At 74.8% G+C, this 56,197-nt stretch carries 54 protein-coding genes (2 of these 54 running past the window's edge); 32 read left to right on the top strand and 22 right to left on the bottom strand.

The features are described from left to right. Nucleotides 1-310 carry the beginning of a class I SAM-dependent methyltransferase family protein gene (locus HDA31_RS29425; protein WP_246384247.1) on the bottom strand. The gene continues 434 nt to the left of window position 1, outside the view, so only the first 310 of its 744 coding nucleotides appear in the window; its start codon is at nt 308-310; the stop codon falls past the left edge of the window. Between HDA31_RS29425 and HDA31_RS29420 the strand changes: the two genes are divergently transcribed. After that, complete coding sequence (locus HDA31_RS29420; protein ID WP_178062772.1) at nt 297-1,208, top strand: LLM class flavin-dependent oxidoreductase; 912 nt, start codon at nt 297-299, stop codon at nt 1,206-1,208. The genes HDA31_RS29425 and HDA31_RS29420 overlap by 14 nt on opposite strands. Nucleotides 1,209-1,280: 72 nt before the next feature. Here the strand turns inward: HDA31_RS29420 and HDA31_RS29415 are convergent, their stop codons facing one another. Then, a complete protein-coding gene (locus tag HDA31_RS29415) occupies nt 1,281-1,670 on the bottom strand; it encodes an ASCH domain-containing protein (protein WP_178062773.1) in 390 nt (129 codons plus the stop codon). A gap of 252 nt (nt 1,671-1,922) precedes the next feature. Between HDA31_RS29415 and HDA31_RS29410 the strand changes: the two genes are divergently transcribed. After that, a complete protein-coding gene (locus HDA31_RS29410) occupies nt 1,923-2,456 on the top strand; it encodes an alpha/beta fold hydrolase (protein ID WP_178062774.1) in 534 nt (177 codons plus the stop codon). 57 nt (nt 2,457-2,513) lie between these two features. On the opposite strand, the gene HDA31_RS29405 is transcribed toward HDA31_RS29410, so the two are convergent. Beyond that, the gene (locus HDA31_RS29405; protein ID WP_178062775.1) at nt 2,514-3,575 is read right to left on the bottom strand and encodes a questin oxidase family protein; all 1,062 of its coding nucleotides are present in this window, start codon (nt 3,573-3,575) and stop codon (nt 2,514-2,516) included. 33 nt (nt 3,576-3,608) lie between these two features. Continuing rightward, nucleotides 3,609-4,169, bottom strand: a complete 561-nt coding sequence (locus HDA31_RS29400) for a phosphoribosyltransferase family protein (RefSeq protein ID WP_178062776.1) — start codon at nt 4,167-4,169, stop codon at nt 3,609-3,611. A gap of 229 nt (nt 4,170-4,398) precedes the next feature. Between HDA31_RS29400 and HDA31_RS29395 the strand changes: the two genes are divergently transcribed. The 4 genes from HDA31_RS29395 to HDA31_RS29380 all read left to right on the top strand — a co-directional run bounded on the left by HDA31_RS29395 (nt 4,399) and on the right by HDA31_RS29380 (nt 8,876). Beyond that, nucleotides 4,399-5,043: a septal ring lytic transglycosylase RlpA family protein gene (locus HDA31_RS29395; RefSeq protein WP_178062777.1), complete on the top strand. Its 645-nt coding sequence runs from the start codon at nt 4,399-4,401 to the stop codon at nt 5,041-5,043. A 121-nt stretch (nt 5,044-5,164) separates the two neighbouring features. Beyond that, on the top strand, nt 5,165-6,292 hold the full coding sequence (locus HDA31_RS29390) for a PP2C family protein-serine/threonine phosphatase (RefSeq protein ID WP_074475655.1): 1,128 nt from the start codon (nt 5,165-5,167) through the stop codon (nt 6,290-6,292). A 185-nt stretch (nt 6,293-6,477) separates the two neighbouring features. Next, a complete protein-coding gene (locus HDA31_RS29385; RefSeq protein WP_178062778.1) occupies nt 6,478-8,334 on the top strand; it encodes an acyl-CoA dehydrogenase in 1,857 nt (618 codons plus the stop codon). A 272-nt stretch (nt 8,335-8,606) separates the two neighbouring features. Beyond that, on the top strand, nt 8,607-8,876 hold the full coding sequence (locus tag HDA31_RS29380; RefSeq protein WP_043961115.1) for a DUF6458 family protein: 270 nt from the start codon (nt 8,607-8,609) through the stop codon (nt 8,874-8,876). Between the two features lie 131 nt (nt 8,877-9,007). Here the strand turns inward: HDA31_RS29380 and HDA31_RS29375 are convergent, their stop codons facing one another. Then, entirely contained in the window at nt 9,008-9,538 is a 531-nt protein-coding gene (locus HDA31_RS29375) for a SixA phosphatase family protein (RefSeq protein ID WP_074475653.1), read from the bottom strand. A 116-nt stretch (nt 9,539-9,654) separates the two neighbouring features. Between HDA31_RS29375 and HDA31_RS29370 the strand changes: the two genes are divergently transcribed. After that, a complete protein-coding gene (locus tag HDA31_RS29370) occupies nt 9,655-9,942 on the top strand; it encodes a DUF6458 family protein (RefSeq protein WP_178062779.1) in 288 nt (95 codons plus the stop codon). Between the two features lie 118 nt (nt 9,943-10,060). On the opposite strand, the gene trhA is transcribed toward HDA31_RS29370, so the two are convergent. Next, nucleotides 10,061-10,738 carry a PAQR family membrane homeostasis protein TrhA gene (gene trhA, locus HDA31_RS29365; protein WP_178062780.1) on the bottom strand — a complete coding sequence of 226 codons (678 nt, stop codon included), beginning with the start codon at nt 10,736-10,738 and terminating at the stop codon, nt 10,061-10,063. Between the two features lie 106 nt (nt 10,739-10,844). Between trhA and HDA31_RS29360 the strand changes: the two genes are divergently transcribed. From HDA31_RS29360 to HDA31_RS29350, 3 genes are read left to right on the top strand one after another with little or no spacing between them, the layout of a single operon-like run. Beyond that, nucleotides 10,845-11,507, top strand: a complete 663-nt coding sequence (locus HDA31_RS29360) for a 5-oxoprolinase subunit B family protein (RefSeq protein ID WP_178062781.1) — start codon at nt 10,845-10,847, stop codon at nt 11,505-11,507. Beyond that, nucleotides 11,504-12,481, top strand: coding sequence for a 5-oxoprolinase subunit C family protein (locus tag HDA31_RS29355; RefSeq protein WP_246384249.1), 978 nt, complete (start codon nt 11,504-11,506; stop codon nt 12,479-12,481). Before HDA31_RS29360 ends, HDA31_RS29355 begins: the two co-directional genes overlap by 4 nt. Then, nucleotides 12,465-13,214 (top strand): LamB/YcsF family protein, encoded by a 750-nt coding sequence (locus HDA31_RS29350; RefSeq protein ID WP_178062782.1) that lies wholly within the window; start codon nt 12,465-12,467, stop codon nt 13,212-13,214. The genes HDA31_RS29355 and HDA31_RS29350 overlap by 17 nt, the downstream gene beginning before the upstream one ends. A gap of 109 nt (nt 13,215-13,323) precedes the next feature. On the opposite strand, the gene HDA31_RS29345 is transcribed toward HDA31_RS29350, so the two are convergent. From HDA31_RS29345 to pdhA, 6 genes are all read right to left on the bottom strand, one after another. Continuing rightward, complete coding sequence (locus HDA31_RS29345) at nt 13,324-15,156, bottom strand: NHL domain-containing thioredoxin family protein (protein WP_178062783.1); 1,833 nt, start codon at nt 15,154-15,156, stop codon at nt 13,324-13,326. Between the two features lie 121 nt (nt 15,157-15,277). Next, nucleotides 15,278-18,274, bottom strand: a complete 2,997-nt coding sequence (locus HDA31_RS29340) for a hypothetical protein (RefSeq protein WP_184871983.1) — start codon at nt 18,272-18,274, stop codon at nt 15,278-15,280. A 343-nt stretch (nt 18,275-18,617) separates the two neighbouring features. Continuing rightward, nucleotides 18,618-18,755, bottom strand: coding sequence for a hypothetical protein (locus tag HDA31_RS29335; protein ID WP_165823299.1), 138 nt, complete (start codon nt 18,753-18,755; stop codon nt 18,618-18,620). Nucleotides 18,756-18,977: 222 nt separating this feature from the next. Further along, on the bottom strand, nt 18,978-20,468 hold the full coding sequence (locus tag HDA31_RS29330; protein ID WP_178062784.1) for a dihydrolipoamide acetyltransferase family protein: 1,491 nt from the start codon (nt 20,466-20,468) through the stop codon (nt 18,978-18,980). Further along, nucleotides 20,465-21,454, bottom strand: a complete 990-nt coding sequence (locus HDA31_RS29325) for an alpha-ketoacid dehydrogenase subunit beta (protein ID WP_091282661.1) — start codon at nt 21,452-21,454, stop codon at nt 20,465-20,467. The genes HDA31_RS29330 and HDA31_RS29325 overlap by 4 nt, the downstream gene beginning before the upstream one ends. Further along, nucleotides 21,454-22,641, bottom strand: a complete 1,188-nt coding sequence (pdhA, locus tag HDA31_RS29320) for a pyruvate dehydrogenase (acetyl-transferring) E1 component subunit alpha (protein WP_178062785.1) — start codon at nt 22,639-22,641, stop codon at nt 21,454-21,456. The genes HDA31_RS29325 and pdhA overlap by 1 nt, the downstream gene beginning before the upstream one ends. Before the next feature lie 509 nt (nt 22,642-23,150). Between pdhA and HDA31_RS29315 the strand changes: the two genes are divergently transcribed. Further along, nucleotides 23,151-24,062 carry a hypothetical protein gene (locus HDA31_RS29315; protein ID WP_178062786.1) on the top strand — a complete coding sequence of 304 codons (912 nt, stop codon included), beginning with the start codon at nt 23,151-23,153 and terminating at the stop codon, nt 24,060-24,062. A 322-nt stretch (nt 24,063-24,384) separates the two neighbouring features. Then, on the top strand, nt 24,385-24,903 hold the full coding sequence (locus HDA31_RS29310; protein ID WP_246384633.1) for a phosphatase PAP2 family protein: 519 nt from the start codon (nt 24,385-24,387) through the stop codon (nt 24,901-24,903). A 146-nt stretch (nt 24,904-25,049) separates the two neighbouring features. Here HDA31_RS29310 and HDA31_RS29305 read toward each other — a convergent pair whose 3' ends face one another. From HDA31_RS29305 to HDA31_RS29295, 3 genes are read right to left on the bottom strand one after another with little or no spacing between them, the layout of a single operon-like run. Further along, nucleotides 25,050-26,270 (bottom strand): hypothetical protein, encoded by a 1,221-nt coding sequence (locus HDA31_RS29305; RefSeq protein WP_074475642.1) that lies wholly within the window; start codon nt 26,268-26,270, stop codon nt 25,050-25,052. A 55-nt stretch (nt 26,271-26,325) separates the two neighbouring features. Next, complete coding sequence (locus tag HDA31_RS29300) at nt 26,326-28,020, bottom strand: GTPase (protein ID WP_246384251.1); 1,695 nt, start codon at nt 28,018-28,020, stop codon at nt 26,326-26,328. Beyond that, nucleotides 28,017-29,864 carry a GTPase domain-containing protein gene (locus HDA31_RS29295; protein WP_178062787.1) on the bottom strand — a complete coding sequence of 616 codons (1,848 nt, stop codon included), beginning with the start codon at nt 29,862-29,864 and terminating at the stop codon, nt 28,017-28,019. Before HDA31_RS29295 ends, HDA31_RS29300 begins: the two co-directional genes overlap by 4 nt. Before the next feature lie 212 nt (nt 29,865-30,076). On the opposite strand from HDA31_RS29295, the gene dnaK reads away from it, so the two are divergent. From dnaK to HDA31_RS29270, 5 genes are all read left to right on the top strand, one after another. Then, nucleotides 30,077-31,933 (top strand): molecular chaperone DnaK, encoded by a 1,857-nt coding sequence (dnaK, locus tag HDA31_RS29290; protein WP_074475639.1) that lies wholly within the window; start codon nt 30,077-30,079, stop codon nt 31,931-31,933. Between the two features lie 47 nt (nt 31,934-31,980). Continuing rightward, nucleotides 31,981-32,724: a nucleotide exchange factor GrpE gene (grpE, locus tag HDA31_RS29285; RefSeq protein WP_178062788.1), complete on the top strand. Its 744-nt coding sequence runs from the start codon at nt 31,981-31,983 to the stop codon at nt 32,722-32,724. Nucleotides 32,725-32,803: 79 nt separating this feature from the next. Beyond that, nucleotides 32,804-33,991 carry a molecular chaperone DnaJ gene (gene dnaJ, locus HDA31_RS29280; RefSeq protein WP_178062789.1) on the top strand — a complete coding sequence of 396 codons (1,188 nt, stop codon included), beginning with the start codon at nt 32,804-32,806 and terminating at the stop codon, nt 33,989-33,991. A 32-nt stretch (nt 33,992-34,023) separates the two neighbouring features. Beyond that, nucleotides 34,024-34,458, top strand: coding sequence for a heat shock protein transcriptional repressor HspR (locus HDA31_RS29275; RefSeq protein WP_043961133.1), 435 nt, complete (start codon nt 34,024-34,026; stop codon nt 34,456-34,458). 137 nt (nt 34,459-34,595) lie between these two features. Continuing rightward, complete coding sequence (locus HDA31_RS29270; RefSeq protein ID WP_178062790.1) at nt 34,596-34,790, top strand: hypothetical protein; 195 nt, start codon at nt 34,596-34,598, stop codon at nt 34,788-34,790. A 13-nt stretch (nt 34,791-34,803) separates the two neighbouring features. Here HDA31_RS29270 and HDA31_RS29265 read toward each other — a convergent pair whose 3' ends face one another. The 3 genes from HDA31_RS29265 to HDA31_RS29255 form a co-directional block, all read right to left on the bottom strand. Continuing rightward, complete coding sequence (locus HDA31_RS29265) at nt 34,804-35,235, bottom strand: hypothetical protein (RefSeq protein WP_074475634.1); 432 nt, start codon at nt 35,233-35,235, stop codon at nt 34,804-34,806. Between the two features lie 190 nt (nt 35,236-35,425). Beyond that, nucleotides 35,426-36,634 carry a cation:proton antiporter gene (locus tag HDA31_RS29260; protein WP_178062791.1) on the bottom strand — a complete coding sequence of 403 codons (1,209 nt, stop codon included), beginning with the start codon at nt 36,632-36,634 and terminating at the stop codon, nt 35,426-35,428. A 7-nt stretch (nt 36,635-36,641) separates the two neighbouring features. Next, nucleotides 36,642-37,142 carry a cation:proton antiporter regulatory subunit gene (locus HDA31_RS29255; RefSeq protein WP_178062792.1) on the bottom strand — a complete coding sequence of 167 codons (501 nt, stop codon included), beginning with the start codon at nt 37,140-37,142 and terminating at the stop codon, nt 36,642-36,644. A 31-nt stretch (nt 37,143-37,173) separates the two neighbouring features. On the opposite strand from HDA31_RS29255, the gene HDA31_RS29250 reads away from it, so the two are divergent. The 15 genes from HDA31_RS29250 to HDA31_RS29180 all read left to right on the top strand — a co-directional run bounded on the left by HDA31_RS29250 (nt 37,174) and on the right by HDA31_RS29180 (nt 50,826). Continuing rightward, nucleotides 37,174-38,262: a beta propeller repeat protein gene (locus HDA31_RS29250; RefSeq protein WP_178062793.1), complete on the top strand. Its 1,089-nt coding sequence runs from the start codon at nt 37,174-37,176 to the stop codon at nt 38,260-38,262. A gap of 293 nt (nt 38,263-38,555) precedes the next feature. Next, nucleotides 38,556-41,147, top strand: a complete 2,592-nt coding sequence (gene clpB, locus HDA31_RS29245) for an ATP-dependent chaperone ClpB (RefSeq protein WP_178062794.1) — start codon at nt 38,556-38,558, stop codon at nt 41,145-41,147. Nucleotides 41,148-41,229: 82 nt separating this feature from the next. Next, nucleotides 41,230-41,601 (top strand): hypothetical protein, encoded by a 372-nt coding sequence (locus HDA31_RS29240; protein ID WP_178062795.1) that lies wholly within the window; start codon nt 41,230-41,232, stop codon nt 41,599-41,601. Between the two features lie 88 nt (nt 41,602-41,689). After that, a complete protein-coding gene (locus HDA31_RS29235; RefSeq protein WP_074475629.1) occupies nt 41,690-42,322 on the top strand; it encodes a DUF4178 domain-containing protein in 633 nt (210 codons plus the stop codon). A 4-nt stretch (nt 42,323-42,326) separates the two neighbouring features. Continuing rightward, nucleotides 42,327-42,830: a DUF2617 family protein gene (locus tag HDA31_RS29230; RefSeq protein ID WP_178062796.1), complete on the top strand. Its 504-nt coding sequence runs from the start codon at nt 42,327-42,329 to the stop codon at nt 42,828-42,830. Beyond that, complete coding sequence (locus tag HDA31_RS29225) at nt 42,827-43,252, top strand: DUF4247 domain-containing protein (RefSeq protein ID WP_178062797.1); 426 nt, start codon at nt 42,827-42,829, stop codon at nt 43,250-43,252. The genes HDA31_RS29230 and HDA31_RS29225 overlap by 4 nt, the downstream gene beginning before the upstream one ends. A 34-nt stretch (nt 43,253-43,286) precedes the next feature. Continuing rightward, nucleotides 43,287-43,709 carry a DUF350 domain-containing protein gene (locus HDA31_RS29220; RefSeq protein ID WP_043961148.1) on the top strand — a complete coding sequence of 141 codons (423 nt, stop codon included), beginning with the start codon at nt 43,287-43,289 and terminating at the stop codon, nt 43,707-43,709. Continuing rightward, a complete protein-coding gene (locus tag HDA31_RS29215; protein ID WP_246384252.1) occupies nt 43,709-44,497 on the top strand; it encodes a hypothetical protein in 789 nt (262 codons plus the stop codon). Before HDA31_RS29220 ends, HDA31_RS29215 begins: the two co-directional genes overlap by 1 nt. Beyond that, nucleotides 44,494-46,092: a polyamine aminopropyltransferase gene (locus HDA31_RS29210; RefSeq protein WP_178062798.1), complete on the top strand. Its 1,599-nt coding sequence runs from the start codon at nt 44,494-44,496 to the stop codon at nt 46,090-46,092. Before HDA31_RS29215 ends, HDA31_RS29210 begins: the two co-directional genes overlap by 4 nt. A 40-nt stretch (nt 46,093-46,132) precedes the next feature. Then, entirely contained in the window at nt 46,133-47,116 is a 984-nt protein-coding gene (locus tag HDA31_RS29205; RefSeq protein WP_178067000.1) for a hypothetical protein, read from the top strand. 119 nt (nt 47,117-47,235) lie between these two features. After that, a complete protein-coding gene (locus HDA31_RS29200; protein WP_178062799.1) occupies nt 47,236-48,141 on the top strand; it encodes a hypothetical protein in 906 nt (301 codons plus the stop codon). 112 nt (nt 48,142-48,253) lie between these two features. Continuing rightward, nucleotides 48,254-48,865, top strand: coding sequence for a hypothetical protein (locus HDA31_RS29195; protein ID WP_178062800.1), 612 nt, complete (start codon nt 48,254-48,256; stop codon nt 48,863-48,865). Nucleotides 48,866-48,874: 9 nt separating this feature from the next. Next, a complete protein-coding gene (locus tag HDA31_RS29190) occupies nt 48,875-49,684 on the top strand; it encodes an SDR family NAD(P)-dependent oxidoreductase (RefSeq protein ID WP_178062801.1) in 810 nt (269 codons plus the stop codon). A gap of 167 nt (nt 49,685-49,851) precedes the next feature. Then, nucleotides 49,852-50,391 (top strand): orotate phosphoribosyltransferase, encoded by a 540-nt coding sequence (gene pyrE, locus HDA31_RS29185; RefSeq protein WP_178062802.1) that lies wholly within the window; start codon nt 49,852-49,854, stop codon nt 50,389-50,391. Between the two features lie 57 nt (nt 50,392-50,448). Then, on the top strand, nt 50,449-50,826 hold the full coding sequence (locus tag HDA31_RS29180; RefSeq protein WP_007073957.1) for an ArsR/SmtB family transcription factor: 378 nt from the start codon (nt 50,449-50,451) through the stop codon (nt 50,824-50,826). 182 nt (nt 50,827-51,008) lie between these two features. On the opposite strand, the gene HDA31_RS29175 is transcribed toward HDA31_RS29180, so the two are convergent. From HDA31_RS29175 to HDA31_RS29160, 4 genes are all read right to left on the bottom strand, one after another. Continuing rightward, nucleotides 51,009-51,884, bottom strand: coding sequence for a DedA family protein (locus tag HDA31_RS29175; RefSeq protein WP_246384253.1), 876 nt, complete (start codon nt 51,882-51,884; stop codon nt 51,009-51,011). Between the two features lie 97 nt (nt 51,885-51,981). Further along, on the bottom strand, nt 51,982-54,504 hold the full coding sequence (locus HDA31_RS29170; protein WP_178062803.1) for a polynucleotide kinase-phosphatase: 2,523 nt from the start codon (nt 54,502-54,504) through the stop codon (nt 51,982-51,984). Then, nucleotides 54,501-55,997 carry a 3' terminal RNA ribose 2'-O-methyltransferase Hen1 gene (locus HDA31_RS29165; RefSeq protein ID WP_178062804.1) on the bottom strand — a complete coding sequence of 499 codons (1,497 nt, stop codon included), beginning with the start codon at nt 55,995-55,997 and terminating at the stop codon, nt 54,501-54,503. Before HDA31_RS29165 ends, HDA31_RS29170 begins: the two co-directional genes overlap by 4 nt. Nucleotides 55,998-56,102: 105 nt before the next feature. After that, nucleotides 56,103-56,197: the 3' portion of an LPXTG cell wall anchor domain-containing protein gene (locus HDA31_RS29160; protein ID WP_178062805.1), read on the bottom strand. It continues 1,435 nt past the right edge of the window; the window shows 95 of its 1,530 coding nt (coding positions 1,436-1,530); the start codon falls outside the window, past its right edge; the stop codon is at nt 56,103-56,105.

The raw sequence follows: 56,197 nt of genomic DNA, 5'->3' as shown, positions 1-56,197 counted from the left end.
GGGCCGCATCGACCCGGCCAGCCAGCGCACCGACCAGGTCGTGTCCCTGGCCCGCACAGGCGCTGACGACCCTCAGCGGCTCGCCGGGGCGCTCGTCCAGCCATGAGGTGATCGCCCCGCGCACCAGCCGCAGCCGGCGGGACAGCGGCGAGTCCTCGTCGGCGTACGGCTCGTGCCACGCCCGCCAGTCGGTCCCGGTCGTCATGCCGTCGAGCCTGCCAGCCTGCCGCCCCGTCGGCAGCAGGCCCTCGCCGGGGCGCGACGTCCCCGGCCGGTCGGGTCGTACGCTGACGTTCATGCGGATTGGCATCGTGATCCTTCCGGACCAGCGTTGGGCGCAGTCGCAGCGTCGCTGGCGGCAGGCGGAGGAGTGGGGCTTCGACCACGCCTGGACGTACGACCACCTGGGCTGGCGGGACCTGGTCGACGGGCCCTGGTTCGACTCGATGACCACGCTGACCGCCGCCGCAGGCGTGACCTCCCGGATCGGGCTCGGCACCCTCGTGGCCTCGCCGAACTTCCGCCACCCGGCGGCCTTCGCCCGGCAGGTCACCGCCCTCGACGACGTCTCCGGCGGCCGGTTCCTGCTCGGCGTCGGCGCGGGCGGCATCGGTTTCGACTCGGCCGTGCTGGGCGGGGAGACGCTGCCGCCCCGCCAGCGCGTCGACCGGCTCGCCGAGTTCGTCGAGCTGCTCGACCTGATCCTGCGCGAGGACGGCACCACCTGGCGTGGCGACTGGTTCGCCGCCGTGGACGCCCGCAACAACCCGGGCTGCGTGCAGTCTCCCCGGGTGCCGTTCGTGATGGCCGCCAACGGCCCCCGCTCGATGCGGCTGGTGGCCCGGTTCGGGCAGGGCTGGGTCACCACCGGCACGGGCGGCGACGACGTGGAGCAGTGGTGGGGCACGGTGGCCGACCTCGCCGCCCGGATGGACCGGGCGCTGGTCGAGGCCGGCCGCGACCCGGCCACCCTGGACCGCTACCTGTCGCTCGACTCCGCCCCGGCGTTCTCGCTGCGCAGCGCGGACTTCTTCGCCGAGCAGGTCGGGCGGGCCGCCGCGCTCGGCTTCACCGACGTGGTGACGCACTGGCCCCGGGCCAGCAGCTGGTACGCCGGGGACGAGGCCGTCCTGGTGGACGCGGCCACCCGCCTCCTGCCGGAGCTGCGCCGCCTGACGCCGGCTGGCCGCCCGGCCGTCGCCGGGTGAACGGTGCGGGCGGTGGTGGGGGTGTGAGAAGGGGACCCTTCTCGACCGTATGCGTTAACAGGGGGCCCTTCCTTATGTGAGGCGGAAGCGCACGCAGACGATCCGGCTGTCGTCGGTGACGGGGGTGCCGACCCGCGCCCAGTAGGCGGCGTGCCCGGCCCGCCACTCCTCGATCGACCGGTCGCCCTCCCCTTCGGCGCGGGCGAAGTCCCACGGCACGTCGGCGAAGCGCACCACGTCGACGCCGGTCACCTCGACGGTTCCGACGGGCGCGTCGTGGTCGTCGACGAGGGCGAGCCGCTCGCCGACGTGCTCCAGTTCCTCGCCCTCCTCGGCGTACTCGTCGGTCAGGCCGGCGGTCGCCGTCTTGGCCCCGGCCAGCACCAGGGAGTTGAGTCTCGCCCGCAGCCCGCCGGGGGTGCCGAGGGCGAGGCTGCGCAGTCCGTCGATCCGGGGCCACATCCCGCCGAGGCTACGCGGCCCGGCCGCGCCCCGCCGCCGGATTCGGGCGCGGGGCACGCGGCACCGGCGACCTGCCCCGCCCCGGCGCACCCCGCCCGTCCGCGTGCGGCCCGCCCTGCCCCGCTCCCGCCCGCCCGGCCCGTTCGCGCCCGCTCCGGCCCGCCCGGCGCATCCGTGTCGGAGCGGTGCGACTGCCCGGCGTGCCCGGGGCGTTACGGTGGCGGGCAGGTGGGCTGGCGAAGGGATCGGGTGATGGCGGACCGGCGTGCGGTGCTGATTCCGGGGCGGGGCTACGACACCCGGGCGCCCCTGTTCGCGTACGTCGGCGAGGCGCTGCGCCGGACCGGCTTCGACACCCACGAGATCACCTGGCAGGTGCCGTCCGACCTGGGCGCGGACCGGGCCGGGCCCTGGGTGGCCGAGCAGGTCGCCCCGGCGTTGGCGGAGCCGGCGCACCTGCTGGTCGGCAAGTCACTGGGCAGTTTCGCCGCCCCGTTCGCCGCCGACCGGGGGCTGCCGGCGGTGTGGCTCACCCCGCTGCTGCGCCGCGCCGACGTCACCGAGGCGCTGGCCCGTGCGACCGCCCCGTTCCTGCTGGTGGGCGGCACCGCCGACGCCCTGTGGGACGGCACCCAGGCCCGCCGGCTCAGCCCGCACGTGCTGGAGGTCGACGGGGCCGACCACTCGCTGCTGGTGCCCGGTCCGCTGGCCCGCTCGGCGGAGGTGCTGGGCATGGTCTGCACCGCCGTGGAGGAGTTCCTCGGCGGAGCCGGCTCGGGCGACTGAGCCGCCCCGCTCTGGGCTGCCCCGCTCGCAGCTGCCCCGCTCGATGAGCTGCGCGGCTCAGATGAGCTGCGCCGCGTAGCCGGCCGCGGCGAGCACCCGCTCGTCCCCCGTCGCCGCGTGGGCGTCCAGCACCGCGTCGGCGAGCTTCACCACGTGCTCGTCGCCGTGCCGGGCCGCGCGGGCGAAGACCTCCGCCGGGGTGCCGGGGGCGACGGCCGGTGGCGCGACGCCGGCCGGGGAGGCGTACACGGCGGTCACTGCCGCCGTCGCGGACCAGGCCGCGGCGAGGCTCGGCGCCCAGAGCCCGGGGTCCAGCTCCGGCAGCGTACGCAGCACCGCCGTCGGCGCGGTCACCGCGTGCACCAGCATGACGGGTTCCGCCTGCCCGTACCGGAGGTAGTCGAGGCTCGCCCGGTGCACCAGCTCGGCGAGCCCCCGCTGCGCCTCGGCCGGGGTCCGCGCGGGGCGCAGCGCCGCGAGCGACGACCCCCATTCGGGTACGTCCGGCAGCCGGCCCAGCCGCTCGCGGATGCCGCCGCTGCGGTCGGCGATGCGGGGCAGCCCGGCCAGCGCGGCGGCCACCCCGGTCTCGCCGTTCTCCCCGGACACCCCGCTCTTCCCGACGGGAGGTGCCGCCGGCGGCAGGGACGCGCCCGGTACCGGCTGCCAGCGCGCGGCCCAGTAGGCGAGGGCCTGGCCGAGTTCGGTGCGCCGGTCCGGGCTGGTCTCGTCGGCCCGCAGCGCCCGCACGGCGTGCCCGACCCGGATGACGCCGTGGGTGGCCCCGGCGGCGATGCCGGGCAGGAGCCGGGGCCACCAGGTGCCGAGGATGTCCCGCCAGGGCCGTTCGTGCAGTTCCCGGTCGAAGTGGGCGAGCCAGTCGCCGGCCCGCTTCGGGTCGCCGAGGGCGGCCCGCCAGTCGTCGATCGGCCGGAGGCCGCGCGGCAGCTCGTCGAGCCGCCGCAGGTAGGCGTCCAGCCAGCGGTGCACCTTGGCGTCGTGCCCGTGCCGGGCCAGCGCCTCGACCGCCATCGGGCCGTGGTTGGAGAGCCAGCCCTCGAATTCCGGGCCGGTGCGGTGCAACCGCCGGTACGCCTCGTCCAGGATTCCGTCGTCCATGCCCCGATCGTGCGACGTGAAGTTTGGTTTAGGTCAACCCTCGGGCGCGGTCAGCCGGTCACCCTCGACCAGGCCGTGTATCCGCAGCTCGGCGGCGAGGGCGGGCGGGCAGTCGACCACCACGGCGGAGGTGCCGAGGACCTCGGCGCCCCGGGCGGCGCAGATCGCGTACAGGGCGTGCAGTTGGGCGGCGGTGGCCACCCAGTCGTCGACCACCAGCACCCGGTCGCCGGGGCCGAGGTGCCGGTCCCGGACGCCCAGGTCGACCCGGCGGCCCCGGAAGTCCGGCGGGCTCTGCGCCCAGGTCGTCGCCCCGGCGGGCAGCCTCCCGTCTTCCGCCTTGTGCGCGGGCGCGAAGCCGACCCCGAGGGCGGTCGCGGCGAGCGGGCCGAGCAGCAGCCCGGTCACGGCGGGGGCGAGCACCACGGTCGGTCGGGCGTCCCGGAACGGGGCGGCCAGGGCGGGCCCGAGCCCCGCCAGCACCGCGGGGTCGCGCCACCAGCCGGAGACGTCGCTGACCAGGTGGGTGCTCTGCGGGCCGGGGTCGACCCACCGGAACAGCTCGACGAGGCGTTCGCTCAGCTCAGCGGGCATGCCGACCATCCTGCGTCAGATCGACGCCCGGTGTGGTCCGGCCCACCCGGGGCCGAGCGGGCCACGCCGCCTCGGATGATCGGCCACACGTATGCGAGCAAATGCCACCATAGCGCCATGATCACGTTGACTTCGGAAGTGCTTCTCTCGTTACGGTCCGGGCCGGTTTGTTCTCCAGGACTTCGCCCTGAACAACGACTTCGTTAGCCACGACGAAAGGACCGGGCCCGTGGTTGGTAGGCACTCCCGTACCCGATTGTTCTCCTCGCCGGCCGGGATCGCGGCCACCGCGGCGGTCGGCGTCGCGCTCGCCGTCGGTGGCACCGTCGGCGCGGTGAGCCTGACCTCCGGTGAGGCGGCCCCGCAGCCGACCGTCGCCGACGTCCCGGCGAGCGCCCCCACCACCGCGGTCACGCCCCCGGCGTCGCCCAGCCCGAGCGCCAGCGTCCCGCCCAGCCCCAGCCCGTCGCCGACGGTCACGGCCAGCCCGAAGGCCACCCGGAGCCAGGCCGCCTCGCGGAGCAGGCCGCGCACCGCCGCGCCGAAGCCGGCCCCCACCACCAAGAAGCCCACGCCCACCCGCAACGTCGTCGACAGCGGCTCGTGCGGGGCGTCCTTCTACGACGAGGGTCAGCTCACCGCCAACGGGGAGAGCTTCGACCCGAGCGCCATGACCGCCGCCCACAAGACCCTGCCGTTCGACACCATGGTCCGGGTGACCAACCCGGCCAACGGCAAGTCGGTCACCGTCCGGATCAACGACCGGGGACCCTTCATCGACGGCCGCTGCCTCGACCTGTCCCGGGCCGCGTTCGCGGCCATCGCCTCCGTCGACGTCGGCGCGCTGACCGTGAAGTACGAGGTCCTGGGCTGAGCCGATGACCTCGGGCGGGGCGGCGCGACCGGGGCCGGACCGGCCGCCGCCGGTGACCCGGCCGGGCAGAACATCCTCGGCCGACGGGCCAGGCTCATTCACCGGTTCACGTCCATCAGGCATGCTGTCCCTCGTACGCATGCATGCCTTCCAGTCGGGCCGTGGCCCGCTGAGCCCCGGATCCCGCGCCGGCCTCGGCGCGGCCCTCGTCCTGCTCGCGATCATCTCCGGCGTCGAGCTGGCGGACGGCCGCTGGGCGCACTACGTGGCGCTGATGGTCGCCGCCCCGTTCCTCGCCGCGGCGCTCGCCTCCTGGCGGGTGGTGCTGGGGGTGGGTGCCGCCGCGACCGCGATCGGGTCCGCCTTCGCCCTCGCCGAGCCGAGGACGTCGCTGGTCACCGCCGTCAACGTGGCCGGCATCGCGCTCGCCACCGGCATCGCGGCGGCGGTGGCCGCCGTGCGGCAGCGGCAGGCCGAGCAGATCGCCGAGCTGTCCAAGCTGGCGGCGGTGGCCCAGCAGGCGGTGCTGCGTCCGCTCGGCCCGCAGGTGGGGACCCTGGCGGTGGCGGGACGCTACATCTCCTCGACGGCGACGGCCGAGATCGGCGGCGACCTGTACGAGGCGATCGACACCCCGTACGGCGTCCGCATGATCATCGGTGACGTGCGCGGCAAGGGGCTGGACGCCGTGCGGCTGGCGAGCATCGTGCTGGGCTCGTACCGGCACGTCGCGTACGAGCGGGCCGACCTGCGGGCGGTGGTCGCCGACCTGGACCGGGCGGTGGCCCGCAACGTCGGCGACGAGGACTTCGTCACCGCCGCCCTGGTCGAGGAGCGGGGCGGCACCCTCACCATCGTCAACTGCGGCCACCCGTCGCCGCTGCTGCTGCGCCGGGGCGCGGTGATCCCCCTCGAACCGCCCGCGCCCGCGCCGCCGCTGGGCTTCATGCCGGTCGTGCGGCCCCGGGTCGAGCGCCTGGAGCCGGGCGACCGGCTGCTGCTGTTCACCGACGGCCTCGGCGAGGCGCGCCGGGACGGCGAGTTCTTCCCGACGGCCGACCGGGCCTGGCGGCTGCTCGGCCACGGCACGGTCGGCGACGGGCTGGCCTCGCTGGAGACCGCCCTGGTCGAGTGGGTGCACGGCCGGCTCGACGACGACATCGCCCTGGTCCTGATGGAGTACGCCGGCCACAGCGGCGGGGTGACCGCCCCCGTGCCGAGCTGGGAGGTCGGCGCGGCCGAGGGCTGAGGCAGCTTCTTCGCCGCCCGGTTGCGCCCGGTCCCGGGCGGGGTTCCGACCCCGCTCCCAGACGGCCGAAGCGCGGGTGTGTAATCGCCGTCACTTCCACGTTGAGCTTGTCGCTGCCTACCCGCGAGTAATACAGTCGGGGTTACTGATCGGTAACACCTGTCCGGGAAGCGGGGCCAGCGAGCATGACCCACTACAAGAGCAACCTCCGGGACCTTGAGTTCAACCTCTTCGAGGTCTTCGGGGCGGACCGGGCGTTCGGCCAGGAGCCGTACTCGGATCTTGACGTCGACACCGCGCGCAGCTTCCTCGTCGAGGTGGACCGCCTCGCCCGCGAGGACCTCGCGGCGAGCTACTCGGACAGCGACCGCAACCCCCCGGTCTTCGACCCGGCCACGCACACCGCGCCGCTGCCGGAGCCGTTCAAGAAGTCGTACCGGGCGTTCATGGAGTCCGAGTTCTGGCGGCTCGACCTCCCGCCGGCGCTCGACGGCACCAACGCCCCGCGCGCCCTCTGGTGGTCCCTCGCCGAGTTGGTGCTCGGCGCGAACGCCCCCGTCTGGATGTACGCCTCCGGCCCGTCCTTCGCGCACGTGCTGCACGTCGAGGGCACCGAGAGCCAGAAGAAGTGGGCCAAGCTCTTCATCGACAAGCAGTGGGGCTCCACGATGGTGCTCACCGAGCCCGACGCGGGCTCCGACGTGGGCGCCGGCCGCACCCGGGCGATCCCGCAGCCGGACGGCTCGTGGCACATCGAGGGCGTGAAGCGCTTCATCACCTCCGGCGAGCACGACCTCAGCGACAACATCGTGCACTACGTGCTGGCCCGCCCGGTCGGCGTCGAGGGCGTCGGCGGCCCCGGCACCAAGGGCCTGTCGCTCTTCGTCGTGCCGAAGTTCCACTTCGACCCGGAGACCGGCGAGCTGGGCGAGCGCAACGGCGTCTACGCCACCAACGTCGAGCACAAGATGGGCATCAAGGTCTCCAACACCTGCGAGATGACCTTCGGCGAGCACGGCGTGCCGGCGAAGGGCTGGCTGCTCGGCGACAAGCACGACGGCATCCGGCAGATGTTCATGATCATTGAGTACGCCCGGATGATGGTCGGCACCAAGGCCATCGCCACCCTCTCCACCGGCTACCTCAACGCCCTCGAATACGCCAAGAACCGCGTCCAGGGCGCCGACCTCGTCCAGCAGGCCGACAAGACCGCGCCCCGGGTCACCATCACCCACCACCCCGACGTGCGCCGCTCGCTGATGCTCCAGAAGTCGTACGCCGAGGGCCTGCGCGCCCTGGTCTGCTACACCGCCTCCTGGCAGGACCAGGTCGCCATCGCCGAGGCGGCCGGCGACGAGCAGGCGACGAAGATCGCGAAGCGGGTCAACGACCTGCTGCTGCCGCTGGTCAAGGGCGTCGGCTCCGAGCGGGCGTACGAGATGCTGGGTCACGAGGCGCTACAGACCTTCGGCGGCTCCGGCTTCCTCCAGGACTACCCGCTGGAGCAGTACGTCCGGGACGCCAAGATCGACACCCTGTACGAGGGCACCACCGCGATCCAGAGCCTCGACCTGATCTTCCGCAAGATCGTCCGGGACAACGGCAAGGCCCTCATGACGGTCGCCGGCGAGATCCAGGAGTTCATCACCTCCGAGGGCGGCAACGGCCAGCTCAAGCAGGAACGGCAGGCGCTCGGCAAGGCGCTCGCCGAGGTGCAGACCATCCTCGGCGTGCTGACCGGCTGGCTGGGCGAGGCGCAGGGCGGCGACGCCCGGGCGCTCTACAAGGTGGGCCTCGGCAGCCGCCGGTTCCTGCTGGCGATCGGCGACCTGGTCGTCGGCTGGCTGCTCCAGCGGCAGGCCGACGTCGCCCTGCGCGCCCTCGCCGGCGAGGTCTCCGCCGCCGACAAGGCGTTCTACACCGGCAAGGTGGCCGCCGCGAAGTTCTTCGCCCGCGAGGTGCTGCCCCGCCTCGGCGCCGACCGGCGGATCATCGAGAACACCGACCTGGAGCTGATGGACCTCCCGGAGGAGGCGTTCTGAGCCGCTGACGCACCACAGCGGCCTCCAGACGGCCGGCGAGTCCCCCAACTCGCCGGCCGTCGCCTTCCCGCCCCGTCTCGTCGGCCGTCGCAGTCCTGCCCCGTCTCGTCGGCCGTCGCCGTCCTGCCCCGCTTCGGCGACCCGTGCCGAACGGTCCCGCGTGTCCCCCATCGCCGGTCGTATCCCGGGTACTTGCCCCGTCGGGTGGGTAACCGAGGCCCGGACGTCGTCAGTGAACGCCCAGAGCCACCGCACGTGGGGGTGCAGCGCACATGGGCATTGGTAGTGGAATCTTCCTCATCGCCATCGGCGCGATCCTGACCTTCGCCATCCGGGCCAACGTCTGGTGGGTGGATCTGCGCGCGGTCGGCTGGGTCTTCATCCTGGCCGGGTTGGCCGTGCTGCTCACCACGCTCTGGTTCTGGCAGGACCGGCGCAAGCGGGCGCGCACCCTGATCGTGGAGGAGAACAGGCTGTCGCATCCGACCGCGATGATGCCGCCTCCGCCCGACCCGCCTCCGCCCACGGCACCGCCCTCCTGAGGCCCGCCGGCCCGCCCGCCCGGGCCGGCCCGCGCCGCCCGGGCCGGGCGGGCGCACCTCGGGCGTTCGCAGGTGTTAACAGGGGGCCCCTGTACAACGGAATGCGTTAACAGGGGGCCCTTCCTTGCGCCTCAGGCGCGGGCGGTGTGGCGGGCCACGATGTCCGCGCGGCGCAGCTCGGCCCACGGGACCGGTGCGCGGTGCACCACCAGGTCGGTGGTGCGCAGCCCCTCCTGGTCCGCGCGTTCCGGGTCGAGCAGCGCCGAGAGCAGCGAGATGCCCGGGTTGTGGGCGACCAGCAGCACCGTCGCCGCCTCCGCCGGGGCCGACCGGACCAGCGCCAGCAGCTCCGCCGGGCGTGCCTCGTACGCGCCCGGCTCGTAGCGCACCTGCGGCGCGGGGCCGGCCGGCCCCGCCTCGTCCGCCGAGCCGGTCATGCCGAGCTGCACGCCGTGCCAGGTCTGCCGGGTGCGCCGCGCGGCCGAGCAGAGCACCACGTCGGGCAGCAGGTCGTGCCGGGCCAGCCAGGCTCCGGCGGCGGCCGAGTCGGCGTGCCCCCGCGCGGTCAGCGGTCGCTGGACGTCCGGGCCGTTCCCCGGCGCCTCCGCCTTGGCGTGCCGCAGCAGCACCAGTGTCCGTTCCGTCCCTCCGGCGTCCGTCATGGGCCCAGCTTGCCCGATTGACGATCGGAGCGCCTGGGTATGTCGATGGGTGCCGCAACCTCATCCATGGCCGCGGTGGGTAGCAGCGCCAGCTGACAGCCAAGGAGGCGACGAAAATGGGCATTGGTGCCAGCATCTTCCTCATCGCGCTGGGTGCGATCTTCGCGTTCGCCGTGCAGGCCGACCTGGGGTGGCTGAACCTCGGCGTCGTCGGCTGGGTGCTGATGCTCGCCGGGGTCGTCAGCCTGCTCACGACGCTCTACTTCTGGAACCGGGGCCGCCGGACGGTGGTCGCCGCGCCGGTGCGCCAGAACCGTGTGGTCGCCGACCGGGTCGTGCCGGTGCAGGGCGAGCCCGTGGTCCAGGAGTACCGCGAGGTGCGCCGCCCGGGTCGCACGGTCTGACCGGTCCCCGGCCCGCACGGGCCGCGACCGCCCACGACTCCGGGGGCCCCGCAACGGCGCGGGGCCCCCGGCGCGTGCCCGGGGCAGGGTGTCAGGGCGGGTTGACGGGGGTGCGGGCTCAGGCGAACAGGGCGAAGTAGATCGCGATGTGGTGGCAGATCGCCGCCACCAGCGTGCAGGCGTGGAAGAACTCGTGGTGACCGAAGACGGTGGGCCACGGGTTGGGCCGGCGCAACGCGTAGAAGACGGCGCCGACGCTGTAGATCGCGCCGCCGACGGCGAGCAGCACCAGCGCGGTCACGCCGCCGGAGTGCAGGATCTGCGGCAGCATCGCCACCGACACCCAGCCGAGCGCCAGGTAGAGCGGTGCGGAGACCCAGCGCGGCGCGTGCGGCCAGACCAGTTTCACGGCCACCCCGCCCAGCGCGCCGCCCCAGACCAGGGCGAGCATGGTGGTCGCCTGCCGGGCGTCCAGCAGCAGGACGCAGAACGGGGTGTACGTGCCGGCGATGAACACGAAGATCATCGAGTGGTCCATCCGGCGCATGATCTGGTAGCCGCGCTCGGACCACACCCGACGGTGGTAGAGCGCGCTGGTGCCGAAGAGGCCGCAGACCGTCAGGCTGTAGATGAGGCAACTGGCCAGGGGGGACCAGCCGGGGCGGCTGGCGGCGATGGCGCAGAGCACGATGCCGCAGACGAGCGCGGCGAAGAACGCGTAGGTGTGCAGCCAGCCGCGCATCCGCGGCTTCCCGATGTCGACCGGCTTGAGTCGAAGCGGTGCGGAGGTCGTCACGCACCTAGGTTACGGCACCGTAGGTTACCGTCAAGTAGTGCTGATCGTCACCGGATCCAGGGGTCCGGTGGCCCTGCCGGAGCCACCCGTCGGGAATCATGGCGGGATGCGGATCCGGCCCGTCGGCGCGCACGCCCTGCTGCTCGACTGCGACGACACCGACCAGGTGGAGGCGTGGCGCGCCGAGCTGACGCGCCGCCGCGCCGCCGGCGAGCTGACCGCGGTCGAGATCGTCCCGGCGGCCCGTACGGTGCTGCTCGACGGGGTGCCCGACCCCGACCGGGCCGCCACGCTCGTGGCCCACTGGACGCCCTACCCCGCCGACCCGGGGGGATCCGCCGGCGACACCCCCGCCGCCGGCACGACGCCGACCGGCGGCACCCCGCCCGCCGAGGTCGAGGTCCCCGTCACGTACGACGGAGCGGACCTGCCCGTCGTCGCCGGCCACTGGGGCGTGGACGTGCCCGAGGTGATCGCCCGCCTCACCGGCACCCCGTTCCGGGTGGCCTTCTGCGGGTTCGCGCCCGGGTTCGCGTACCTGACCGGGCTGCCGCCGGAGTGGGCGGTGCCCCGGCTCGCCACCCCCCGCCCCCGGGTCCCCGCCGGCTCGGTCGCGCTCGCCGGCCCGTACGCCGGGATCTACCCCGGCGCGTCGCCCGGCGGCTGGCTGCTCGTCGGCCGCACCGGGCTCACCCTGTTCGACGTGACCGTCGACCCGCCGGCCCGGCTCGCCCCCGGCACCCGGGTACGCCTGGCGGCGACCGCGTGACCCGCCCGCCCGATCCCGGCCCGGCGCGCCGGCTGGAGGTGCTCCGGGCCGGGGCGCTCACCACCGTGCAGGACCAGGGCCGGCCCGGCTGGGCGCACCTCGGCGTCCCCCGGTCGGGGGCGCTCGACCCGGCCGCCCTGCGGCTGGCCAACCGCCTCGTCGGCAACCCGGAGGACGCCGCCGGCCTGGAGGTCACCCTCACCGGCTGCACGCTGCGCCTCACCCGGGCCGGCACGGTCGCGCTCACCGGCGCGGACGCCGACGTGTGGATCGGCGACGGACGGCTGGGCGACGGACGGACCGGTGACCCGCACACCGGTGACCCGCACACCGGCGACGCGCGGCGGACCGGCCCCCGCCCGCACCTCGGCGACCGGCCCGGAGACGTCGGCCGCCCCCTGGCCGTGCCCGCCGGGGCGACCGTGCGGATCGGCCCGGCCCGCACCGGACTGCGCACCTGGCTCGCCGTCGCGGGCGGGATCGCCGTGCCGCCGGTGCTCGGCAGCCGGTCCACCGACACCCTCTCCGGCCTCGGCCCGCCCCCACTGCGCGACGGCGACGTGCTGCCCCTCGGCGACCCGGCCGGCGACCCCGCCCCCGTCGACGTGACCGTCGGGCGGCCCGCCCCGCCGCTGCTGCGGCTCCGGCTGCGCCTCGGGCCCCGCGACGACTGGTTCACCCCGGCCGCGCTCGACCGGCTGCTCGGCACGCCGTACACGGTGAGCCCGGTCAGCAACCGGGTCGGCGCGCGACTGACCGGCGTGCCGCTGCCCCGCGCGATCGCCGGGGAACTGCCCAGCGAGGGCCTCGTGCTCGGCGCGGTGCAGGTGCCCGCCGACGGCCAGCCGCTGATCTTCCTCGCCGACCATCCCACCACCGGCGGCTACCCCGTCGTCGGGGTGGTGGACGACGTGACGCCGCTCGCGCAGGCCCGCCCGGGGACTACGGTGACGTTCCATGGACCTCAACGCTGACCTCGGCGAGGGATTCGGCATCTGGCGGCTCGGCGACGACGAGGCGCTGCTCGACCTGATCACCTCGGCCAACGTCGCCTGCGGCTTCCACGGCGGCGACCCGTCCACCATGCGCCGGGTCTGCGCCGCCGCCGCCGGGCGCGGGGTCGCCGTCGGGGCGCAGGTCGGCTACCGCGACCTCGCCGGCTTCGGCCGCCGACACATCGCGTACGCGTTCGGGGACCTGCGCGACGAGACCACCTACCAGCTCGGCGCGCTCGACGCGTTCTGCCGGGCGTACCGCACCCGGGTCCGCTACCTGAAGCCGCACGGGGCGCTCTACCACGCCGTGTCGGCCGACGAGTCGCAGGCCGCCGCCCTGATCGCCGCCATCGACGACTACGACCGCGACCTGCCGGTGCTCTGCGCCCCCGGCTCGGTGCTCGCCCAACTCGCCACCGGTGCCGGCCTGCGGGTGATCGCCGAGGGCTTCGCCGACCGGGGCTACCTGCCCAACGGCACGCTGGTGCCCCGCACCGCCCCCGGCGCGCTGGTCACCGACCCCGAGCAGGTGGCCGCCCGGGCCGTCCGGATGGCCACCGAGCAGACGGTGGTGGCCGTCGACGGCACCGTCGTGCCCTGCCCCGTCGAGTCCATCTGCCTGCACGGCGACACGCCGGGCGCGGTGGCGTCCGCCGAGCTGGTGCGGGCCGCGCTCCTCGACGCGGGGGTCACGCTCACTCCGTTCGCGTGAAAGGAGGGGCACCCTGTTAACGCCTTCTGTATAGGAAGGGCCCCTTCCTAACGCACCCAGCGCCGGCGCGCGGGCGGCCGCGCGGGGGCGGCCGGCGGGGCGCAGGCTGTCAGGCGTCGAGGCCGCGCAGGACCAGCGGGAGCCGCGCCGGGCCGCCCTCGACGACCCGCACCGGCACCCCCCAGTCCTGCCGGGTCAGGTGGCAGGCCGCGTGCTCCACGTCGGCGTCGCACGTCGCCGCCTGCGCGGTCACCTGGAGCACCCCGCCGGCCACCGACCCGTCGACCACCAACCGGCGGGACAGCTCCGTGCCGGTGCCCGCCCCCGCCACCAGCAGCTCCGGCGGCGACGCCGAGACCACCAGCCGCGTCGACGGCCCGTACGTCTCGTCCAGCTTCTGCCCCGGCGCCGGGGTGAAGACCACCTCAAGCGTCACCTCGCCCGCCGCCACCTCCATCGGCTTCCGCTCCGTGCGGTGCCGCGGGCCGTCGACCGTGCTCGCCCCCACGGCCGACAACGCGCCCGGGGCCAGCCGGGTCAGCCGGTGCGCCGCCGACTCGACCACCAGCACCCCGCCGTCGGCGGTCAGCACCACGTCGCTCGGCTCGGCGAGCCCGTCGGCGACCGTCGACACCTGCCCGGAGGTCGGGTCGAAGCGGCGGACCGCCCCGTTGTACGTGTCGGCGACCAGCACCGAGCCGTCGGGCAGCGCGCACACCCCCAGCGGGTGCTGGAGCAGCGCCCGGTCGGCCGGGCCGTCGACGTGGCCGAAGTCGAACAACCCCTGCCCGACGGCGGTGCCCAGGACGCCGTTCTCGACGTACCGGATGGCGCTGGTCTCGCTGTCGGCGACCCACAGCCGGCTGCCGTCGGCCGAGACCGAGAGGCCGGACGGCTGGGCCAGCCACGCCTCGGCCAGCGGCCCGTCCCGCAGCGCCTCGACGGTCGTGCCGGCGTACATGCCCGCCGTGCGGCGGATCGGGTCGAACCACCAGAGCTGGTGGATGCCCGCCATCGCGACGATCAACCGGTCGTCGTACCAGGCCAGGTCCCAGGGGGAGGAGAGGTCGACCGAGAGCGAGTCGTGCGCGTGGTCGTCCACCGTGGAGCGCCACTGCCGGCCGGTGCCGGCGACGGTCACCACCTCGCCGGTGGCCAGCCGCACCCCGCGCAGCAGGTGGTTGACGGTGTCGGCGACGACCACGTCGTACCCGGCCACCTCGGCCACGTGCTCCGGCAGCCGGCAGAGCCCCTGCGGCTCGGAGAAGGTGGCGACGCCGGGCGGCCCGTCCGCGCGCCCCCGGACGCCCGCGCCGATCCGGCGCACCAGCGTCTCGCCGTCGGGGGCCAGCTCGACCAGGGAGTGCCGGGCCGAGTCCGACACGAGCAGGTGCCCGCCGTCGAGCGCGAGGGCCTTGCCGGGGAAGCGCAGGGCCGTCTCCGGCTCGGCGGGCGGCACGTACGGGCCGTCGCCCCGGTGCAGGGTGCCCTTCGCCTCGTGGGTGGCGACCAGCTCGTCGACCAGCCGCGCCAGCCCTTCGGCGTGGCCCTCGCCGGCCATCGTGGCCACCACGTACCCCTCGGGGTCGATCACGGCGAGGGTCGGCCAGGCGCGGGCCGCGTACTGCTGCCACATGTCCAGCTCGGGGTCGTCGAGGACGGGGTGGTGCACGCCGTACCGCTCGACGGCGGCGGCGACGGCGGCCGGGTCCTTCTCGTGTTCGAACTTCGGCGAGTGGATGCCGACGACGACCAGCACGTCGGCGTACTTCTCCTCCAGGGGGCGCAACTCGTCGAGCACGTGCAGGCAGTTGATGCAGCAGAAGGTCCAGAAGTCGGCAATGGTGATCTTGCCGCGCAGGTCGGCCAGCTTCAGGTCCCGCCCGCCGGTGTTCAGCCAGCCCCGTCCGCGCAGCTCGGGAGCCCGTACTCGTGCGCTCATGCCCCCAGTCTGCCCGACCGCGAGGCCCCGACCGGCCGGGACCCCGCGCGGCCCGGTCACACCCCCGGGCGTACGACGGGGGCGGGGCCACGGTGGTCCGTGGCCCCGCCCCCGGGGGTCGCTACTTGGCGGCCGGCTTGAGGCAGAGCACCTTCTTCGGCACGTCGCCACGGAGGACGACGTGCGGCTGGGCCGGGTCGGCGCACTTCTCCTTGGCCTCGACCTTGGACACGATCGTGAACGATCCGGCCTCGCCGCAGGTGGCCGCCGTGGCGTTGCCGCCCGACTGCTTGACGCAGGAGCCGACGGCCGGGTCGAACGCCTTCGTGCTGTCGCCGCCCACCTTGCCGAGCAGCATGAGCAGCCCCAGCGGCACCGCGAGGATCAGCACGGCGGCCACCAGCACGGCGGCCAGCACCCGGCCGTTGCGGACCTTCGGCGGCGGAGCCTCGGCCTTCGGCGCGTCCGCCTCCGGCTTGAACGCGTCGAACCGGCCCTGCTCCTCGGGCTCCTGGCCCCAGGCGGGGCCGGACTGCGCCCCCTGCGCCGGGAAGCCGACCTGGGTCGGCTCGCCGTACGGGGCGGGACCGTGGCCGGGCATCGTGCCCTGCACGGCGGTGGCCCCACCCATCGGGCCGCCGAACTGGTCGCCCGGTCGGTCGCCCTCGTGGGGGCGGACGCCGTTGACGGGCCGGTTGCTGGCCGGCGGGTCCACGAAGGACGGCACCCCGGGCGGGAAGGTCGGCGGGGCCGCCGCACCGGCCACCCCGGCCGCCGGGCCGTCACCGAAGCCGTGGGGCTGGCCGGCCTGCCGGTCCGGGGCGTCGAAGCGCTGCCCCGCCTGTGGCCCCCGGTCGTCGAAGCGCTGCGGCGGACCGACGTCGTCGAACCCGCGGTGCTGGTCGCGCCCGTCGAAGCCACGCTGCTGGTCGTGCCCTTCGAACCCGCTCGGGTGGTCGTGTTCGGGGGAGCGCCGCTGCGGGCCCGGCTCGTCGAACCGACCCGGCTCCTCGAAGCGCCCCGGGGCATCATCGAACCGGCCCGGCTCGTCGAACCGGCCCGGGGCATCGTCGAAGCGACCCTGCGGGCCCGGTTCGTCGAACCGCGACGGTGGCGGGTTGTGCTCGGGGCGGAACGGGCTCTCGTCGGCCGGCTCCGGCTCGTCGGCCGGCTCCGGGCGGGCCGGCCGGCCGTACACCCGGGGCTGCGGCGCGGCCGCGCCGCCGGGGTGCAGCGCCTGGTCGGTGGGGGGGACCACCCGGCTGGCCATCGGCACGGAGGCGCTCGCCGAGACGCTGCCCACCGCGCCGGCTCCGACCTCCCCGGCCTCCGCCGGGGGTACGGCGGCCCGGGCGGCCGCCCCGGACTCGGGCGAGACCCGGGGGGCGGGCACGAACGGGGTGCCCTGCGGGTGCGGCTCCTCGGCGCGGCCCCAGCCGGCACCCGAGTCGGGCGCGTACGGCGGCGGGGCGCCCTCCCGACCCGACGGATCGCCGGCCGCCGGAGGTTCGATCGCCGGTGGGAACTGGGCCGGCGGGGCGTAGTCGGCCGGCGGCAGGGCGGCCAGGCTGGCACCGGGCACGCGCTGCTCCTGCGGCGGCAGCGGCACGGCGTTGGCCGGTGAGATCCCCGGCCCGGGGGCGGGCTGGTAGAGCGGACGGTCCTCGGACCGCTCGGGCTCCCAGCCGTTGCCGGCCTGCTGCGGCGGCGCGGCGGTCTCCGCCTCGGTACGCCCCCACGCCTCGCCCGGTGCCCACGGCTCGACATCCGGCATGACCGGCCGGTCGGCACCGGGCCGCTGCGGGCTCTCGCCGGGCGTCGCCCAGGCGGGTGGCCCGTCCGTGCCGACGGTGGCGGTGGCCCGCGCCGGTGGGACGGAGGTCGGCTCGGCCGCCGCCCAGTCGGGAACCTCCGGCCGGTCGTCCTGCCGCTGCGGCACCGCTGCCGCGCCCCACGCGCCGGGCTGCCCCGACTCGTCGGCTGCGGCGGGCCAGGCGTTCGGCTGCGGCTGCTCGTCGGCGTGGACCGCCGTGGCCGCCCACCCACCGGAGCGGGCGGGGTCGTCCTGCGCGGCGGCCCAGTCCGGGGGCGGGGTCGCCTGGCCGGGCACGCGGGCGGCGCCCCGGGCACCGGACTCGGCCTGGCCCCACGGGGCCGGCGGCTGCTGCTCGACCGGCCCGCCGAATCCGGGCTGCCCGGACGCGCCGTCGAACGTGGGTTGCGCGGCCGGGCCGCCGAATCCGGGCTGCCCGGGCGGGGTGGCCTGGCCCGCCTGGCCGGGGGCGTCGGGTTGCTCGGCCCGTGGCCAGCCACCGGAGCGGGCGGGGTCGTCGGCCTGCTGCGGCGTGGTGTTCCAGCCTTCTCCGCTGGCGGGGCCGTCGGCCTGTTGGCCGCCGTTCCAGCCGCCGGAGCGGGCGGGGTCGTCCTGCGCGGCGGCCCAGTCCGGGGGCGGGGTCGCCTGGCCGGGCACGCGGGCGGCTCCCCGGGCGCCGGACTCGGCCTGGCCCCACGGGGCCGGCGGCTGCTCGGCCGCGCCGGCCCAGGCCGGGGCCGACTGCTCGGGCTGCGTGGCCCAGGCCGGCTGGGCCGGCTCGCCGTTCGGCGCGCTCACGGCGGCCCGGCCGGGGCTGGCCGGCTCGTTCTGCTGCCAGCCCGGCCCGGACTGCTCGTTCTGCTCCCAGGAGGGCTGGGTCGTGGCGGCCGGCGGCCCCCAGGCGGCCGGGCGGTTCGGCTCCGGCTGCTGCGCCGGCACCTGGGCGGCACCCCAGGCGGCGGTCGGTGGCTGGTCGCCCGGCGGGGGCGCACCCCAGGCGGCGGTCGGCGGCTGGTCGCCCGGTGCCGCGCCCCAGTGGGGAGTGGCCGGCTGGTCGCCCTGCGGCCCGGCACCCCAGGCGGCCGGCGGCGGTTGCTCGCCGTGGGGAGGCGCGCCCCAGGCGGCGGTCGGCGGCTGGTCGTTCTGGGTCGCCCAGGCGGGGGCGGGCGGGTTCGGCCGGGCCGTGGGGGGCGGGGGCGCCCAGCCCAGGTCGGGGTTGGCGACGCCGTACGGCGCCGGTGCGCCGGTGCCCGGCGACACCTCGTCCGGCTCCTGGCCGGGGTGGTGCGGGCCCTCGGACGTCATCGGTGCGCCTCCTCCATCACATGTCGGCCGCCGATGCCGACGGTGCGTCGGCGTGGGTGCCGGTGTGGCCGGCGGTGCCGGCCGTGGGGACTCCCCGCACCGTATCCGGTGGCCGCCCGCGGCCTCCGGGGAGCACCGGCCGTCACTCCGCGTCGCCGGACGGTGTCGAGCAGCTTCTATCGGCACGACGGGGTCCGGGCGGGCGGTTGACGACCGAGCCCCACCGTACCGGGCGGTGCGGCGAGGCGGAATCCCGGTGTCAATAGGCCCGAAACGCCGACGACCCGCCCGGGCGAACCGGGCGGGTCGTCGAACTGGAGGAGGGTGAGAAAAGTGTGGGGCGTCAGCTCATGTGACGCTGGGCGATGGCGAGAAGCTCCTCGCGGACCGCGGGCGAGTTGGCGGAGCGCAGGGCGTGCTCGATGGCACGGGCCCGGCGGTTGGCGTCGCGGCGGTTGCGGATTCGCTCGATCATGCTCATCTGGGTTCTCCTCCTGGCTATTCGGTTGTCGGCCCCTTGATGACTCAATTGAACCGCATCCAGCCCGGAACTTCCAACGATTAGTAGGTGAGCTGAGACACCTGCCTAAGGATCGTAGGTCAACGGGGCGCTGTGGCGGCATTTTCTTCTTCCAACGGCCACGGCCGGTGTGCCGGGCGTTCACCCGTGGCACACCGGCCGTGGCTGCGGTGTCGTGACCCGTCAGGTCCAGGCGAGCAGCGCCGCCTCCGGGTCGGTCAGGAAGTCCCCGATGTCGCGGAGGAACTTCGAGCCGAGTTCACCGTCGATGATCCGGTGGTCGAAGGAGAGCCCCAGCGTGGTCACCTGGCGTGGGCGGACCTTGCCCTTGTGCACCCAGGGCAGCTCGCGGACCGCGCCGAAGGCCAGGATCGCCGACTCGCCCGGGGGCAGGATCGGCGTGCCGGTGTCCACCCCGAACACCCCGACGTTGGTGATCGTCAGGGTGCCGCCGGACATGTCGGCCGGCGACGTCCGCCCGGCCTTCGCCGTCTGCACCAGGTCGGTCAGCGCGTCCGCCAGCTCACGCAGCGTGAGCCGGCCGGCGTCCTTGACGTTCGGCACGATCAGGCCGCGCTCCGTGGCCGCCGCGATGCCCAGGTTGACGTACTCCTTGACGACGATCTCGTCGCCGGCCCACGTCGAGTTGACCATCGGGTGCCGCCGCACCGCCAGCAGCACCGCCTTGGCGACCAGCAGCAGCGGCGAGACCCGCACGTCGCGCCACTCCCGCCGGCCGCGAAGCCGGTCCAGGGCCTTCATCGCCCGGGTCACGTCGACGGTCAGGAACTCCGTCACGTGCGGCGCGGTGAAGGCCGAGCGGGACATGTTCTCGGCGGTGAGCCGGCGTACCCCCTTGACGGGGATGCGCCGCTCGCGGTCCGCGCCGAACGACGCGGCCGACGTGGCCGGTGCCGCGACCGTCGGCGACCCGGCCGCCGTCGCGGTGCCGCTCGCCGCCCGCTGTACGTCCTCCCGGGTGATCGAGCCCAGCGGCCCCGACCCGGTCAGCGCGCCGAGGTCGACGCCGAGATCCTTGGCGAGCTTGCGCACCGGCGGCTTGGCCAGCACCAGCCCGCCGGGCCGCCCGTTGCCGTTCACGGTCGCCGGTGCCGGTGCCGGGGCGACGGGTGCCGGTGCCGCAGCGCCAGGGGCCGCCGCCGGGGCGGACGCGGCCGGAGCGGTGGCGGGCCGCTCCGGCGGCGCGCCCTTGCGCGGGCGGCGCTTGGCCGGCGCGTTGCGCGGGCCGTAGCCGACCAGCACGGCGGTGCGCCCGCCCGGCGCCACGCCGCCGATCAGGCCCGGCTCGACCATGCCCTCCGCGGGCGCGATCTCGACGGCGGCGAGGGAGGCCGCCGACGGGGCCGGCAGGTCGGCGGACGGCGCGCCCGTCGTCGACGCCTCGATCGGGCCCGCGCCCGGGTCGGTGTCGATCGCGATGATCGGGGTGCCGACCTCGACCGTGCTGCCCTCCGGGTGGAAGATCGACCGCACCTGACCGGCCCACTTGGCGGGGATCTCGACGGCCGCCTTCGCCGTCTCCACCTCCACGATCGGCTGGTTCAGCTCGATCGTGTCGCCCTCGGAGACCAGCCAGGCGAGGATCTCGCCCTCGGTCAGTCCCTCGCCCAGGTCGGGCAGGTTGAACTCCTTGATCCGCGACACCCCGCTCACCACCCGAAGGCGCGGTCGACGGCGTCGAGCACCCGGTCGAGGTCCGGCAGGTACTCCTCCTCCACCCGGGACGCCGGGTAGGGGGTGTCGAAGCCGGTCACCCGCAGCACCGGGGCCTCCAGGGAGTAGAAGCACTCCTCGGTGACCCGGGCGGCGATCTCCGCGCCCAGGCCCAGGTTGCCGGGGGCCTCGTGCACCACCACGCACCGGCCGGTGCGCCGCACCGACTCGTAGACGGCGGTCAGGTCCAGCGGGGAGAGCGTGCGCAGGTCGACGACCTCCAGCTCCCGGCCGTCCTCGGCCGCGGCGGCCGCCGCGTCCAGGCAGGTCCGCACCATCGGCCCGTACGCCAGGACGGTGGCGTCCGTCCCGGCCCGCGCCACCCGGGCCGAGTGCAGCGGGTACGCCGCCGACAGCGGGGCCTCCAGGTCGACCGGGCCCTTCTCCCAGTAGCGCCGCTTCGGCTCCAGGAAGACGATCGGGTCGTCCGAGGCGACCGCCTGCTGGATCATCCAGTAGGCGTCCTGGGGGTTGGCGCAGGTCACGACCTTCAGGCCGGCGGTGTGCGCGAAGTACGCCTCCGGCGACTCCGAGTGGTGCTCGACCGCGCCGATGCCGCCCCCGTACGGGATCCGGATGACCATCGGGATGCGGACCTTGCCCTGCGAGCGGTAGTGCATCTTCGCCACCTGCGACACGATCTGGTCGTACGCGGGGTAGACGAAGCCGTCGAACTGGATCTCGCAGACCGGGCGGAAGCCGCGGATGGCCAGGCCGACGGCGGTGCCGATGATGCCGGACTCGGCCAGCGGGGTGTCGATCACCCGCTGGTCGCCGAAGTCCTTCTGGAGGCCGTCGGTGATCCGGAACACGCCGCCGAGCTTGCCGACGTCCTCGCCCATGATGACGACCTTCTGGTCGTGCTCCAGGGCCCGGCGCAGGCCGGCGTTGAGGGCCTTGCCGAGGGTGAGCGTCTCCGTGGCCATCAGTGGGCGCTCCCTTCGAACGACTCCAGGTAGCGGCTGAACTGCGCCCGCTGCTCGTCGAGCTCCGGGGACCCGTGCGGGTAGACGTGGTCGAACATCGTCACCGGCTCGGGGTCGGGCATGGCGAGCACCCGCTCGCGCAGGTGCACCGACTCGGCGCGGGCCTGCTCGTCGACCTCGGCGAAGAACGCCCCGTCGGCGATCTTCTGCTTCTCCAGGAACGCCTTCATCCGGGCGATCGGGTCCTTGGCCTGCCAGGCCTCGACCTCGCTGGCGATCCGGTAGCGGGTCGGATCGTCGGAGGTGGTGTGCGCCCCCATCCGGTAGGTGTACGCCTCGATCAGGCTCGGGCCCTGGCCGTGCCGCGCGTTGTCCAGCGCGTGCCGGGTCACCGCGTACGAGGCGAGGACGTCGTTGCCGTCCACCCGTACGCCGGGGAAGCCGAAGCCGCGCGCCCGCTGGTAGAGCGGGACGCGGGTCTGCCGCTCCAGGGGCTCGGAGATGGCGTACTGGTTGTTCTGGCAGAAGAACACCAGCGGGGCGTTGAAGACGCTGGCCCAGACGAACGCCTCGTTCACGTCGCCCTGGCTGGTCGCGCCGTCGCCGAAGTAGGCGATCACCGCCTCGCCGTCGTCGCCGCCGGTCTTGCCGTCCATGTGGACGCCCATCGCGTACCCGGTCGCGTGCAGGGTCTGCGCCCCGATCACGATCGTGTACATGTTGAACTTGAACTCGTTCGGGTCCCAGCCGCCCTGGTCGACGCCCCGGAACAGGCCGAGCGGCATGATCGGGTCGATGCCCCGGCAATAGAGCACGCCGTGCTCGCGGTAGGTCGGGAAGGCCATGTCCTGCCGGCGCAGCGCCCGCCCGGAGCCGACCTGCGCCGCCTCCTGGCCGAGCAGGCTGGCCCACAGCCCCAGCTCGCCCTGCCGTTGCAGGGCGGTGGCCTCGGCGTCGAGCTTGCGGACCAGCACGAGGTCGCGGTAGAGCCCGCGGTACTCCTCGTCGGTGAAGTCGGCGCGGTACTCCGTGCCGTCCGGCCCGAACGCGCTCTCGATGCGCTCTCCGGCGGGCGTGAGCAGCTGCACGAGTTCCGGGTCGCCGCCAGCCGTCGCGGCCGTTCGCTTGGCACGGGGTGCGGCTCGCCGGCCGCGGGTGGTGGTGACCCCGGGGTCGCCCTTTGCCATCCGTCTCTCCCTGTCGTGGTCTGCGCCGGCACCGGGGGTGACCCGCTCCGCGCAGTGCGTGCACCCGCCCGGCTGGTGCCGGGCTGGTTCCTGGCGGCCGCGCCTAGCCCCGGTGAGGGTTGCCGCGCGGCGTGAGCCGGATTCCGTGCGAACCCGGTTCGGGAGCGCCGGCGTCGTACCGCGCCTGCCGCAGGGTGCGCGGAGGTCGCGGCTGCGTTGCCGTCGTGCCACAAATCATGGCAGAGGAGGTGAGCGCGCCCACAGTACGCCCGCCCCGGATTCCGGGGGCTGTCGGGTTTGTGGCTGGTGGGGCCCGCTGTCCGGGGAGGACCGTGAGTCGCCGGGGCGGGCCGGACAATTTGTCTGTCGACACGCGGTGGCTCCTGGTGAACTGGCCGTCACTGAGTCAAGCTGATGGAGCCGGCGGGCGTTTCATGGGTTTATGCCCGTTTTGGCCCTTGGTGGGTCACCGGCCTGCATCGATGACCGACGACGGACGAGGAGTGCGCGTGTCCCAGCCAGGCGAGGGTCCCACCGTGCCGCTGCTCGGCCGGCACCGTGCGGCCGGGGGCGGCTACCGTCGGGTCGTGGGAGCCCACCGCGCCCCCGGCTTCGGCGGCCCCGGGCGCGGATACCTCTTCACGGTCGCCCTGCTCGCCGGCACCGCCTCGATGCCGATCCTCGCCGCCATCAGCACCGGGTCGGCCACGGTGGGCAGCACCGCCCTCCCCGACAGCAGCACCCCGTTCATCCCCACGCGCTCGGTCGGGCCGGTGATCGTGCCGGCGACCGGCCCACCCGCGGTCGCCCCTGCCACCCCGAAGGGCCCGGTGGCGACGCCGCAGACCGGGCTGCCGGGCCCGGGTCTCCCGCCGCCCGCGCCCGCGCCGATCGTGCCGGCCGCTCCCGACCGGTCGGACCCCGAGGCGGTCCACCGCCCGCCGCCGCTGCGGGTGCCGACCCTGCCCCCGCCGCCGACGGTCACCCCCAGCCCCACCCCGACGCCGCGCCCCTCCCCGGCGCCGGCCCCGAGCGGGGAACCGACCCCGCCGACCGGGTCGACCCCGCCGGCCGGGCCGACGGCGACCCTCTCCGCCTCGGCCCAGGTGCCGGAACCATCGTCGGGCACCGAGCCGACCGCGAGCGCGGACCCCACGGTCGGCCCCGACCCGACAGCCGGCCCCGGCCCGACGGCGACCGGGGAACCCGCCCCGGACCCCGGGCCGACGACGGGTGGCGAACCCGCCCCGGCCGCGTTCAGGGCGGTGCCCGGCCCGCCCCCGCAGCGTCGTCCGACGGCCGCCGCGCCCGGCCGCCGCCCCAGCCCGGCTCCGCAGGCTCCGGCGGTCCCGCCCCGGCCCACCGCCACCGGCTCTTCCGGGCCTGCCGTGGGCGACGCGCTCCCGCCCGCCGCCCGGTGAGGCCCGTCACCGCCGGCGGGCCCGGCACTCGTCAGGATCACGCTCGATCCGGGAAGCAGTGGCCTCGTGGCGCGACCGATGCCACTGCTTCGTGGATCGAGCGTGACCATGGCCCGGCCTCCCGGCCGAGAACGCAGGCCGGCAGGCGGCCGAGGCCGCACGGCGGCGGGCGGCGGCCGAGGCCGCACGGCGGGGAGCGACAGGGCTGAGCGGACCGGATCGCCCCCCGGCGGGACAGGAGCGCCTCCACGTCACGCCCGGCCCGGGGCTGCGCGTCGCCCGCCTGGTCACCGAGCTGACCGCGCCCGCCGTCCTGGTGACCATGCTGACCATGCTGGTCGGCTGGTTCGGCGGCGACGGCGGCGCGCACGGGCTGGCCTGGGGGCTGCTCGCCACCGTCTTCGCCAGCGGGATCCCGTTCGCGTACATCGTCGGCGGGGTACGCCGTGGGCGGCTCACCGACCACCACGTCGGCGTACGCGAACAGCGCCGGACGCCGCTGCTGTTCGGGCTCGCCTCGGCGGCGGCCGGCTGGGTCCTGCTGGCCGCGTTCGGCGCGCCCCGCCCGCTGCTGGCGCTGGTGGCGGCCGGCGTCGTGGGGCTCGTGGTGGCGGTGACCGTCAGCCACTGGTGGAAGATGTCGATCCACACGGCGGTGGCCGCCGGCGCGGTGGTGGTGCTGGTGCTCACCTTCGGCCCCCCGCTGGTGGCCGCCGCGCCGGTGCCGGTGCTGGCCGGCTGGTCCCGGGTGCGGCTGCGGGCCCACACCCTGGCGCAGGTGCTGGTGGGCGGGACCGTCGGCGGGCTGGTGGCCGGAGCCGTCTACGGCGCGCTGGCCTGACCACCCCCCGCGCGGCCCTGGCCGGGCCCCCGACCGGGGCCGGGCCCGGCCAGGGCGCTGCGACCGGGGCCGGGCCGCCTCGGGTCAGGCCCCGTCGGTCCCGGGCGGTGTCGGGTCAGGCCCCGTCGGTCCCGGGGCGCGTCGGGTCAGGCCCCGTCGTCGGCGAGCCGGTGCCGGTTCGCCTCGATCCAGGCGTCGAGGGCGGCCGGGTCGTCCGGGTCCACCCCGTCGGCCATCAGCTGAGCGACCGCCGCCGTGGCGGGGCTGCGGCGCTCACCGGTGGAGTAGAGCCGGGCGAACTCGGGGATCATCTCCTCGACCGCCGTGTCGGTGCGCTCCGCCGCCGCCTGCGGCAGCCCCTTGCGCCGGGCCGCGTACGCCGCCCAGCCGCGCAGCACCCGGGGCAGCATCGCGGCGTCGTCCATGTCGAGCACGGCCCGCCGGTGCACCCAGTCGAGCAGGAACAGCTCGGCGACCGTGGGGCTCCAGCGCAGCGCGTCGGCGTCGGGGAAGCTCGCCGCGTGGTCGAGCAGCAGGCTGAGGCAGAAGTGCAGCGAGGCCAGCCCCGCGTCGTCGGACGGGTCGAGGTCGTAGCGGGCGGCCTCGGGCGAGGCGAGGAACGCCCGGACCAGCTCCGTGCGCTGGTCGCCGGAGAGGGGCTCGGCGTCCCGGGTGGACCCGGGGGCCGGCGGGGGCAGCAACGCCAGCCGGGCACCGGCAAGCGCCCGGTCGGTGGCGAGGGACCCCTCGGCGGGCAGCTCGCCCAGGTCGTCGGTGACGGCCAGGTGCCGGCCGACCTCGCCGTGCATCCGGGCCGGGTCCTCCTCCCGGAACCACGTCAGCTCGTCGCCGTCGACCATCTCCCGGACCTGCTCGACGATGCGTCCCGCAGGGCCGCCCACGAAGACGTCCTTGGTGATGCCGATGTTGTGGTCGACCAGGGCCACCAGCGCGTGCTCGGGGCCGCCGGCCGCGTCGTCGTAGGCGAACGTGGCGAGGTAGGAGGTCTGGTCGCCGTACACGTCGCCGTAGCTCCAGGTGCCGGTGAGGCGCACCCGCCCGAGGTGCGCGGCCCAGGCCGGGGCCTGGGTGCCGGGGTTGACCTTCGCCGCGCCCTCGGCGTCGGGCACCAGGGCGGCGAAGACGGAGCGGATGGTCCTCGCCGCGGCCGTGCGGCGGCGGGAGGTGGCGGCGAGGAAGCCCGTGACGAACTCCCGGACGGCCGTTTCCCGGTCGGTCTCCGCGACCGAGTAGACGCTGCCGAGCAGCGCCGCGCCGAGCATCTCGGCATCGAGGGCGGTGTCGAGCCTGGTCACGTCGCGTGCGGCGTGCAGCACCGCGTCGTAGGGGGTCTGAGGCGTGGCCATGCGTCGACCCTACGCCCGCCGACGGTCCCCGAACAGCGAAGAAAGACGCCGGTCGTCAGCGGCCGGCGGCGTCGCGCAACGCCTGCCACGCCTGCCCGTGACGGGCCAGCACCGCCCGCACCGGCTCCACCACGTGCTCCTGCCCGACCGCGCCGACGGCGAGGGCGAGCCGCTTCTCGGCCCGGCCGCGCGCCCGGCGGGCCGCCCACCGCACCACGGGCCTGGTCGAGGCCGCCACCAGCAGCCCGGCGAGCAGGCCGCCGAGCAGCAGCACGGTGGGCAGCGGCACCTCGCCGACGCGGGGATCGTCCAGGGCGGGCAGGCCGAGGGCGCGCAGCGCGTAGCCGAGCGCGAGCCAGCCGAGGCCGGCCACGGCCGCGAGGGTGACCAGCCACTGCACCCCGCCGACGATCCGCCACCAGGCGGGCCGCCGGTCCAGCCCGAGGTCGGTCTGCGCCACCGCGCGGTCCAGGGCGTCCGGCAGGTCGCCGAGCCGGGACCGGGCGGCGGTGGTCACGGCGGTCGCCCACGCGTCGGGCAGGTCGGCCCCGGCGCGGTCGGCCACCGCCCGCACGGCCAGGCCCAGCGCCGAGCGCTGTGCGGCGGTCGGATCGGGTACGGAGGTCGCGGCGACCAGGCTCTCCGCCGGGTCGCCGGCGTCGCCGCCGCCGGTCGGGCCGGGCAGGTGCAGCCGGCGCAGCGGGTCGGGGCGCAGCCGCCGCCAGCCGCGCACCAGCGGCCAGCCGGTGCTCGCGGCGGCCCGGTGCCGGTAGGCGCCCTCGACCGCCTCGGCCACCGCCGGCACCCCGGCCGCCCCGGCCAGCGCCCGGTTCAGCCCCGAGGCGGGCCCGGCGTCCGGCACGGCGGCCGGGGGCTCGGCGGCGACCAGCTCCGCCAGCCCGGCGACGACCGTGTCCACGTCGCCGGCAAGGCGGAGCAGGGCGGCCTGCCGCTCGGCGACCGTGCGCTCCAGCGTCGCCCGCAGCTCGGTGATCCCGCCCGGGTCGACGGCGGTGGTGGCCAGCAGCGGCACCCCGTCCAGGCCGTCGGCGTCGAGCAGCCGGCGCAGGTCGGCCAGGACGCGGGGCAGCTCGGCCGGGGGCAGCCGGTCGGCCTGGTTCAGCACGACCAGCGTCACGTCCCGGTGCCGGTGGAACTCGCGCAGGTAGCTGGAGTGGACGACCCGGTCGGCGTACTTCTGCGGGTCGACGACCCAGATCACCAGGTCGACCAGGCCGAGCAGCCGGTCGACCTCCAGCCGGTGCGACCGCTGCACCGAGTCGAAGTCGGGCAGGTCGAGCAGGACCAGCCCGTGCAGGGCCGACTCGTCGTCGCCGTCGAGCGCGCTCTCCCGGACGAACCGGTGCCGGGGCAGCACGCCGGTCCAGTCGAGCAGCCGGGTCGCGCCGTCGAGCGGGCCCCAGACGCAGGCGTGGGCCACGCCGGTGGTGGGGCGGCGCACCCCGACGGGGGACAACTCGAACCGGGCGAGCGCGTTGAACAGGCTCGACTTGCCGCTGCCGGTGGCGCCGGCGAGGGCGACGACGGTGTGGTCGCGGGAGAGCGAGAGTCGGGTGCCGGCGCGCTCGACGAGGGTGTGCGCGGGCACGAGCTGGGTGTCGGGGAGCTGGCCGTCGGCCGCTTCGAGGAACCGCCGGACGGCGGCGAGGCGGGCGATCAGCGCGTCCGGGTCGACCCGCTGGCCGCCGCGCAGCGCCTCGCGTACGCGGCCGACGATGTTCGGGCTCACCGCGCCCCACCCTCCGGGGCCAGGGCCGGGGGCAGGGCGGCCGCGCCGGCCGCCGCGAGGCCGCTGCGGTGCCGGGCCTGCTCCACCCGCTCGGCCGCCGCCCGCAGGGCGTCCCCCGCGTCCGCCGCCGGCCGGGCCGTCGCCGTGCGGGACAGGAACCGGGTGGCCTCGGCGTCGAGCAGCTCGCGGACCCGCGCCAGCAGGTCGCCCCGGGCCTTCGCGGCCAGCGTACGCACGGCCTGGTCGCCGAAGATCGCCTGGAGCACGGCCTGCCCGGCGACCGTCGTGCCGGCCCCCGTGGCGACCTCCAGCCCGGTCGGGATGAACGCGGTCGAGGCGAACACGGCGATCATCACGGCGAGCCCGGTGGCGTTGACCGCGTACGCGGCGGTGCGGGCGACGAACCGCCGGTCGGCGCCCTCGGACCGGACCAGCTCCAGCACCCCACGTTGCCAGTCGCGGACCAGCCGTTCGGCGCGGTCGGGGAAGTCGGCGCCCGGATGGGCCAGCGGCGGTTCGAGCAGGGCCGCCCCGGCGGGGTGCGCCCGCCACCCGGTGTAGGTGTTCTCGGCCGCCTCGGCGGCGACCCCGCGCAGCAGCGTGACGAGCTGCGACTCGATGGCGTCGCGCAGCTCGGTGGCGGGGGCGGGCCGGCCGGTCACCGCCGCCAGGAGCCGGTCGCGCAACCGGCCGATCCGGGCCTCCAGGGTGCGGAAGAACTCGCCGGTGCCGACGAACTCCTGCCACCGGGCGAGCACCTCGCCGCGCAGCAGCCGGCCGTCGCGCAGCCCCTGCTCCACGGTGCGCTCGGCCCCCTGGTAGGCGGCGGTGACCCGGTCGTCGAGGGCGTCGGCGGCGTCCCCCTGCTCGTCGGCGGCGTCGGCCAGACCCACGACAGCCGGGACGAGCGCGGCGAGCGCGCCGTCGAGGGTCTGCCGGACGACGGCGGCGCGTGCCCCGGCGTCGGCGGCGAGCCGGGAGAACCAGCCGCCCAGCGGGTCGGTGACCTTGTCGGGCAGCAGGCCCTGGCCGTCGACCCAGGTCTCCGGGAGGACGAACAGGGGCGCCGCGCCGAGGCCCTGTTCGGCGAGCATCTCGGCCAGGTGGGCGGCCACCTCGTCGGTGGCCTCCGCCGGCACCCGGTCGAGCACCATGGCGATCACCACCCCCCGGGCCCGGGCCGTGTGCAGCAGCTCCCAGGGCACCGCGTCGGCGTAGCGGGCGGCGGTGGTGACGAAGAGCCAGAGGTCGGCGGCGGCGAGGAGCTGGCCGGCGAGCGCGCGGTTGGCGTCGACCACGGAGTCGATGTCGGGGGCGTCGAGGAAGGCCAGCCCGGCGGGGAGCGCCGGGGCGGTGACGAGCTGGAGGGTGCCCGGGTCCTCGCTCGGCTCGTTGGTGCGGGTGAGGCCGGGCAGCAGCTCGCCCTGGCGGAACCAGCCGGAGTCGGCGGGGTTGCAGACGAGCACCGGCGAGCGGGTGGTCGGCCGGAGCACCCCGGCGGCGCTGACCCGGGCCTGGACGAGGCTGTTGACCAGTGTCGACTTGCCGGCCCCGGTGGAGCCGCCGACGACCACGAGCAGTGGCGCGTCGAGCCGGGCGAGCCGGGGCAGGAGATAGTCGTCGAGCTGCGCGGTGAGGCTCGCGCCGAGCTGTCGGGCGGCCTCGGCCGAGGGCAGGGCGAGCGGGAACCGGGCCGCGCCGATCGCGGCCCGCAGGGCGGTGAGCGCGGCGGGCAGGCCGTCCGCGGAAGGGCCGGACGGGTCCTCCCCGGCATCCCCCGTGCCGGTACGGGCGGCGACGGCGGGCGAACCGGGATCGATGGCGGGCTCGCCGTGCGTCGTCACCGCTAAAGCGTGCCCGACCGACGCAAGGTAAGACAACCGGGCTCCCCCGAACGCGAGGTTGCGTCGGGTCGGCTCAACTCGACTTGACGATCGCCGTACGCGTGGCACTATTGAGTCAAGTTCACTCAACTTGTGGCGAGCGAGCGACGGGAGAGCCCCCGTCACCTGCTCCGACGCGAGAAGCCTCCAACGTAAGAAGCGAGGAAGCGAAGATGGCACGTGCGGTCGGTATCGACCTCGGCACGACGAACTCCTGCGTCAGCGTTCTCGAGGGCGGTGAGCCCACCGTCATCGCGAACGCTGAGGGCTCGCGGACGACCCCGTCGATCGTCGCGTTCGCCCGCAACGGGGAGGTCCTCGTCGGCGAGGTCGCCAAGCGCCAGGCGGTGACGAACCCGGACCGGACCATCCGGTCGGTCAAGCGGGAGATCGGCACCAACTGGACCGTCGACATCGACGGCAAGAAGTACACCCCGCAGGAGATCTCGGCCCGGACGCTGATGAAGCTCAAGCGGGACGCCGAGGCGTACCTGGGCGAGCAGATCACCGACGCGGTGATCACCGTCCCGGCCTACTTCAACGACGGCCAGCGTCAGGCCACCAAGGAGGCCGGCGAGATCGCCGGCTTCAACGTGCTGCGGATCGTGAACGAGCCGACCGCGGCGGCCCTGGCGTACGGGCTGGACAAGGGCTCCAAGGAGCAGACCGTCCTGGTCTTCGACCTCGGCGGCGGCACCTTCGACGTGTCGCTGCTGGAGCTGGCCGAGGGCGTCGTCGAGGTCAAGTCGACCAGCGGCGACAACCAGCTCGGCGGCGACGACTGGGACCAGCGGATCATCGACCACCTGGTGAAGACCTTCCGGGGCGAGCACGGCATCGACCTGGCCCAGGACAAGATGGCCCTCCAGCGGCTGCGCGAGGCGGCCGAGAAGGCCAAGATCGAGCTGTCGGCGGCCACCACCACCAACATCAACCTGCCGTACATCACGGCCGGCTCCGCCGGCCCGCTGCACCTGGACGTGACGCTCAGCCGCGCCGAGTTCCAGCGGATGACGCAGGACCTGCTGGACCGCTGCAAGGGCCCGTTCGAGCAGGCCGTCAAGGACGCCGGGATCAAGGTCGCCGACGTCGACCACGTCATCCTCGTCGGCGGCTCCACCCGGATGCCGGCCGTCACCGACCTGGTCAAGCAGCTCACCGGCAAGGAGCCCAACAAGGGCGTCAACCCCGACGAGGTCGTCGCCGTCGGCGCCGCCCTCCAGGCCGGCGTGCTCAAGGGCGAGGTCAAGGACGTCCTGCTGCTCGACGTGACCCCGCTGAGCCTGGGCATCGAGACCAAGGGCGGCATCTTCACCAAGCTCATCGAGCGCAACACCACCATCCCGACCAAGCGCTCCGAGGTCTTCACCACGGCCGACGACAACCAGCCGTCGGTGCTGATCCAGGTGTTCCAGGGCGAGCGGGAGATCGCGGCCTACAACAAGAAGCTCGGCACCTTCGAGCTGACCGGCCTCCCGCCCGCGCCGCGCGGCGTGCCCCAGATCGAGGTCACGTTCGACATCGACGCCAACGGCATCGTGAACGTGCACGCGAAGGACCTGGGCACCGGCAAGGAGCAGAAGATGACGATCACCGGCGGCTCCTCGCTGCCGAAGGACGACATCGAGCGGATGCGCCGCGACGCCGAGGAGCACGCCGAGGACGACAAGCGTCGCCGCGAGGAGGCGGAGACCCGCAACCTCGCCGAGGCGCTCCAGTGGCAGACCGAGAAGTTCCTCGCCGAGAGCGGCGACAAGCTGCCGGGCGAGAACCGGGAGCAGCTCAACGAGGCGCTCGGCGAGCTGCGCGGCGCGCTCGGCGGCCAGGACATCGACAAGATCAAGGCGGCCCACGAGAAGCTCGCGCAGGTCTCCCAGCAGGCCGGCTCGCTGCTCTACGCGTCGCAGCAGGCCGAGCAGGGCGAGCAGCCGGGGGCGGCCGGCCCGGGCGCCGGCGCGACCGGCGGCGCGAAGGCCGGCGGCGCCGACGACGTGGTCGACGCGGAGATCGTGGACGAGGACAAGAAGTGACGATGCGCCTCGGACACGTATCGACGGCCAAGGGATGAGGTAACCGCATGACGGAGAAGCCACGAGCCGCCGACCCGGTGGAGTCCGGGTCGACGCCGGGTGGCTCCGCGACCGCCGGCCAGTCCGCCGGTGAGCAGCCGCGGGTCGTCATCCGTGACAATCGCAAGATCAGCAAGTCCGAGGTGCCCGCCGCGGCCGACGCCGGGGCCGACACCCCGGCGGAGGGCCTGGTCGAGGACGCCGAGATCGTGGTCGACGAGATCGAGATCGAGGCCGCGTCGGTCGACGGGCCGCCCGTCGTCGACGCCCCGGCCCAGCCCGTCGAGGGCGGCGCGCCGCCCGCCGCGGCACCGCTCGGCGCCGAGCTGGAGGCGCTGCGGGCCGAGCTGGACGAGCGGACCCGGGACCTGCAACGGGTGACGGCGGAGTACGCCAACTATCGCAAGCGGGTCGACCGGGACCGCAGCCTCGTCCAGGAGCAGGCGACCGGCTCGGTGCTCGCCGCGCTGCTGCCGATCCTCGACGACCTGGACCGCGCCCGCGAGCACGGCGACCTGGTGGGCCCGTTCGGCACCGTCGCCGAGCAGCTCACCACCGCGCTGGGCAAGTTCGGCCTGTCGGCGTTCGGCGAGCAGGGCGACCCGTTCGACCCGACCCGGCACGAGGCGGTGGCCCACCAGACGTCCGCCGACGTGACCGAGCCGACCTGCGTGCAGGTCATGCGCCGGGGCTACCAGCTCGGCGAGCGGCTGCTGCGGCCGGCCATGGTCGCGGTCGCCGACCCGGAGTAGTGCCGACCCGTGTCGTCCCGTCCGCCCGCACCGGGCGGGCGGGACGTCCGGGGTACGTCCCGTGGAAGGGGGTGGACCGGTGAGTACTAAGGACTGGATCGAGAAGGACTACTACGCCACGCTGGGCGTGCAGAAGTCCGCCTCCTCGGACGAGATCAAGAAGTCGTACCGGAAACTGGCCCGGGAGTCGCACCCGGACCACAACCCGGGCGACACCGGGGCCGAGGAGCGGTTCAAGGCCGTCTCCGAGGCGTACGCGGTGCTCGGCGACGAGGCCAAGCGCCGCGAGTACGACGAGATGCGCTCGCTGTTCGGCTCCGGCCAGTTCCGGCGCAACGCCCGGGGCGCGGGCGGCCCCGGCGGGCAGCCGTTCGACGTGTCCGACCTGTTCGGCGGCGCGGCGGGCGGCGGTGACCGGCGCTTCGGCGGGGCCGGCTTCCAGGACCTGTTCAGCTCGATCTTCTCCGGCGGCGGCGGTGCCGGCGGCCCGGCCCGCCCGCGCGGCCCGGCGAAGGGCCGGGACATCGAGACCGAGGTGGCGCTCGACTTCGGCGACGCGGTACGCGGGGTCACCCTCCCGCTGACCCTGCGCGCGCCCGGGGTCTGCGACACGTGCTCCGGCAGCGGGGCGAAGCCGGGCACCTCGCCGGTGACCTGCCAGGTCTGCCACGGCGCCGGGGTGACCAATCGCAACCAGGGTTCGTTCAGCTTCTCCGAGCCGTGCCGCAACTGTCAGGGCGTGGGGACGGTCGTCGAGGAGAAGTGCCCGGAGTGCCACGGCACCGGCGGGGTCACCAAGACCCGCACGCTGAACGTCCGCTTCCCCGCCGGGGTGGCCGACGGCCAGCGGATCCGGCTGAACGGGCGCGGCGAGCCGGGCGAGCGCGGCGGCCCGGCCGGCGACCTGTACGTGCACGTCAAGGTGCGGCCGGACGAGCTGTTCGGGCGCACCGGGGACGACCTGACCCTGACCGTGCCGATCACCTTCCCGGAGGCCGTGCTCGGCACGGACCTGCGGGTGCCCACGCTCGACGGCACGGTGACCCTGCGGGTCCCGCCGGGCACGCCGAGCGGCCGGGTGCTGCGCGCCCGGGGCAAGGGCGTCGTGCGCCGCGACGGAAAGGCCGGTGACCTGCTGGTCACCCTCGACGTGGTGGTGCCGGCCGGGGTGTCCGACGAGGCGCGGGCGGCGCTGGAGGCGTTCGCCGAGCAGACCCCGCCGGCCGCCCGGGAACATCTCGACGCCCGGGTGCGTCGGTTCAGTTGAGCCTGCTGGAGTGTGTGCGGAGGTGAGCGGGGATGGCGGGAGAGCACGTCGGCTCGGGTGACCCTGCCTACGAGGCCAAGGTGCTGATGATCTCGGTCGCGGCGCGGATGGCGGGGATGCACCCCCAGACCCTGCGCCAGTACGACCGGCTCGGCCTGGTGCAGGCCGGCCGGGCGGCCGGTGGCGGGCGTCGTTACAGCGTCCGGGACGTGGTGCTGCTGCGCGAGGTGCAGCGGCTCAGCCAGGACGAGGGGGTCAACCTCGCCGGCGTCAAGCGGATCATCGGGCTGGAACGCCTGCTGGAGCAGGCCCAGCAGCGGATCGCGCGGCTGGAGGCCGAGCTGGACGCCGCGTACCGGCGGGTGGCGGAGCTGGAGTCCCTCGCCCGGTTCCCGGGCAGCGACCTGGTGCCGACCAACCGCACCTCCACCGCCCTGGTGGTCTGGCGTCCCCGGCGCGACCGCTGACCCGCCGCTCGCCCCGCCGGAGCACCGACGGCCCGGTCCGCTTCCCGGAACCCCGGCGCGGGCCGGGCCGGCTCCACTAACCTGCGAATCAGGCCGGCCCGCGCGATCCGGGCCCACCGCGCTGGCGAGGGGGAGCCATGTCGGAACAGGCCAAGAAGGTGGCGCAGCAGGCGGAGGAGCGGCTCGACCGGGTCGCCAGGTCCGCCCGACAGCAGTTCGACAAGATCACCGAGGGGCGGTTCACCGACAAGGTCCGGGAGGGCCGGTTCGCCGAGCGGGGCGACGGTGCCGACCGGGATCGGGGCGAGGGGCGCGGCGGCTCGGCCGCCTGAGGCGGCCCCGGCGTCAGCCGATCCGGCGGTTCTCGCGGACCAGGCCGCCCTCGCACCAGTCCCGGTAGACGAACAGGTGCGGGCGGGCCAGCAGCACGCGGCTGTTGTGCGCCCACGTCCGCATCATCTCGTCGCCGGTCCGCTCCGACTGCTCGACCAGCTTGCGGAAGCGGCGCTTCGGGTGGGCGCGGAAGTTCGTCCGGATGCCGTCTGCGGCGTAGATGTAGAGGCAGTGCAGCGCGAACCGGCGGGCCGGGCAGGCCGGGTCCATGGCCAGCTCGAAGAGGGTCTGCACCAGGTGGTCCCCGGAGACCAGCAGGTCCCAGTCCGGCGGCATCGACGTCAACGGCACCGAGTCGGGGTGGTACGCCCACGCCCGCAACTCCGCCGGGGACGGGTCGACGGGGTTGGCGAAGCCGTGGAACGTCGAGTCCTGCACGCTCACCGGCCAACCTTCCGCTCGCGCCCGGGGCGACCGACCGGCCACCCACGGACCCTTGCTGCTGGGGCGAAACGGTAACCCGCTGCGCCGACCAGGGGGAAGGGGCTCCCAGCACAATTCGGCATCCGATGGACGCGGGGCGGGGCCGACCGTACGGCCGACCCCGCCCCGGCGGACGGAACTGAGTGACTGCTCAGTCGGTGGTGACCAGCGGCTCGGCGCGCTGGGTGACGGCCCGCTGCCGCAGCCACAGCTTGAACCAGGCGAAGTCGGGCAGCCGTGCCAGCATCGGCCCGGTCACCACAGTGATCAGCACGTACGCGGTGGCCAGCGCCGCCAGCTTCGGCTCGACGCTGCCGGCGGCCACGGCGAGCCCGGCGATGACGATGGAGAACTCGCCGCGCGGCACTAGGGCCAGCCCGGCCCGCCACCGGCCGGGTTCCTTGATCCCCACCCGCCGGGCGGCCAGGTATCCGGTCAGCGTCTTCGTCCCCATCGTCACCACGGCCAGCGCGAGCGCCGGCAGCAGCACGGGCGGGATGTCCCGGGGGTCGGTGACCAGGCCGAAGAAGACGAAGAACACCGCGGCGAACAGGTCCCGCAGCGGGGAGAGCATCTCGGTGGCGTGGTGCGCCACCGGGCCGGACAGGGCGATGCCGACGAGGAACGCGCCGACCGCCGCCGACACCTGGAGCTTCGCCGCGACGCCCGCGACCAGCAGGGTGAGCCCGAGCACGCCGAGCAGCAGCGCCTCCGGGTCCTTCGCCGACATGGCGGAGGAGATCAGGTGGCCGTACCGGATCGCCACCACGAGCACCAGCATGACGGTGCCGACGGCGACGCCCAGCGCGATGCCGCCGCCGAGCAGGCCGGTGCCGGCCAGCACGGCGGTGAGCAACGGCAGGTAGAGCGCCATCGCCAGGTCCTCGATGACCAGCACCGACAGCACCACCGGCGTCTCCCGGTTACCGAGCCGGCCCAGGTCGGCCAGCACCTTGGCGATCACGCCGGAGGAGGAGACCCAGGTGATGCCGGCCAGCACGATCGCGGCCACCCAGTCCCAGCCGAGCAGGAAGGCGAAGGCCGCGCCGGGCAGCGCGTTGAACACCCCGTCGATCAGGCCGGCTGGCGCCGCCGAGCGCAGGTTGCCGACGAGTTCGCCCGCCGAGTATTCCAGGCCGAGCATGACCAGCAGCAGGATCACGCCGATCTCCGCCCCGACGGCGAAGAACTCCTCGCTGGCGGTCAACGGCAGCACGCCGCCGTGGCCGAAGACGAGCCCGGCGAGCAGGTAGAGGGGAATGGGGGAGAGGCCGATCCGCCGCCCGAGCCGCCCCAGCAGCCCGAGCAGGAACAGCAGCGCACCGACCTCGATGAGCAATATCGTGGTTTCCTCGTGCATCCGCGCCTCAGCCGTCCGGGTCGCTGTCGGCGAGGATGGCGGTCACGCCGTCGAGCCCCTTGCGGGTGCCGACCACGACCACCACGTCACCGGCGTCGAATCGGAAGGCCGGGTCGGGCGAGACGATCACCTCGCCCTGGCGCAGCACCGCGACGATCGAGGCGCTGGTCCGGGTGCGGGCCTTCGTGTCGCCGAGCCGCCTGTTGACGTACTTGGAACTGGCCGGGATGGCGATCTGCTCGGTGAGCAGCCCGGCGGCCTGCTCGCGCAGCCCGGAGAGCTGGCCGAGCATCAGCGACGCGCCCAGGATGTCCGCCAGCGCCTCCGCCTCGTCGTCTGTCAGCGGTATGTCGTGCTGGCAGGAATCGGGATCATCGGGGTCGTAGAGGACAAGGTCGCGGCGGCCATTGCGGTGGGAAACCACACCAAGCCGGCGTCCGGATTCCGTCAACAGGTCGTGACGCATTCCGATCCCGGGTAGGGCAGTCTGTTCGACACGTACTCGCACGGCGTCAGGCTACCGGTTGGGGGGTAGGCCGATGACTCGTCGGTTCGGCCGCAGAACGGTCGCGCTGCTGCTAGCGCCCCTGCTGACCGGCTGCTCGATCGGCGATGTCCGTCGCCCGCCGCCGGACCGCGCCGCCCCGTCGCCCCGGCCGCCCGCGACCGCACCGACGCCGTCGCCCCCGGCCCCCGAGGTCGAGTTGCGCGAGGTCCGGGTCCCGGTCGGCAAGGGGTACGACCTTCCGTACGTCGAGTTCGTCACCGCCGAGCAGGCGTACGCCCTCTTCTCCGGCTGCCCGGCGCGGGACTGCCCGGCGGTGCTCTACGCCACGGTCGACGGCGGCCGGTCCTGGCGGCGGCTCACCCACCCCCGCCCGGTCGCCGAGCACCAGCAGCTCTACGCCGCCCCGGGGATGCTGATGCTGACCGCCGAGCCGCACGGCTGGTTCACCTCCACCGACGGCGGGCGCACCTTCGCGCACACCACCGGAGAGCAGGAGCCCGTCGCCTGGCGCGCCGCCCAGGGTCGGTTCCAGATCGACGAGGCCACCGGCCGGGTGGTCCGCTGGGCGGGGCTGCGGGCGACGCCCCTGCCCGCCCAGCCGCCCGTGCGGCCCCTGCACGGCGTCGTCGAGGCCCGTGGCCTGCTGGTGGTGGCCGGCGTCGACGGCGGCAGGCCGTACGCGGCGGTCTCGACGGACCGGGGACGCACCTGGCAGCCGACCTCGGTGCCCGCGCCCGGCGGCGAGGTCGGGGTGCTGCGGCCGGTGGTCGGGCCGGACGGCGAGGCACGCCTGGTCGGCTGGCCGCCGGACCGGACGGGTTTCCCGGCGCTCTGGCGGTACCTGGGCCGGTGGGTGCCGGTGTTCGCCACAGGGCATCCCGCGCGGGCGGATTCCGTGGTCCCGCTGACCACTGGCCGCTTCGCCGTCAACGGTCCGGACGGCGCGGGCGTGGTGGCCGACGGCCGGTACGACCGGCTCGACTGGCCGGTCGCCCCCAAGCACTACCTGACCCTGCTGGCCGACGGCACGCTGGTGGGCCGCGCCCCCGACGAGGTGCTGCTGGCCGCCGGGCCGGTCGGCAATCGTCGCTGGGTGCGCGTGGTGCTGGACCCGGCCTGAGCGGGCGTGCCGCGCGCCTGCGGGCCGGGCGGTCCGTGCCGCACCGCCACCTCGCCCGAGGCCAGGATGGGAGTCGTTTCCGCGCCTAGGGAGCTGAGTCGTTCGTGCTGTCAGGCCCGCTGCCAGGCCGCCCTCGATGCGGGAACGAGTGCGGTCGCACCCGACCAGGTGCCGCCCCGCCGCCCCGACCGCACCAGGATGGAAGTGACTCAGGTCACACTGGCAAGGTTGAGCGGAATAGGCTCAACTCTGGTTGTGTCCTTCCTAGTGGACACGCCGATCCGGGGGAGCCCATGAACACGGAACGTCTCACCACCAAGAGCCGCGAGACCATCACCGGTGCCGTCGCGCTGGCGAACCAGCGCGGTCACGCCACCGTGGAGCCCTGGCACCTGCTGCTGTCGCTGCTGGACACCGAGGGGTCGACCGCCGCCGGCCTGCTGCGCGCCGCCGGGGCCGACCCCGCCGAGCTGCGCCGGGCCGCCCAGCGCGCCGTCGACGCCCTGCCGGCCGCCCGGGGCTCCAGCATCGCCGAGCCCACGCTGGCCCGCGAGTTCGTCAACGCCATCGGCGCCGCCGAGCAGATCGCCCGGCCGCTCGGCGACGAGTACACCTCGACCGAGCACCTGCTCGCCGGTCTGGCCCGGGTCGGCGGCGCGGTCGCCACCGCGCTGCGCAACGCCGGTGCCACCGAGGAGAGCCTGGTCGCCGCGTTCCCGACCGTCCGGGGCGGGGACCGGCGGGTCACCACCGCCGACCCGGAGCAGACCTATCAGGCCCTGGCCAAGTACGGCGTCGACCTGACCGCCAGCGCCCGCGACGGGAAGATCGACCCGGTGATCGGCCGGGACTCCGAGATCCGCCGCGTCATCCAGGTGCTGTCCCGGCGTACCAAGAACAACCCGGTGCTGATCGGCGAGCCCGGCGTCGGCAAGACCGCGATCGTCGAGGGCCTCGCCCAGCGGATCGTGGCCGGCGACGTGCCCGAGTCGCTGCGCGACAAGAAGCTGGTCTCGCTCGACCTCGGCGCGATGGTGGCCGGCGCACAATACCGGGGCCAGTTCGAGGAGCGCCTCAAGTCCGTGCTGGAGGAGATCAAGAACTCCGACGGCCAGGTCATCACCTTCCTCGACGAGCTGCACACCGTCGTCGGCGCGGGCAAGGGCGAGGGCTCGATGGACGCCGGCAACATGCTCAAGCCGATGCTCGCGCGCGGCGAGCTGCGGATGGTCGGCGCGACCACTCTCGACGAATACCGGGAGCACATCGAGAAGGACCCGGCCCTGGAGCGCCGCTTCCAGCCGGTGCTGGTCGGCGAGCCGACCATCGAGGACACCATCGGCATCCTGCGCGGGCTCAAGGAGCGCTACGAGGTGCACCACGGCGTACGCATCACCGACGCCGCCCTGGTCGCCGCCGCCGCCCTGTCCGACCGCTACATCACCGACCGGTTCCTGCCGGACAAGGCGATCGACCTGGTCGACGAGTCCGCGTCCCGGCTGCGCATGGAGATCGACTCCCGGCCGGTCGAGGTCGACGAGATCGAGCGGGCCGTGCGCCGGTTGGAGATCGAGGAGATGGCGCTGGCCAAGGAGCCCGACGCCGCCTCCGCCGAGCGCCTCGACCGGCTGCGCAAGGAGCTGGCCGACAAGCGCGAGCAGCTCACCGCCCTCTCCGAGCGCTGGCAGACGGAGAAGAGCCACATCACCAAGCTCTCCACCGCCAAGGAGGAGCTGGAGCGGCTCGGCGGCGAGGCCGAGCGGGCCGAGCGCGACGGCGAGCTGGAGCGGGCCGCCGAGCTGCGCTACGGCCGGATCCCCGCCCTCAAGGCCGACCTCGCGAAGGCCGAGGAGGAGCTGGCCCGGCTCCAGGCCGACGGCGCGATGCTCAAGGAGGAGGTCGGCGCGGACGACATCGCCGCCGTCGTCGCCTCCTGGACGGGCATCCCCGCCGGCCGGCTCCTCGAAGGCGAGACCGCCAAGCTGCTGCGGATGGAGGAGTCGCTGGGCGCGCGCGTGGTCGGCCAGGCCGAGGCCGTCTCGGCCGTCTCCGACGCGGTGCGCCGCGCCCGGGCCGGCGTCGCCGACCCGGACCGCCCCACCGGCAGCTTCCTCTTCCTCGGCCCGACCGGCGTCGGCAAGACCGAGCTGGCCAAGGCGCTCGCCGAGTTCCTCTTCGACGACGAGCGGGCCATGGTCCGCATCGACATGAGCGAGTACGGCGAGAAGCACTCCGTCGCCCGGCTCGTCGGCGCCCCGCCCGGGTACGTCGGCTACGAGGAGGGCGGCCAGCTCACCGAGGCGGTGCGCCGCCGGCCGTACTCGGTGATCCTGCTCGACGAGGTCGAGAAGGCCCACCCCGACGTCTTCGACGTGCTGCTCCAGGTGCTCGACGACGGCCGGCTCACCGACGGCCAGGGCCGCACGGTGGACTTCCGCAACGCGATCCTGATCCTCACCTCCAACCTCGGGTCGTCGGTGATCAGCGACCTGACGCTGGCCGAGGAGCAGCGCCGGGAGGGCGTCCTCGCGGTGGTCCGGTCGCACTTCAAGCCGGAGTTCCTCAACCGGCTCGACGACATCGTGGTCTTCGCCGCGCTGCTGGGCGACGACCTGCGGGCCATCGTCGACATCCAGCTCGACCGGATGCGGAAGCGGCTCGCCGACCGCCGGCTGACGCTGGACGTCAGTGAGGCCGCGCGGGGCTGGCTCGCCGAGCACGGGTACGACCCGATCTACGGCGCGCGCCCGCTGCGGCGGCTGGTGCAGTCCGCCATCGGCGACCAGCTCGCCCGGGCGCTGCTCTCCGGCGCGATCCGCGACGGCGACACGGTCCAGGTCGACCTGGCCGACGGCAAGGACGGCCTGACGGTCGCCGCGGCCTGACGCGCTGGCGTGAATGTTAATAGGGGCCCCCTGTACAACGTTTTGCGTTAACAGGGGGCGCTTCCTTCTTCAGGGGGTTGGGATGGGCGATCGGCTCGACGCGGCCGTGCGGGAGCTGGCGGCCACCGACACGCTCGCCTTCGGCGGGGTCGGCTTCGCCGGCACGGTGCTGCCGGAGACCGAGGCGTACTTCGAGGTCGAGCGGCAGCTCGACGCGCACCCGGGGCGGGCCCGGCGGAAGGTCGACTGGCTGCTCGCGCACGGCTCACCGGCCGGTCGGGCGTACGCGGCGACCCTGCTGGGGCGGGTCGACCCGGCCGCCGCCCGTGCCGCCTGGGAGGGGCTGCGCGGCTCCGGGGCCGAGCTCGTCACCTTCGCCGGCTGCATCATGGGCCGGACCCGGCTCGGTGACTACGCCGCCGCCCAGCTCAACAGCGTCGACGACGGCCCGTAACTGAGTAGTTACTCAGTCGTGCTCGGGTTTCCCCACGTGCGCGGGGTTGTTACCGTCTCCGCCGACGCGACTGGGGGAGGCGATCGGGTTGAACGGTTCGGTGGCGTATCTGGTGACGGGATTGGGCTGCCTCATCGCGGTGGCCGGCATCGTCGTCGCCGTGGTGGCGATGCAGCGCTCCCGCAGGGGCACGGGCGGGCGGCCCGGCCCGGTGGACCCGTTCCGGGACCGCGACGCCGACGCGCTGCGGGGCGACCCGCGCCGGCTGAGCCCCGGCGACATCGTCGAGATCCGGGGCACCTCGTACGGGGTGCGCGGCTCCGTGCTGCTCAAGGAGGGCAGCTGGACCTGGTCGGAGCACCTGCTCGACGACGCGGCCGGCGGTCAGCTCTGGCTCTCCGTCGAGGAGGACCCCGACGTGATCATGGTGCTCTGGACGACCGACCCGGCGCTCACCATCACCCCGGGCGCGCCGAGCATCGACCTCGACGGCCACCGGTACGTCAGCAAGGAGGCCGGGCACGCGCGGTTCACCGCCACCGGCAGCACGGGCCTCGACCCGTCCGGCGCGATGCGCTACCACGACTACCGGGGGCCGGGGAAGCTGCGGCTCTCCTTCGAGGCGTACGGCAACGCCGCGTGGGAGGTGGCCCGGGGCGACGAGCTGCACCGCTCCGACGTGATGATCTACCCGCAGTCCGGCCCGGCGAAGGTGGGCTGACCCCGTGCTGGTCACCCTCGACGCCCCGTACGTCGACACCAGCGCCGCCGACCTCAGCCTCGCCCTCGGCGACGGCGAACGCCCCGCGCTGCACGTGCTCGACCTCGACCTGCCCGGCGGGATCCGGCTGCGGCTGCGGCTGCTCGGCGCGTCACACCAGGTGGTGCTGCGCGCGGCCGGCACCGAGCTGACCGAGACCGTCGCCTGCCTCCCCGGCCGCCCGCCCGAGCTGCCCGCGACCCGGCTGGACGAGGCGAACGGCTACCGGTTCACCGCCACCGTGCTGCGCCCGGCCGGGGCGGAGCTGAGCACCCGGGTCGCCGCGCTCCGCGCCGAGCTGGCCGGCGACCCGTACGCGCTGGTCGGGGTGTTTCCCGGCGACGCCGACGCGGTGACGGCCCTCGCCGTGCGCACCGACCCGCCGGACGGGGCGGTCGGCTGGCGCACCTGGCACGCGTACCCCCAGACCAACGAGCTGGTCCTGACCGAGACGGTGGTGTCCCTATGACGTACCGACGCTGGTTCGTGGTGGGAGCGGCGGTCGCCGTGGTCGGCGCGCTGCTCGCCGCCTTCGCGATCTTCTACGGCAACTTCTCCCCGCGCGGCTACGTGCAGGACCGGTACAACCGGGCGGCCAGCCGCGACATCGGCGGAGCCGCCATGGCGTACACCTCGTCGAAGACGCCCAGCCAGGTCGCCAAGGAGGTCACCGACGCCTGGCAGCCGGCCGACCAGTACGTCGACGGCAGCGGCGTCTACCTGCGTTACGACGACGACTCGGTGGTGATCCTGCCGATCGCCGCCGGCTCGGTGATCCTGCTCGAACGCCTCACCACCGCCTACCCCCGTTACCACTCGACCGTCGGGTCGCACTGGGGCTGGGGACGCGGCAGCACCGTCCGGGGCGGCGGCCCCGGCGCCGGCAAGTAGCCCGACGAACGCCCCTCACCCTGGAGTGTCCCCCTTGCAGAACCTCGTCACCGATCTGCTGGTCACCCTCGCCTACGGCGTGGTCGGCGTCGTCCTGATGGGCATCGGCTACGGGCTGGTCGACGTGGCCACCCCCGGCAAGCTGCACGAGCTGATCTGGACCGAGCGCAACCGCAACGCCGCCCTGCTGCTCTCGTCGAACCTGCTCGGCGTCGGCACCATCGTGGTCGCCGCGATCGTCGCCAGCGAGGACGACTTCGTGCTCGGCCTCGTCGGCGCGGCGGCGTACGGGATCGTCGGGCTGGTCATCATGGCCGCCGCGTTCCTGCTGCTCGACGCCGTGACCCCGGGGCGGCTCGGCGAACTGCTGGTCGACCCGGAGCCGCACCCCGCCGTGTGGGTGTCCGCCGTCGTGCACCTGGCCACTGGCGCGATCATCGCCGCCGCGATCAGCTGATGACCGCGGGCAAGCACCCGGGCGGCGGGCGGCCCGGCCAGCCGGCGGCGGCGGCGAAGAAGTCGTCGGCCGCCAGCGGCTGGGTCGTCGCGCTGGTGACCGTCGTCCTCGTCGGCGGCTGCATCGGCATCAGCGTGACCAACGGCGACTCCGGCGGCACCACCGTCCCCGCCCCGGCGGCCGACGAGCGGGCCGACACCGTGCCGATCCTCGCCCAGGCCGCCAGCAGCCAGGGCATCTGCTACGGCTGGCGGCTGGAGAGCCGGTTCACCTCCGACCCGGTCAGCGTCGGCTCCAACCTCGGTGACGGGGTCCCCGTGGTCGACGACCCGGCCTGCCCGCGCTGGGTCGAGGTGACCGCCGACGTCCGCTACACGTCGGAGAGCAGCGAGAGCAGCGACTACGCGCTCATCGACGTGAACGGCTCGCCCGACATCGACCGCGCCGACCTGTACGCCGTCGAGACCGGTCTCGCCCGCTTCGGCCTCGTGGAGGACGTGTTCGTCGACGATCCCGGCTGGGCGGTCTGCCGGGCCGCCGTCGCGCTGCCGCTGCTGCTCGCCGAGACCGGCGTGGTGCCTCCCGCCGCCGCCCCCACCGCGCAGCCCGGCGCGACCGCCGCCCCGCTGCCCGACGCCGGCAGCGACTTCTGGCGGGACCGCTGGGGCTGGCTGCTCGCCACCGGCGGGCTGCTGCTGGTCACCGCGCTGCTGTTCACCGTCGGCTTCGTGCAGCGGGGCCGGCAGCGGGCGGCGGCGTCCGCCGGTCGTACCCCGGGGAAGGCGTGACCACCGAGACGCCGGCGGCGGTCGACGGCGGTGCCCCCGCCGCCGCCCGGCCGCGCTGGCGGTTGGCCCGCTCGGCGGTGCTGGTCGCGGTCTTCGTCTGCGCCGCCTGCGGCCTGGTCTACGAGCTGGCCCTGGTCGCGCTCGGCAGCTACCTGATCGGCGACACCGTCGGGCAGGCGTCGATCGTGCTCGGCGTGATGGTCTTCGCGATGGGCGTCGGCGCGCTCGCCGCGAAGCCGTTGCAGTCCCGGGCCGCCGCCGCGTTCGCCCTGGTCGAGCTGGTCCTCGCCCTGCTCGGCGGGCTGTCGGTGCTCGGCCTCTACGCCGCGTTCGCCTGGCTCGACCTGTACGGCCCGGCGCTGGTCGGCACCGCGTTCGTGCTCGGGCTGCTCATCGGCGCGGAGATCCCGCTGCTGATGGTCATGCTGCAACGCATCCGGGAGCAGTCCGCCGGCAGCGCCGTGGCCGACCTGTTCGCCGCCGACTACGTCGGCGCGCTGCTCGGCGGGCTGGCCTTCCCGTTCCTGCTGATCCCGGTCTTCGGGCAGCTCAAGGGTGCCCTGGTGGTCGGCGCGGTGAACGCGGTGGCCGGCGTGGCGCTGGTCTGCACCGTGTTCCGGGCGGAGCTGAGCCGCCGGGCGCGCGTCGCCGTCGGCGCGGGCTCCGTCGTGGTCGCGCTCTGCCTCGGGTACGCCTGGATCACCGCCGCCGACTTCGAGGTGACCGCCCGCCAGCAGCTCTACCGCGACCCGGTGGTGCACGCCGAGCGCAGCCGCTACCAGGAGATCGTGCTGACCCGCTCGGTGCGGGAGGTCGGCCACGCCGACACCGACCTGCGGCTGTTCCTCAACGGCGACCTCCAGTTCAGCTCCGTCGACGAGTACCGCTACCACGAGGCGCTCGTGCATCCCGCGCTGAACGGCCCGCGCGGCGAGGTGCTGGTGCTCGGCGCCGGCGACGGGCTCGCGGTGCGGGAGATCCTGCGCTACCCCGACGTGCGGCGGGTGACCGTCGTCGACCTCGATCCGGCCGTGGTGGCGCTGGCCCGCAGCGAGCCGCAGCTGCGCGAGCTGAACGGCGACGCGTTCGCCGACCCCCGGGTGCGGGTGGTCAACGTCGACGCGTTCGGCTGGCTGCGCTCCGCCACCGACCGGTTCGACGTGGTCGTCGCCGACCTGCCCGACCCCGACGAGACGGCCACCGCCAAGCTCTACACCGTGGAGTTCTACGCGCTGGTCCGGGCCGTGCTCGCCGACGGCGGGCGGCTCGTCGTGCAGTCCGGCTCGCCGTACTTCGCGCCCCGGTCGTACTGGTCGATCGAGGCGTCGGTGCGCGAGGCCGGCTTCGCCACCGTGCCGTACCACGTCGACGTGCCCAGCTTCGGCGACTGGGGATTCGTGCTCGCCGCGCCCGGGGCCGCCCCGCCGCCGCTGGCGCTGCCGGACGACGCGCCCCGGCTGCGCTTCCTCACCGCCGGCACGCTGGCGTCGGCCGCGAGCTTCCCCGCCGACCGGGGCCGGCTCGACGTGCCCGCCTCCACGCTGCTGCGACCCCGTGTGCTGGAGTACGCCCGCGTCGAGTGGCGCGGCTACTAGCGTCGGAACCATGGTGCGCGGACCGTCGCGTCGTCACTGGATGCCGCCCCGGGCGCTGGCCGTGGCGGCGTACCTCCAGGCGTTCGTGCTGTCCGGGGTGGCCGCCGTGCTGGTGACGCGGGCGTACCTCCGGGCCACCGGCTACCCCCAGCTCGGCGGCGGCGGCCTGCACATCGCACACGTGCTCTGGGGCGGCCTGCTGCTGACGGCCGGCCTCGGCGTGGCGCTGGTCTTCCTCGGCGGCGCGGCCCGGATGACCGGCGCGATCCTCGGCGGGATCGGGTTCGGCCTGTTCATCGACGAGGTGGGCAAGTTCGTGACGGCCCGCACCGACTACTTCTACGCCCCCGCCGCCGGCATCATCTACGCCGTCTTCGCGGTGCTCGTGGTCATCACCCAGGCGGTCCGGGAGCGGACCCGGCTGATCCCCGAGGAGCGCACCGCGAACGCCCTGGACGCCGTGGCCGGCGGCCTCATCGACGGGCTCACCGACCGGCGGCGGGCGCAGGTGCTGCGGCTGGCCCGGGGCTCCGGCGCGGGCACCGAGGCCGCCGTGGCCGCGCTGCTCGACGCGGTGCCCCGCCGGGAACCGCCGCCGCCCAGGTTCTGGCAGCCCTGGCTGGCCCGCGCCCGGCGGGTCGCCGTCGGGCTGACCGACCAGCGGTGGGTGGTCCGCTTCGTGGTGCTCTACCTCGTGGTGGAGCCGGCGCTGACCGTGGTCGGGGTGGCGGTCGACGGCGTCACCGGGGCGCTGGACGAGGAGCGGGAGTGGGGCGCGGTGCTCGGCGTGTCGGCGTCGGCGCTGGCCACGGCGGTGCTCAGCGTCACGGCTGCGGTCCGGCTGCGGCGGGACCGGATCGGCGCGTTCCGGCTGTTCAAGCTGGCGATCCTGGTCGACCTGCTGTTCGGGCAGATCTTCAACTTCACCGTCAACCAGTTCGGGGCGGTCGCCGCGCTGGTCTTCGACCTGTTCCTGCTCGCCGTGGTGACGGCCGAACACCGCCGGCTGTCCCGGGCCGGCTGACCCCCGCCGCGCTCGTTCGGGCGGGCCGTCGACACGACGGGCGGCCCGGCGCGGTTCGCCGACGGGCGGCACGGGACTGCGGACGATACCGTGACGTCGTGATCTAGAAGGGAGAAGTCATGGTCGATACCCACAGCACGCCGTCGCGGGCCCGTCCGGGCATCGTGACGATCTCCACCTACCTGCTCATGTTCTTCGCGCTGCTCCAGCTGTTCAACCTCGTCACGACGCTCGCCGTGAGCGGCAAGCTCCGGCAGGGCTTCGAGGACGCCTTCGAGGGCACCACGAGCGGGGCCGAGGGGCTGGGCACCTTCGTCGTCGGCTTCGCCATCGGCAGCGCCGTGCTGATGCTGGTCCTCGCCCTGGTCCTGGTCGTCCTGGGGATCTTCAACAACCGCGGCAGCAACGGCAGCCGCATCACCACCTGGGTGCTCGGCGGCATCCTGCTCTGCTGCGTCGGCGGCAGCTTGCTCAACGGCGCGGCCGGCTCGATGGGCGGGCCGTCGGCCGGCGGCGACGCGCCGAGCGCAGAGGAGATCGAGCGCAGCCTGAACGCGGCGCTGCCCTCCTGGTACACCCCGGTCAGCCTGGTGCTCGGGGTCGTGGGCCTGCTCGCCGTGCTGGCCGCGCTGATCCTGCTGGCCCTGCCGAAGGCGAACGAGTTCTTCCGCAAGCCGAAGCAGGGCTGGGAGCCGCCGGTCCCGGGCGCCGCCTACCCGGCGTACCCGCAGCAGCCCGGCTACCCGCCGGCCCCGGGCTACCCGGGCACCCCCGGCCACGCGACGTACCCGCACGGGACCCACGGCTCGTCCACCCCGGACCAGCCGCCGTACCCGGACCAGCCGGGGCCGTCCGCGTCCGACCGGCCGGACCCGTACGGGCCCGGCCAGGGCGGCGACCCCGGACCGTCGCCCTCCGCCGGCTCGTCGGATTCGGGCTGGTCGTCCGGTGGCTCCTCGGACTCCGGCTCCTCGTCCGGTGGCTCGTCGGACTCCGGCTCGTCCTCGTCCTCTTCGTCGGACTGAGCGTCGGCGTCGCCCCGCCCGCGACCGCCGGGCGGGGCGACGCCGGATATCGGCGACACCGACGGTCCCTCCGAGTAGGTTCCAACCGGACGCCTACCGGAGGGACCTCGTCGTGTCGTACCCCGATCAGGCGCCGGCCCGCCGCCCCGCAGCCGTCGGGCTGGCGGCGACGGTGCTGGTGCTGATGGCCGCCGGTGCCGTGGCCTCGGCGGTCGCCGCGCTGCTCGTCCTCGGCGGCACCGTCGAGCGGTTCCGGTCGGCGGCGGCCGGCACGTCGGCCGCCGCGACGCAGGTCGACGACGTGGTCCTCCTGCTGCGGGGCGCGACGGTCGCCTCGGCGGTGGTGACGGTCCTGGTGGGCGTCGTGCTGGTCGGCCTGGCGGCCGGGCTGCGCGCCGGCCGGCCCGGGGCCCGGGTGGCGACCTGGGCGGTCTGCGGGCTGGGCGCGCTGTTCGGCTGCTGCGCGGTGACGGCGTTGGTCGGCCAGCGGGCCGTGCCGCTGCGGCTGTCCGCCGACGGCCGGTCCGCCGCCGAGCTGCTGGGCCTCGTCGGCGACGCCTACCCGGGCTTCTGGCTCGCGGTCAACGCCGCGCTTTCGGTCGGCCAGGCGCTCGGTTACCTTGGGGTAGCCGCGTTGCTGGTCTCGCCGAGCGCCAGCGCGTGGTTCCGTCGGCGGCACCCCGCGCCGGCGCCGCCCGCCACCGCCCACCACCCGTTCCGCTGAGGATCGTCCGTGACGTCAGAGCAGGTTCCCGCCGTGCGCCGGGCGCTGGTCACCGGCGCGACGGCCGGCATCGGCGCGGAGTTCGCCCGCCGGCTCGCCGCCGACGGCTGGGCCTTGGTGCTGGTGGCACGCGACGCCGCCCGGCTCGCGGAGAAGGCCGCCGAGCTGACGGGCCGGTACGGCCACCCCGTCGAGGTGATCCCGGCGGACCTGTCCACCGCCGACGGCTGCGCCGAAGTGGAACGGCGGCTGACCGGCGACGGGCAGGTCGACCTGCTCGTCAACAACGCCGGGATCAGCCTCAACCAGCCGTTCCTGCGGTCCTCGCCGGACGACGAGTCCCGCCTGCTGGGGCTCAACGTGCACGCGGTGCTGCGGCTGACCCGCGCGGCGATCGGCCCGATGATCCGACGGGGTGACGGGGCAGTGATAAATGTCTCTTCGGTCGCCGGCTTCGGCCCCGTGATGCCGGGATCGACGTATCCGGCGAGCAAGGCGTGGGTGACGGCCTTCAGCGAATCCATCGACCTCACCACCCGCCCGCGCGGCGTACGCGTGATGGCCCTCTGCCCTGGTTACACCCGCACCGGCGCGCACGAGCGGATCGGGATCGACATGTCCGGCACGCCCCGCCTGATGTGGCTGCGCGCCGAGCAGGTCGTCGACGAAGCCCTGCGTGACCTGCGGAAAGGGCGCTCGGTCAGCGTCCCGTCACGGCGTTACAAGCTGGCCGTCGCGGCGGTGCGGCACGCCCCACGCGGGCTGCTGCGCCGGTTCGCTCGGGACACCCGGGGCCGCGACGACCGCCACCCCGGCTGACCTGCGGCGCAGCGCCGGCAGGCCGGCTCGGCGGCGGCCCGGCCGACCCGGCCCGGCAAATCGATCGCACAGAGTAGCGGAATATCGCCAACCATCGGTCGCCCGTGGGGCTGACCGGGGTGGACCCCACACACACCTCCCAGACTTGCGCAGTACCCTCTATCGCCATGGGGGACCACGACGACCTGCGTAAATTCATCATCGACCTGGCTGTGGTCCACGGGCGAGTGGTGCTCTCCTCCGGTCGGGAGGCGGACTGGTACGTCGATCTGCGACGTGTCACGCTCCATCACCAGGCCGCTCCGTTGGTCGGTCGGGTGCTGCTCGACCTGACCGCCGACTGGGAGTACGACGCCGTCGGTGGCCTGACCCTGGGCGCCGATCCGGTGGCCCTCTCCATGTTGCACGCCGCGTCGGCGACCAACCGGTCGCTCGATGCGTTCGTCGTCCGTAAGGCGGGTAAGGCCCACGGTCTGCAACGCCGCATCGAGGGGCCGGACGTGGCCGGACGACGGGTACTGGCGGTCGAGGACACGTCGACGACGGGTGGCAGCGTGCTGACCGCAGTTGAGGCGCTGCGCGAGGCCGGAGCCGATGTAGTGGGTGTGGCGGTTATTGTTGATCGTGGCGCCGGCGACGCGGTGGAAGCCGCCGGACTGCCGTATCGGGCGGCCTATACGTTGGCTGACCTCGGCCTTGTGGCCTAAAAGTTTGCCGATTCGGATCTGCTGATATGCAGGCGGATCGATGCTGCTGGTGGAAGGATGGAATACGTGGGAACTGCGTTGGCTGAAATGACCATGCCTCAGATCTCGCCGCTTGCCGGCGAGCCGATCGAACGCGCCGACGCCGAGCGGCTGGCGGGGGTCCTCAAGGCCCTTGCCGACCCCGCCCGGCTGCGGCTGCTCAGCCTGATCCAGTCGGCCCCCGAGGGCGAAGCGTGCGTGTGCGACCTGACCGCGCCGCTCGGCCTCTCCCAGCCGACGGTCAGCCACCACCTGCGTATCCTCACCGAGGCCGGCTTGCTGGAGCGGGAGAAGCGCGGGGTCTGGGCGTACTACCGGTTGGTGCCGACCGCGATCGCCACGATCGCGGATCTGCTGACCCCGCCGCGTAAGCGGGCCACCAAGAAGGCCCGCTGACGAGGTTTCCGTTCCGGCCGTCCCGCCTCAGGACGGCATCTGGTGGCGTGCCAGGGGTGGCGTCACCATCGGACGGTGCCGGCTGCCCGGGTGACCGGCAGTCGCCTCGTTTCTTCATTGCGGCTTGAACCGATGGCCGGTCCCGTCTCGACGGGGCCGGCCATCGACGCACGCCTTCTTCCTCAGCGACCCTCGCCGTGCTCCGGCCACCGACCGCCGCCCTGTTGCTGCGGCGGCTGCTGCCCCTGCTCGCCGCCGTGCGGGGTCTGGGCGTGGTGGTCGTGGTGGTGCTCGACCGCGTCCCGGACGGCCTCCACGGCACCGGCCGCGCTGGCGGCGGCGATCACCGTCATGACCTCGCCCCGCTTACGGGCCCGCCGGTCGCGGAGGAACTCGAAGAAGATCGGCAGCACCGAGATCAGGATGATCAGCGCTACCACCGGCAGGATGTACCGGTCGATCTTGTCGCCGATCGCGTTGTAGATCTGCTCGGCGAGCAGGTAGCCGATCAGCAGGATGCCGTCCACCCACAGGATCGCCCCGACGACGTTCCACAGGAAGAACTGCTTCGCCGGCATGCCGAGCACCCCGGCCACCGGGTTGAGGAACGTGCGGACGATCGGGATGAACCGGGCCAGCACCACGGCCTTGGCCGGGCCGAACTTCCGGAAGTAGTGCTCGGCCTTCTCCACGTACTCCCGCTTGAACAGCCGCGAGTTGGGGCGCTCGAACATGCGCCGGCCGTACCGCGCGCCGAGCCAGTGCCCGAGCTGGGCACCGACGATCGCGCAGATCGGACCCCCGATCAGCAGCCCGACCAGGGAGAGCCGGGTGCCGTCGCCGAAGATCGCGTCCGCCACCGGCGAGGCGGCGACGCCGGCCAGGAACAGCAGCGAGTCGCCGGGGAAGAAGAAGCCGACGAGCAGCCCGGTCTCGGCGAACAGGATCACCCAGACGCCGATCAGCCCGAAGGTCTGGAGGAGATCCTTCGGATCGAGCGGGTTCAGGGCGACGGTCTCGGAGACCGCCCGTGCCTTCTCTGCTGTGTCCACGGCCACACAGGGTACCGAACCCGGAACCGGCCGCGTCCCCCGCCGCCCCGGACCGGGACGGCCGCCGCCCGCGTCGCCGCGGGCCGACCGCCCCGGTCCCGCCTCACAGCCGGGGGTCGACCGGCTCCGACTCGCAGGCCAGGACGGCGAAGACCAGCTCGTGACGACGCCACAACGGAGCGCCGTCCGCCAGCGCGGCCAGGGCCGCCAGGCCGAGCGCGTGCTCGCGCAGGGCCAGCCCCCGCTTGCGCCCCAGCGACCGGCGGCGCAGCGCGGCCAACTGCTCCGGCTCGGTGTAACCGGGGCCGTAGATGATCCGCAGGTACTCCCGGCCCCGGCACTTGATGCCCGGCTGGAGCAGCGACCCCTTCGGCGACCGGGCGGCCGGCCCCGCGTACGGCTTGACGACCATGCCCTCCCCGCCGGCGGCGGTCAGCGCCAGCCACCAGTCGGTCGCGTCCGCCTCGGCCGCGGCGTCGGCCAGGTCGACGAACCGCCGTCGGGTGCCGGTGAACAGCTCCGGGTCGGCCGCGCACAACCGGTCGGCCAGGTCCAGGTGCCAGCCGTGGTCCCGCTCGACGTGGCTCGCCCCGGCCGAGGCGAGCACCGCGAACGGGGCGAGGGTCACCCCGGCCAGCCCGTCCGTCGGCCCCACGTACGCCCGGTACGCCGCCGAGTACGCCTCGACGTCGGCCCGGCGCGCCGCCATCCGCGCCCGCAGGTCGCCCACCGGCAGCCCCCGCCCGGCCGCCGCGTCCAGGGTGGCCAGCACCGCCGGCAGGGCCGCGCGACCCGCCGCGCCCACGCTCGCGTACTGCTCGCGGATCAGCCCGCCCGCCTTCGCCGACCAGGGCAGCAGCTCGCAGTCGAGCAGCAGCCAGTCGGTGTCCAGCTCCGCCCAGAGCCCCGCCGCGCCGACCGCCGCCCGGACCCGGCCGAGCAGCTCGCCGTCCAGCGGCGGGCCGAAGAACGGCCGGCCCGTGCGGGTGTGCACCACCCCGCCGCCCGGCCCGAACGGGCCGCCGTCCGGGTCGCGGCAGACCAGCACCACGGCCCGCGAGCCCATGTGCTTCTCCTCGCACACCACCCGGTCGACGCCGGCCGCCCGGTAGTCGGCGAACGCCTGCGCCGGGTGCTCCAGGAACCCGTCGGCCGTCGCCGTCGAGCAGGGCGCCATCGTCGGCGGCAGCCAGGTCAGCCAGCGCGGGTCCACGGCGAAGCGGCTCATCACCTCCAGCGCGGCGGCGGCGTTCTCCGCCGGCACGGTCAGCGTCCCGTACGCGTGCTCGACGTGCCGCCGCCCGGTCACGTCGCGCAGGTCCAGCACCGCGTCGGGGCGGGCCGGGGCGGGCGCGACCAGCGGGCGGACCGGGGCGTACCACTCCTTGACCGCCGGGACGGAGACCAGCTCCTTCTCCGGGTACCGCAGCGCCGTCAGCTTTCCGCCGAACACGCAGCCGGTGTCGACGCAGATCGTGTTGTTCACCCACTCCGGCGTCGGGGTGGGCGTGTGCCCGTACACGACCATGGCCGAGCCCCGGTAGTCGCGCGCCCACGGGTAGCGCACCGGCAGGCCGTACTCGTCGGTCTCGCCCGTGGTCTCCCCGTACAGCGCGAACGACCGGACCCGGCCCGACGCGCGGCCGTGGTATTCCTCCTTGAGCCCGGCGTGCGCGACCACCAGCCGGCCGCCGTCGAGCACGAAGTGGCTGACCAGGCCGTCGACGAACGTCGCGACCTCGGCCACGAACGCCGGGTCCTCCGCGTCGAGCTGGGCCATCGTCTCGGCCAGGCCGTGCGTGAGCCGCACGTCCCGGCCGCGCAGCCGGCGCAGCAGCTTCTGCTCGTGGTTGCCCGGCACGCAGATCGCGTGGCCGGCCGCCACCATGCCCATCACCAGGCGGAGCACCCCGGGGGAGTCCGGGCCGCGGTCCACCAGGTCACCCACGAAGACCGCGGTACGCCCGGCCGGGTGCGCCGCGTCCACCGGGCGGCCCGCGTCGTCGCGGCGCAGCACCCAGCCCAGCCGGAGCAGCAGCGCCTCCAGCTCCTCGCGGCAGCCGTGGACGTCGCCGACGACGTCGAACGGGCCGGTCAGCTCCCGCCGGTCGTTGAACAGCTTCGCGTAGCGGATCCGCGCCGCGTCGATCTCGTCGACGCCGCGCAGCACGTGCACCTTCCGGAAGCCCTCCCGGGCCAGCCGCCCGTACGACTGCCGCAGGTCCCGCTGCATCCGGGTCAGCACCTGCCGGCCGTGGGTGCGGTCGGCCCGCCCCTGCGTGCGCTCCCACGCCACCGCCTCCGGCACGTCCAGCACGATCGCCACCGGCAGCACGTCGTGCTCCCGGGCCACCCGCACCAGCCCGGCGCGGGCGTGCGGCTGGAGGTTGGTGGCGTCCACGACGGTGAGCAGGCCCCGCCGCAGCCGGATCCCCGCCACGTGGTGCAGGGCGTCGAACGCGTCGGCGGAGGCCGACTGGTCGTTCTCGTCGTCGGCGACCATGCCCCGGAACGCGTCGGAGGAGAGCACCTGGCTCGGCGCGAAGTGCCGCCGGGCGAAGGTGGACTTGCCGGAGCCGGAGACGCCGACCAGCGCCACCAGGGCCAGCTCGGGAATCTCGATCATCGGGCGGCCTCCCTCGTCGTCGGCTCGGCGGTCGTCCCCGGTCCGGTGTTCGTCCCCGGCCCGGCGGTCGTCGTCCCGGCGGTGCGGAACACGGCGAGCTGGGTGGGCGGGCCCACCTCCGGGTCGTCGTCGCCGACGCCCCGGACCTCCGCCGTGTAGCCGTACGTCGCCGCGACCCGGTCCACCCAGGCCGCGAACTCGGCCCGGGTCCACTCGAAACGGTGGTCGGCGTGCCGGAACCGGCCCACGCCCAGCCCCTCGTAGCGGACGTTGTGCTCGACGTTCGGCGTGGTCACCACGACCGTCGCCGGCCGGGCGTGGCCGAACACGGCGTCCTCCAGCGCCGGCAGGCGCGGCGGGTCGACGTGCTCGATCACCTCCATCAGGACCGCCGCGTCGTAACCGCGCAGCCGGTCGTCCCGGTAGGTCAGGGCGGACTGCCACAGCCGGATCCGGTCCCGCTGCCGCTCCGGCAGCCGGTCCAGCCGCAGCCGGCGGGCCGCCAGCGTCAGCGCGTGGGCGGACACGTCGGTGCCGACGACCTCCGTGAACCGTCGGTCGCCCACCAGGGCCGACAGCAGCGCGCCGGGACCGCAGCCGAGGTCCAGCACCCGGGTCGCCCCGCTGGCCGCGAGCGCGCCGAGCACCGCCTCCCGGCGACGCAGCGCCAGCGCCGGCCGGCGCGGGACCTCCGCGCGCTCCTCCTCGGCCACGCTGTCGACCGGCGGCTCGTCGGCCAGCCGCTGCTCGGCGAGACGGGCCATCGCCTCCCCCGCCAGGGCGCGGCGGTGGGCCAGGTAGCGGCGGGTGATGGTGGCCCGCTCCGGGTGGCCGGCGAGCCAGCCGGCCCCCGCCCGGAGCAGCTTGTCGATCTCGTCCGGGGCGACCCAGTAGTGCTTCGCGTCGTCGAGGACCGGCAGCAGCACGTACAGGTGGTTGAGGGCGTCGGCGAGCCGCAGCGTGCCGGTGAGCGTCAGGTCGACGTACCGGCTGTCGCCCCACTGCGGGTGCGTCTCGTCGAGCGGGATCGGGGCGGCCGTCACGGCCCAGCCCAGCGGGGCGAACACCCGGGCCGCCAGGTCACCGCCGCCCCGGCAGCGCAGCACGGGGACCCGCACCTGGAGCGGGATCGGCGCGGCGGCCAGCTCCGGCCGGTCCCGGGACTCGCCGCGCAGGGCCGAGCGGAACACCTTGGCCAGCGCCGAGGCCAGCAGGCTCGACGCGGCGTACGGCCGGTCGTTGACGTACTGGCCGAGGGTGAAGGTGTCCGGGGTGGCCGCCTGCCGGCGGCCCCGGCCGTGCCCGCCGGCCAGCCGCAGCGGGTCGACGTCGACGATCAGGGCGGCCGTGCAACGCTGCTCGTCGGCCTCCGGGTAGAGCACGTGCGCCGCGCCGACGGGCAGCTCGAAGGAGTGCATCCGGTCCGGATGCTTGACGAGCAGGTAGCCGAGGTCGGTGGCGGGGCGGTGCGTCGTGGTGAGGGTGAGCAGCACGGCCCCATGGTGTCAGGGGGCTCGATCTTGCGTCGTCCGCTTTTCGTCTGGTGCGGGGTTGCGGTGGGGCTCCCCGGAAACCCTTCTTGGTGCTGGCCGTCCCTGTCAGGCGACGAAGTGGGTGCGGCGGCGTCGGGCCACCAGGTAGCCGCCGATGCCGGCCACGAGCAGCAGGCCGCCGATGCCGGCGATCAGGCCGG

Origin of the sequence: Micromonospora carbonacea, assembly GCF_014205165.1 — a bacterium.
GTDB lineage: Bacteria > Actinomycetota > Actinomycetes > Mycobacteriales > Micromonosporaceae > Micromonospora > Micromonospora carbonacea.
Note: the sequence above shows the minus strand (reverse complement) of the source record. Positions and strands in the feature narration are given on the sequence as shown.

Bases quoted from the DNA above. Each gene is read 5' to 3' on its own strand.
- HDA31_RS29335 (WP_165823299.1), bottom strand. From the start codon at position 18,755: ATGAGCATGATCGAGCGAATCCGCAACCGCCGCGACGCCAACCGCCGG.
- HDA31_RS29310 (WP_246384633.1), top strand. From the start codon at position 24,385: ATGCTGACCATGCTGGTCGGCTGGTTCGGCGGCGACGGCGGCGCGCAC.
- HDA31_RS29340 (WP_184871983.1), bottom strand. From the start codon at position 18,274: ATGACGTCCGAGGGCCCGCACCACCCCGGCCAGGAGCCGGACGAGGTG.
- HDA31_RS29240 (WP_178062795.1), top strand. From the start codon at position 41,230: ATGGGCGATCGGCTCGACGCGGCCGTGCGGGAGCTGGCGGCCACCGAC.
- HDA31_RS29170 (WP_178062803.1), bottom strand. From the start codon at position 54,504: ATGATCGAGATTCCCGAGCTGGCCCTGGTGGCGCTGGTCGGCGTCTCC.
- HDA31_RS29225 (WP_178062797.1), top strand. From the start codon at position 42,827: ATGACGTACCGACGCTGGTTCGTGGTGGGAGCGGCGGTCGCCGTGGTC.
- HDA31_RS29350 (WP_178062782.1), top strand. From the start codon at position 12,465: ATGGACCTCAACGCTGACCTCGGCGAGGGATTCGGCATCTGGCGGCTC.
- HDA31_RS29410 (WP_178062774.1), top strand. From the start codon at position 1,923: ATGGCGGACCGGCGTGCGGTGCTGATTCCGGGGCGGGGCTACGACACC.
- HDA31_RS29325 (WP_091282661.1), bottom strand. From the start codon at position 21,454: ATGGCCACGGAGACGCTCACCCTCGGCAAGGCCCTCAACGCCGGCCTG.
- HDA31_RS29375 (WP_074475653.1), bottom strand. From the start codon at position 9,538: ATGACGGACGCCGGAGGGACGGAACGGACACTGGTGCTGCTGCGGCAC.
- HDA31_RS29400 (WP_178062776.1), bottom strand. From the start codon at position 4,169: ATGCCCGCTGAGCTGAGCGAACGCCTCGTCGAGCTGTTCCGGTGGGTC.
- pdhA (WP_178062785.1), bottom strand. From the start codon at position 22,641: ATGGCAAAGGGCGACCCCGGGGTCACCACCACCCGCGGCCGGCGAGCC.
- grpE (WP_178062788.1), top strand. From the start codon at position 31,981: ATGACGGAGAAGCCACGAGCCGCCGACCCGGTGGAGTCCGGGTCGACG.
- dnaK (WP_074475639.1), top strand. From the start codon at position 30,077: ATGGCACGTGCGGTCGGTATCGACCTCGGCACGACGAACTCCTGCGTC.
- HDA31_RS29305 (WP_074475642.1), bottom strand. From the start codon at position 26,270: ATGGCCACGCCTCAGACCCCCTACGACGCGGTGCTGCACGCCGCACGC.
- HDA31_RS29260 (WP_178062791.1), bottom strand. From the start codon at position 36,634: ATGCACGAGGAAACCACGATATTGCTCATCGAGGTCGGTGCGCTGCTG.
- HDA31_RS29390 (WP_074475655.1), top strand. From the start codon at position 5,165: ATGCTGTCCCTCGTACGCATGCATGCCTTCCAGTCGGGCCGTGGCCCG.
- HDA31_RS29385 (WP_178062778.1), top strand. From the start codon at position 6,478: ATGACCCACTACAAGAGCAACCTCCGGGACCTTGAGTTCAACCTCTTC.
- HDA31_RS29180 (WP_007073957.1), top strand. From the start codon at position 50,449: ATGGAATACGTGGGAACTGCGTTGGCTGAAATGACCATGCCTCAGATC.
- HDA31_RS29215 (WP_246384252.1), top strand. From the start codon at position 43,709: ATGACCGCGGGCAAGCACCCGGGCGGCGGGCGGCCCGGCCAGCCGGCG.
- HDA31_RS29345 (WP_178062783.1), bottom strand. From the start codon at position 15,156: ATGAGCGCACGAGTACGGGCTCCCGAGCTGCGCGGACGGGGCTGGCTG.
- HDA31_RS29200 (WP_178062799.1), top strand. From the start codon at position 47,236: ATGGTCGATACCCACAGCACGCCGTCGCGGGCCCGTCCGGGCATCGTG.
- HDA31_RS29205 (WP_178067000.1), top strand. From the start codon at position 46,133: ATGCCGCCCCGGGCGCTGGCCGTGGCGGCGTACCTCCAGGCGTTCGTG.
- HDA31_RS29415 (WP_178062773.1), bottom strand. From the start codon at position 1,670: ATGTGGCCCCGGATCGACGGACTGCGCAGCCTCGCCCTCGGCACCCCC.
- pyrE (WP_178062802.1), top strand. From the start codon at position 49,852: ATGGGGGACCACGACGACCTGCGTAAATTCATCATCGACCTGGCTGTG.
- clpB (WP_178062794.1), top strand. From the start codon at position 38,556: ATGAACACGGAACGTCTCACCACCAAGAGCCGCGAGACCATCACCGGT.
- HDA31_RS29270 (WP_178062790.1), top strand. From the start codon at position 34,596: ATGTCGGAACAGGCCAAGAAGGTGGCGCAGCAGGCGGAGGAGCGGCTC.
- HDA31_RS29405 (WP_178062775.1), bottom strand. From the start codon at position 3,575: ATGGACGACGGAATCCTGGACGAGGCGTACCGGCGGTTGCACCGCACC.
- HDA31_RS29360 (WP_178062781.1), top strand. From the start codon at position 10,845: ATGCGGATCCGGCCCGTCGGCGCGCACGCCCTGCTGCTCGACTGCGAC.
- HDA31_RS29275 (WP_043961133.1), top strand. From the start codon at position 34,024: ATGGCGGGAGAGCACGTCGGCTCGGGTGACCCTGCCTACGAGGCCAAG.
- HDA31_RS29380 (WP_043961115.1), top strand. From the start codon at position 8,607: ATGGGCATTGGTAGTGGAATCTTCCTCATCGCCATCGGCGCGATCCTG.
- HDA31_RS29370 (WP_178062779.1), top strand. From the start codon at position 9,655: ATGGGCATTGGTGCCAGCATCTTCCTCATCGCGCTGGGTGCGATCTTC.
- HDA31_RS29250 (WP_178062793.1), top strand. From the start codon at position 37,174: ATGACTCGTCGGTTCGGCCGCAGAACGGTCGCGCTGCTGCTAGCGCCC.
- HDA31_RS29420 (WP_178062772.1), top strand. From the start codon at position 297: ATGCGGATTGGCATCGTGATCCTTCCGGACCAGCGTTGGGCGCAGTCG.